Source organism: Flavobacterium sp. (assembly GCF_044349645.1).
Taxonomy (GTDB): domain Bacteria; phylum Bacteroidota; class Bacteroidia; order Flavobacteriales; family Flavobacteriaceae; genus Flavobacterium.
Genome location: NZ_JBIKQP010000012.1, coordinates 1 through 54,958, shown reverse-complemented (window position 1 = coordinate 54,958; position 54,958 = coordinate 1). Strand labels below are relative to the sequence as shown.

Here is a 54,958-nt window from a genome sequence, read left to right as displayed (position 1 = left end):
TTAATAAATTATATTTTACAAATCATTTTAAAACGATAGAAAAAATGGCAGATTTGAAACAATTCGCAGAACAATTAGTTAACTTAACAGTTAAAGAAGTTAACGATTTAGCAACAATATTGAAAGATGAGTACGGAATCGAACCAGCTGCTGCAGCTGTAGTAGTTTCTGGAGGTGGTAGCGGAGAAGCTGCAGCTGAAAGCGCTCAATCTGAATTTACAGTTATGTTAAAAGAAGCTGGTGCTTCTAAATTAGCTGTAGTTAAATTAGTAAAAGAACTTACAGGTTTAGGTTTGAAAGAAGCTAAAGACGTAGTTGATAGCGCTCCAAGTGCTGTTAAAGAAGGAGTTTCTAAAGAAGAAGCTGAAGGTCTTAAGAAAGCTTTAGAAGAAGCTGGAGCTGTAGTAGAACTTAAATAGTTTTACCCGGTTTTGAGAACTAGGTTTAGGTCTTGGATTAACGTCCAATGACCTAAACCATTTTTCGTATAATAAAATTATATCAAATTTTATTATAAAATAGTTTAAAATACAAAAAGGTTATAAGTCAATACGATGAAAGAAAATCAATGAAAGAGCCCGCTCTGGAGTTATTTTTAAAGAGGTATTGATTATAAAAAGAAAGTATAGATTGTTTTATAAAATAAATAGTGTTTTACACAAAAAATTACTTTTTTTAATCAAAATTTTGTCCATTGATGTTAACAAATCAGACTGAAAGATTGAATTTTGCCTCAACAAAAAATATTCCTGACTATCCAGATTTTCTAGATGTTCAGGTTAAGTCGTTTAAAGATTTCTTCCAATTAGAAACTAAAACTGACGAAAGAGGCGATGAAGGTTTATACAACACCTTCATGGAAAATTTTCCAATAACAGATACAAGAAATAACTTTGTATTGGAATTCCTAGATTATTTTGTAGATCCACCTCGTTATACCATTCAAGAGTGTATAGAAAGAGGGCTAACTTATAGCGTGCCTTTAAAGGCAAGGCTTAAATTGTATTGTACAGATCCAGAACACGAGGATTTTGAAACAATTGTACAAGATGTATATCTTGGAACAATTCCGTACATGACTCCAAGTGGTACTTTTGTAATCAATGGCGCTGAACGTGTTGTTGTTTCTCAATTGCACCGTTCTCCAGGAGTTTTCTTCGGTCAATCATTCCACGCAAACGGAACTAAACTGTATTCTGCAAGAGTTATTCCTTTCAAAGGTTCTTGGATAGAATTTGCTACCGATATCAATAGCGTAATGTATGCTTATATCGATAGAAAGAAAAAATTACCTGTAACTACTCTTTTCCGTGCAATCGGATTTGAAAGAGATAAGGACATTCTTGAAATATTTGATCTTGCCGAAGAAATTAAAGTTTCTAAAGCAGGTCTTAAAAAATATATCGGAAGAAAATTAGCTGCTCGTGTATTGAATACATGGCACGAAGATTTCGTAGATGAAGATACCGGTGAGGTAGTTTCTATCGAAAGAAATGAAATTATATTAGATAGGGATACTATTCTTGACAAAGAAAATGTTGAAGAAATAGTGGAATCTAATGTAAAATCTGTTTTGTTACACAAAGAAGATAGTAATGTAGCTGACTACTCTATTATCCACAATACGTTACAAAAAGATCCAACAAACTCTGAAAAAGAAGCCGTTGAGCACATCTACAGACAATTGCGTAATGCAGAACCGCCTGATGAAGAAACTGCTCGTGGTATTATAGATAAATTATTCTTCTCTGATCAACGTTATAACTTAGGTGAAGTTGGTCGTTATAGAATGAACAAAAAATTAGGTTTAAATATCCCAATGGAAAAGCAAGTCTTGACCAAAGAGGATATCATAACTATCGTTAAATATTTGATCGAATTGATCAACTCTAAAGCAGAGATTGATGATATTGATCACTTATCAAACCGTCGTGTAAGAACTGTAGGTGAACAACTTTCACAACAATTTGGCGTTGGTTTGGCTCGTATGGCTAGAACCATTCGTGAGAGAATGAACGTTAGAGATAACGAGGTGTTTACACCTATTGATTTGATTAATGCAAAAACATTATCATCAGTAATAAACTCTTTCTTTGGTACCAACCAATTGTCTCAATTTATGGATCAAACGAATCCATTAGCTGAGATTACACACAAAAGAAGATTATCAGCCCTAGGACCAGGTGGACTTTCGAGAGAAAGAGCTGGATTCGAGGTTCGTGACGTTCACTATACGCACTATGGACGTTTATGTCCAATTGAAACTCCGGAGGGACCAAACATTGGTTTGATTTCTTCACTTGGAGTTTATGCTAAAGTAAACGGAATGGGATTCATTGAAACTCCATACCGCGAAGTAAAAGAAGGAAAAGTAGACCTAAAAGCTACTCCTGTATATTTAAGTGCAGAAGAAGAAGAAGGTAAAATGATTGCTCAGGCAAATATCCAAATGGATGCTTCAGGAAAAATCACTGCCGATAATGTAATTGCTCGTCAGGAAGGAGACTTCCCGGTAATTCACCCATCACAAGTTGATTACACCGATGTAGCTCCAAATCAAATTGCTTCGATTTCGGCTTCGTTAATTCCATTCTTGGAACATGATGATGCGAATAGAGCCTTGATGGGATCAAACATGATGCGTCAAGCAGTTCCTTTATTACGTCCAGAAGCACCAATTGTTGGTACCGGTTTAGAGCGCCAAGTTGCCTCTGATTCTAGAGTATTAATCAATGCTGAAGGTGATGGTACAGTTACTTATGTAGATGCAAATATCATCACTATTAAATACGACCGTTCTGATGCAGAACGTATGGTTAGCTTTGAAGAAGATGAGAAAACATACAATTTAATTAAATTCAGAAAAACAAATCAAAGTTCAAGTATCAACCTTAAACCAATCGTAAGAAAAGGAGATAGAGTAGTTCTTGGACAAGTATTATCTGAAGGTTATGCAACTCAAAATGGAGAATTAGCTTTAGGTAGAAACTTAAAAGTAGCGTTCATGCCATGGAAAGGGTACAACTTCGAGGATGCAATTGTAATTTCTGAAAAAGTAGTTCGTGACGATATTTTTACCTCTATTCACATCGATGATTATTCATTGGAAGTGAGAGATACTAAATTAGGAAACGAAGAATTAACGAATGATATTCCAAACGTTAGTGAAGAAGCTACTAAAGATTTAGATGAAAATGGTATGATTAGAATAGGTGCCGAAGTTAAACCTGGTGATATTCTAATTGGTAAAATTACCCCTAAAGGAGAATCAGATCCTACCCCTGAAGAGAAATTGCTTCGTGCTATCTTTGGAGATAAAGCAGGAGATGTAAAAGATGCTTCATTAAAAGCGTCGCCTTCTTTACATGGAGTTGTTTTAGACAAAAAATTATTCGCAAGAGCGGTAAAAGATAAGCGTAAGCGTACTCAAGATAAAGATGCATTAACAGCATTGGAAATGGAATTCGAAACTAAATTTGTTGAATTAAAAGACAAGTTAATCGATAAACTTTTCAATATCGTTAATGGAAAAACTTCACAAGGAGTAATGAACGATTTAGGAGAAGAAGTTTTGCCAAAAGGTAAAAAATACACTCAAAAAATGTTAAACTCTGTTGAAGATTTTGCTCACTTAACAAAAGGTCAATGGGTTTCAGATGACGATACCAATAAAATGGTAAACGATTTGATCCATAACTACAAAATTAAGTTGAACGATTTACAAGGTAGCTTAAGAAGAGAGAAATTTACAATTACTGTTGGTGATGAATTACCAGCAGGAATCTTGAAATTAGCTAAAGTTTACATCGCTAAAAAACGTAAATTAAAAGTTGGGGATAAAATGGCGGGACGTCACGGTAACAAAGGTATTGTTGCACGTATTGTTCGTCATGAAGACATGCCTTTCTTAGAAGATGGAACTCCTGTTGATATCGTATTGAACCCACTTGGGGTACCTTCACGTATGAACATTGGTCAAATTTATGAAACTGTTTTAGGATGGGCTGGACAGAAATTAGGTAGAAAATATGCTACCCCAATTTTTGACGGTGCAACTCTAGACCAAATTAATGAATTGACTGACGAAGCTGGAATTCCACGTTTCGGTCACACCCACCTTTATGATGGAGGTACTGGAGAACGTTTCCACCAAGCGGCAACAGTTGGAGTTATCTATATGTTGAAACTAGGTCATATGGTTGATGATAAAATGCACGCGCGTTCAATAGGGCCATACTCATTAATTACACAACAACCATTAGGAGGTAAAGCTCAATTTGGAGGTCAGCGTTTTGGAGAGATGGAGGTTTGGGCACTTGAAGCATATGGAGCATCAAGTACATTAAGAGAAATCTTGACAGTTAAATCTGATGATGTTATTGGTAGAGCGAAAACTTACGAGGCAATCGTAAAAGGAGAAACTATGCCAGAACCAGGTCTTCCAGAATCATTCAATGTATTAATGCACGAATTGAAAGGTCTAGGTTTAGACATCCGTTTAGAAGAATAAAATAGTTGATGGTTGGCGGTTGATAGTTCTAAATTATCAACCAACAACTAACAACCAACAACTTAAAATTTTATGACTATGATGAATAATAGAAACAACAATAAAGATAAAAACCAAGTAGTTAGGTTTAATAAAATTACTATTGGATTAGCTTCTCCAGAATCGATCTTAAAAGAATCAAGAGGTGAAGTATTAAAGCCTGAGACCATCAACTACAGAACTCACAAACCTGAGCGTGACGGACTTTTTTGCGAAAGAATATTTGGACCTGTTAAGGATTTTGAATGTGCTTGTGGAAAATACAAAAGAATCCGTTATAAAGGAATTATTTGTGACCGTTGTGGTGTTGAAGTAACTGAGAAAAAAGTACGTAGAGATAGAGTAGGACACATCAATTTAGTGGTGCCAATCGCTCACATCTGGTATTTCCGTTCTCTTCCAAACAAAATTGGTTATATCCTTGGACTTCCTTCTAAGAAATTAGATATGATTATTTACTACGAAAGATATGTAGTAATCCAAGCGGGTATTGCTAAAAATGCTGATGGAGAACCATTAGAAAGATTGGACTTTTTAACAGAAGAAGAGTACCTAAATATCTTAGAAACTTTACCAGCTGAAAACCAATATTTAGACGATTTAGATCCTAATAAATTTGTTGCCAAAATGGGAGCAGAGTGTATTATGGACTTATTAGCACGAATCGATTTAGATGAATTGTCTTATGATTTAAGACATAAAGCAAATAACGAAACGTCTAAACAACGTAAAACAGAAGCATTAAAAAGATTACAAGTTGTAGAATCTTTCCGTGAGTCTAACTTGAACCGTGAGAATCGTCCGGAGTGGATGATTATGAAAGTAGTTCCCGTTATTCCACCAGAATTACGTCCGCTTGTGCCTCTTGATGGTGGTCGTTTTGCTACTTCAGATTTAAATGATTTATACCGTCGTGTAATTATACGTAACAACCGTTTGAAAAGATTAATGGAGATTAAAGCTCCTGAAGTTATCTTGAGAAACGAAAAACGTATGTTACAAGAATCTGTAGATTCCCTTTTTGATAATACAAGAAAAGCTTCTGCAGTAAAAACAGAATCTAACCGACCTTTAAAATCTTTATCAGATTCATTAAAAGGTAAACAAGGACGTTTCCGTCAAAACTTATTAGGAAAACGTGTGGATTATTCTGCTCGTTCGGTAATTGTTGTTGGACCTGAATTGAAATTATTCGAATGCGGTATCCCTAAAGATATGGCAGCTGAGTTATACAAACCTTTCGTTATCCGTAAACTGATAGAAAGAGGAATTGTAAAAACAGTTAAATCGGCGAAGAAAATAATTGACAAAAAAGAGCCTGTAGTTTGGGATATCCTTGAAAATGTAATTAAAGGACACCCAATATTACTGAATCGTGCTCCTACTTTGCACAGACTAGGTATTCAAGCATTCCAACCAAAATTAATTGAAGGAAAAGCAATCCAATTGCACCCTTTAGTTTGTACGGCGTTCAACGCGGATTTTGATGGGGATCAAATGGCGGTTCACTTACCGTTAGGACCAGAAGCTATTTTGGAAGCACAATTATTAATGTTGGCTTCTCACAATATCTTGAATCCTGCAAATGGTGCTCCAATTACTGTACCTTCTCAAGACATGGTATTGGGTCTTTATTATATGACCAAAGAAAGAATTTCTACTCCAGAGCATGCAATTTTAGGTCAAGACTTAACTTTCTACTCTGCTGAAGAAGTAAACATTGCCTTAAATGAAGGTAAATTAGAATTGAACGCTCGTGTGAAAATCCGTGCGAAAGATTTTAATGAAAATGGAGAATTAGTATATAAAATTATCCAAACAACTGCTGGTCGTGTACTATTTAATGAAGTAGTTCCTGAAGCAGCTGGATATATCAATGATGTATTAACTAAGAAAAACCTTAGAGATATTATCGGACATGTATTAAGCGTAACTGATGTTCCTACAACAGCTGCGTTCCTTGATAACATGAAAGATATGGGTTATAAATTTGCCTTTAAAGGTGGTTTATCATTCTCTCTTGGTGATATTAGAATTCCAGAACAAAAAACAAAATTAATTGCAGACGCTAGAGAACAAGTTGACGGTATCTCTGCAAATTATAACATGGGACTTATTACCAATAACGAGCGTTACAACCAAGTTATTGACGTGTGGACTTCTGCAAATGCCCAACTTACAGAATTAGCAATGAAAAACATTAGAGAAGACCAACAAGGTTTCAACTCAGTGTATATGATGCTTGACTCTGGAGCAAGGGGGTCTAAAGAGCAAATCCGTCAGTTAACAGGTATGCGTGGTTTGATGGCTAAGCCTAAAAAATCTACTGCCGGTGGTGGAGAAATTATTGAAAACCCAATTCTTTCTAACTTTAAAGAAGGACTTTCGATTTTAGAATATTTCATTTCTACTCACGGTGCTCGTAAAGGACTTGCGGATACAGCATTAAAAACTGCCGATGCGGGTTACTTAACAAGAAGATTACATGACGTTTCTCAAGACGTAATCGTAAATATTGACGACTGTGGTACCCTTAGAGGTGTTGAAGTTTCTGCATTGAAAAAGAATGAAGAAATTGTTGAAACTCTTGGAGAAAGAATCTTAGGTCGTGTAGCATTACAAGACGTTGTTAATCCTATGACTAATGAAGTATTAGTAAAAGGAGGGGAGCAAATTGTTGAAGCAACGATGCGTTTAATTGAAGCTTCTCCAATCGAGAAAGTGGAAGTTCGTTCGCCACTAGTTTGTGAAGCTACTAAAGGAATTTGTGCTAAATGTTACGGAAGAAACTTAGCAACTGGAAAAATGACTCAAAGAGGAGAAGCTGTAGGTGTAATTGCTGCACAGTCAATTGGAGAGCCAGGTACACAGTTAACATTACGTACGTTCCACGTTGGTGGGGTTGCGGGTGGAATTTCTGAGGAATCAAGCATCTTAGCAAAATTCAACGGTCGTCTAGAAATAGAAGATTTAAAAACGGTAAAAGGAGAAGATTTAGATGGTCAAGCAGTTGATATCGTTATCTCACGTTCTACAGAATTGAAATTAATTGATATTAGAACAGGTATTCTATTAGCTACAAATAACATCCCTTACGGATCTAGCATTTATGTTAAAGACGGTCAAGAAGTTGCAAAAGGAGAAGTTATCTGTAAATGGGATCCATATAATGGAGTTATTATTTCTGAATTTACTGGTAAAATTGCTTACGAAGATTTAGAACAAGGACAATCTTTCGTAGTTGAAATTGATGAGCAAACAGGATTCCAAGAAAAAGTAATTTCTGAAGGAAGAAACAAAAAATTAATTCCTACTTTATTGATTTACGGTAAAGACAATGAGTTAATCCGTTCTTATAACTTACCAGTTGGAGCCCACTTAATGGTTGACGATGGTGAGAAAATTAAAGCAGGTAAGATTTTAGTAAAAATCCCACGTCGATCTTCAAAATCTGGAGATATCACAGGAGGTTTACCAAGAATTACAGAGTTATTAGAAGCTCGTAATCCATCTAACCCAGCGGTAGTTTCAGAAATAGACGGGGTAGTAACTTTTGGAAAAGTAAAAAGAGGTAATCGTGAAATTATCATAGAATCTAAATTTGGTGAGGTTAAGAAATACTTAGTAAAACTTTCTAGCCAAATCTTAGTTCAAGAAAACGACTTTGTACGTGCAGGAGTTCCATTATCTGATGGAGCAATCACACCAGACGATATCTTAAGAATTAAAGGACCTGCTGCTGTTCAACAGTATCTAGTGAATGAAATTCAAGAAGTGTACCGTTTACAAGGGGTAAAAATTAATGACAAACACTTTGAAGTGGTGATCCGTCAAATGATGCGTAAAGTATTAGTTGAAGATCCAGGAGACACGTTATTCTTAGAAGATCAATTAATTCATACGAAAGACTTTATCGTTGAAAATGATAAATTATACGGAATGAAAGTAGTTGAAGACGCTGGGGATTCGCAAAACTTGAAACCAGGACAAATTGTTTCACCTCGTCAATTACGTGATGAAAATTCACTATTGAAACGTAACGATCAGAATTTAGTAGTAGCTCGTGATGTAATCACTGCAACTGCAACTCCAGTACTTCAAGGAATTACGAGAGCATCGTTACAAACGAAATCATTTATTTCTGCAGCATCATTCCAAGAAACCACTAAAGTACTAAACGAAGCAGCAGTAGCTGGTAAAGTGGACGACTTAGAAGGATTGAAAGAGAATGTTATTGTAGGACATAGAATTCCAGCTGGAACTGGTATGAGAGAATACGATCATACTATTGTAGGTTCAAAAGAAGAATTCAATGAAATGATGTCAACAAAAGAAGAATACAATTATTAATTCAAAAGTGAAAGGTCTAATTATTTTAGATCTTTCACTTTTTCTACTATTTTATTATGAGTGAGCAAGAAGGACAAATAAATATTGAATTGGACGAAAATACAGCGGAAGGAATTTATTCTAACTTAGCTATTATCAATCATTCGGCATCAGAATTTGTTTTAGATTTTGTGTGTATTATGCCAGGTGTGCCTAAAGCAAAAGTAAAGTCAAGAATCGTTTTGACGCCACAGCATGCTAAAAGACTAGTCAAAGCCTTAGCAGAAAATGTACACCGATTTGAAGTCGCTCATGGCGAAATAAAAGACACAGAGCAACCATCAATTCCACTAAATTTTGGAACCGCTGGTCAAGCATAAAAATTAAAAGCCCCTTCATTACGAAGGGGCTTTTTTTTGTTTCACTCCCAACTTTTTTATATTAATTATTTAGTTATCGTATAAGGCGTTGCTTACTTGTATTTACTTCTGATGATTGAATAATTTTTAATGTATTTATTTTAGACTTTCATAATATTTCAACTTTTTAGAAAAAAAATTAAAATTTAACATTGTTTTTTTATTTTATTTAACTATTTTTAACGCCTGATTAATATTTAAAATTTAATTTCCTAACCTATAATATTTATTATGAATCAAAATTACAATTTTGTTCAGGGCTTGTTTTCCCAAGTAATGAACGGTAAAAATGAAGCTTTAGCTACTAAAAAAAGCACTTCTTTTAAAGGTCTTTTGTCATTGATTGCATTAGCACTTTTTGCAAGTGTTTCAATGCAGGGGCAAACTACTTTGATTAGTCCTACTGGTGACGGAGGATTTCAAACGGGTTCGACATTTGCTGCTAATGGGTGGACAAATTCAAGTTCGGCTAATAATCCATGGATAATTGGTACTGCTGTTACTTCAGCACCATTTTCAGGAAATTCTGCATACATCTCAAATAATGGTGTTGCAAATGCGTATACTGATATTAACAACTCTTCCAATTTCTTTTGGAGAGATGTTACTGTTCCTGCCGGAGAAACGGCAATTACATTGTCTTTTAATTGGATATGTCAAGGTGAATCTACTTGGGATAATTGGCAAGTATTTTATGCGCCTACAACTGTTGTTCCAACAGGGTCTACGACACATCCTGGTAGCGGTGCTACTAATGTTCCTGCAGGAATTGCTGGAGCAACATGGTTAGGAAATGGAAATTTACAAGGTACAGTTCAAACGGCAACTATATATTTACCAGCTTCATTAGCAGGTACCACTTTCAGATTAATATTTCATTGGAAAAATGACTCGGGTGGGACTCAACCTCCTGCAAGTATAGATAATATTTCTTTAATTTCTAGGGCACCTGGTACTTTTACTTCCATTGTAACAGGTAACTGGAATAGTCCATCAACTTGGGATGCTAATGCTGTTCCAACTTCAGTTGATAACGCTATTGTAAGTACTGGACATACTGTTACTGCAGATTTAGTAACTACAAGTGTTAATAATTTAACCGTTAATGGAACTTTAGCCTATGCAACAGCATGTACAAACGTTGCAGTTGCCGGAAATCTAACTGTTGCTTCAACTGGTCTTATTAATGTATTTAATTCCACAACTGGTAAAACTTTAACAGTTGCAGGTAATATTACTAATAATGGTAGGATTGATACTTCTATTGGTGCAACTACTGCTGGAACCTTAACACTTAATGGTACATTAGTTCAAACTGTTTCGGGTTCAGGTACTTTTGGTGGAACTACTACAGCAACTAGTTCTTCTAATACAGCTGGTGTAATTCGTAATTTAATTATAAATAACACTAATAGTGCTATTCCAAATGTAATATGGTCATTCAATAATGTAAGAATTGCTTACAATTTAACATTAACAAATGCAAAAATTAATTTGGGTTCAAATAAATTAATTTTTGGAAATTATGCAGCAGGAAATACGTTAACAGCATCAAATCCAAATGGTTTTTTACCTGGAGGAAAATTTTCAAGATGGTGGACTGCTACAGCAACGGGTACCGCTATTTCAGCTGGTGTTGATCCTACAAACGGAACCTCTAGATATCCATTTATAAATTCAACGGGTCTAAACAGAGCAATTTATATTTCGCGAGCTTCAGCAACTGGTGCAGTTGCAGGTGAGTTGGCTGTGGTTTATAATGATGCAACGACAAACACTACCGGTCTAACAGTAACAGATGGAACTTATACTATTAATAATAGATTTGATGGTAATTGGGCAGTAAGTTCTGAAGGAACTGGTTTTTCATCTGCTCCTTTAACAGTTGCTATAATTGCTCCAAATACTTTATATCCATCAACTAGTAATGCAAGAGTAATGTTTGCGAATGCTGCTATAGGTGGTACACATCAAAACGGAACTTCAACTCCGGGAGCGCAAAGAATTGCGGTTTCTCAATTGGATTTACTAGCTGGACCATTATATATTGGTGTAGCTGTGGCAGACATCCCGTTTGTAGCTACTACAACAGGGGATTGGAATGCTGCTTCAACTTGGAATAGAGGAACAGTACCTACTTGTAATGATATTGCTGTAATAGCTGATGGTGTTAATGTTACCGTTAATTCTGCTTCCAACGTAGTTAAAGGTCTTACTATAAGTTTTGGTGGAACTTTAACAGTTTCCTCTGGAGATTTAACTGTTGGATGTACCTTAAACAATAATACTTTAACAAATAACGGAACTTTAACTGTTTCTGGAGGAACCTTGAACGTAAATGGAAACTTAGTTATTTCCTCTGGTTCAACTTTCAATCAATCAGGCGGTAACATTAATATAGATGGTAATGCGGCTGGAGTTACAACAAATTCAGCTACGACTGCTTTACTTGCTATTTCAAGTCCTCTGGGAACTGTAAATGGTGGTACTATTACCATAGTTGATCCTTCTGCAGCTACTACAGCAACTAAATCAGTTTCTTATGGTGTGTCTTCACCGGCTACTTCTATTAGTTGGGCAGGTCATACTTTAATTTTAGGTAATGGAACAAGTACTGATGCTGGTGGAGCTACTAATGGGTTTGAGATAGATTCTTTCCTGAACTCAAGTAGATTAGTTTTTGGTAATGTTATTGTTAATGGAGGTTCAGGAACCAATAGATTTACTTCATCTTCTTCGGCAGGTGGTAATGGAACATGGATAGGAGGAACTCTTTCGATCAATTCTGGATCTGAATGGCGAGATGGTAGTGCAACAAATACTTATTTAATGGGTAACATTGTTAATAATGGTACTTTTACAAATCAGTCAGCTACTTTAAATTTAGCAGGTTGGAATTTAGCTACAAATGCAGCAATATCCAATACAAATGCTCAAACTATCTCAGGGTCAGGTGTTTTCAGAAATTCAATCACCACAACAACTGCTAGTTTGACATCTTTAACTGTTAATAATTCAAATGCAACAGGAGTTACACTTAACGTACCTTTATCTGTTAGTGGAACGTTAACTATGACAAGTGGTAAAATAAATACTACTTCTACCAATATATTAAGACTTGGTTCTGCTACTGCTGCGGGTACTTTATCTGGTACGCCATCGGCAACAAATATGATAGTTGGTCCATTTGCAAGAACATTTGCTGCTAGAACAGCTGCTGGAACTTACAATTCAACTACTTTATTCCCAGTGGGTAAAGGAAGTGCTTATACTCCGGTTTTTATTGATCCATCTATTGCTGCTGCAAATGCTGCAACAATTAGTGGAGAAGCTTTTGCTACCAATAGCGGTTCCGCTGCACCAGATGTTACAAACTTATCTGCTACTCGTTGGGAAGTATTAACTACTAATGGATTTGCAAATTTAATTAACGCTAACGTTAGAGTTCAAGAAGCAAATATACTTTCTACTCAAGCTATGGTTCAATCACCAACAGCTTCTGGAGTTTATGATCGTTTACCGGCTACTTCTACCTATTCAGCTACTGGACCTGAAATTACTGGTTCTGGAATTGGAGCTGCAACATTAACTGCTTCAGGTTATTTTGCTTACGGTAATGTAGCGCCACCGCAACCACCAACAGTTACCGATTATAGTACAGCATTTAGTGCTGGTCCAAATCCAACAATTTGTGCTAATGGGGGATCTGTTGTTACAATTATAGGTACTAATTTAGCTACCGTAACTTCAGTTTTATTCACTGGAGTTGGAAGTACAGTTCCTAATTTACCTGGAACAATTACCGCTAAAACTTCTACTTCGGTAACAGTTACTGCTCCTTCTGGATTAATAGTTACTGGAGGTACAATTGTAGGTTATATATTAGTTACCAATCCAGTTGGTTCATTTCAGTCGCCATATCACTTTTTTACGTCTGGCTCTCCAACAGTTTCAGTAACGCCTAATTTAACAGCTTGTTCTGGCGCCAATTCTACTTTGACTGCTTCTGGTGCTACTACTTATTCATGGGCACCAAATACGGCGCTTTCGGCTATTACCGGAACTTCAGTTACAGCTAATCCAACAACAAATACAACCTATACCGTAACAGGTGCAGATGCATTAGGATGTACTGCTACTAATACAGTTGCTATAACTGTATTACCAGCTCCAAGTGCAATCACAATTACCCCGAGTACAGTTTGTACTGGAAGTGTTGCTACCTTAGTTGCTACTGGAGGTACTGTTGATGCAAATGCTTCAACATATAGTTTTGCTTCTAGTGCAGGTACTTTTACCCCATTGACTGGAGGTACTGTTTCAGCAATCAATAGTGATGATACAATATCAGGGGCTGTGCCAATTGGGTTTAGCTTTAACTATGCTGGAAATACTTATACAAATGTTTATGCTTCTTCAAATGGTTTCTTAAGTTTTAATGCAAGTTCTGCTAATTCTGCTTTTAATTCAATCGGAGCTCCAGCAGCTACATCAATTCCATTAATAGCTCCACTTTGGGATGATTTAGATGGTTTTTCAACAGGTGCAGCTTCATATTTAACAACTGGTACGGCCGGAAACAGAGTATTTACTTTTGAATGGCTAAACTGGGAGTGGAATTACACTACAAGTGCTGCTACTATATCATTTCAAGTTAAATTATATGAAGCTGATGGTAAAATAGAATTTGTTTATCGTCCTGATGCTGCAGCCGTTAGTTCCCCTACTGCTTCTGCAGGTTTAGTTGGTACAACTGCTGGTAATTATTTATCATTATCTGATTTAAGTGCTACAGCAACTGCGAGTACTACCGTTCCATCTAATGCAATTGCTTTAAAACCAGTAGCTGGTCAAGTATTTACTTTTACAAGAGCAATTCAGCCAGTGATATCTTGGACTTCTGCTTCAAATTTATTTACAGATAATACAGCGACTACTGCTTACGCAAATGAAAATATTAGAACTGTTTATTCTACAGTTAGCGGTTCTCAAACTTATACTGCAACTGCAACTGCTGCAAACGGTTGTTCAAGCACTACAACAGTAACTGTTACTCCTCTGCCTTTACCGTCAGCTCCAACAGCTGTTGGTTCTTCGCAATGTGGAGCTAGAGTTCCTACAGCTACTGTAGCTGCTACTTCAGGTGCAGCTGGTACAGGTACTTTTAAATGGTACGATCAACAATCAGGAGGAACTGCTGTTCAAACGAGTACTTCAACAACTCTAACTAGTTATTCAGTTTCTACTACAACTACATTATATGTTTCTGAAGTAGGTGTTAACGGTTGTGAAAGTTTAAGAACACCTGTTACAATTACCGTTGGTTCAGCTCCTGCATTAACAATTAGTGCTGCTCCTTCTGCTATTTGCGTTGGTGGTTCAACTACAACTCCTGTAACAATTACTTCTACATTAGCAGATTTTAATCAATACACTTGGGCTCCAGCAACGGGAGTAACAGGTGATTCTACTGTTGGATATACTTTTAATCCTACAGCAACAACAAATTACGTTTTATCAAGTTTAAATACTACTACAGGTTGTACTAATCTAGCTAATTTAACCGTAACAGTTAATCCATTACCAGTTATTTCTTCTGCTACAACCTCAGTTGAACCATTGTGTTTAGGTAGTTCAACTACTTTAACTGGAACTAGTTTATTACCTCCAGTATCTATTTCATTAGGTGCTGGTGCTACCAATTCTACCTCTGTAGGCGCTTCATTTTTACCAGGTGGATGGGGTGGAGCTAAAACACAATATATCATTAGAGCTTCTGAATTAACAGCGGCTGGATTGTCAGCAGGTATCATTAATTCTATTGGTTTTGAACCTACTACTTCTGGACAGACTTATACAGGTTTCTCTGTAAGTATTGCTGCAACTAGCTTAACAGCAATGACTTCAACTTTTGTTACAACGGGATTGACTCAAGTATACAAAGGAACATTAGCAAATGATGGTTTCCTTCCGGTTGCAAATGCTGTAAATACTCTCGCTTTTGGTACTGGAACAGGTTCTTCTTCAAGGTTTGTATGGAACGGAACCTCTAATATATTAGTTTCTGTATCATGGAGTAGTGTGCCTGATGCTTTTAATTCTACTGCTACAAATATGAAAGTTGATTCTCCAGGGTTCACTTGTTCTGCTTACAGACAAGCTGATGCTGAAACACCGGAGACAATGTTAGCTTCAACTTCAGGTTCTACAAGAACGTCTAGACCTAAATTTATTTTTGGATTCCAAAACGAAATTTCTTCATCATTAAACTGGTCTTGGTCGCCAGCTGCTACTTTAAGCTCTGCGACAGGAAATGTTGTTATTGCAACTCCTACTGCAAGTACCGTTTATACTGTAACAGCCACTAATCCAACAACTACTTGTTCAGCAACTAGTACTGTTTCGGTTACTATATTGCCTACTTTAGCTTCTGCGCCAACGGCTACAACTTCAACACATTGTGGACTTCAATTGTCTACTGCTACAGTAACTTCAACTACAACAACAGTTAACCCTGTCTTTGTTTGGTATACAGTTGCAACTGGTGGTACTTCAGTTCAAAGTGGTCCTTCAAATACTTTCTTAACTGCAATAAATTCTACAAGAACTATGTATGTTGCAGAAATAGGTCCAAACGGTTGTGAAAGTCTAAGAACTCCAGTAGTTATGACAGTAAATGCACCACCGGTAGTTTCAATTACTTCTTCTGTACCTACTTTCTGTGGTACTGGAGGTAATGCTACATTGACTGCAAACTCTGCTGATCCTGGTATGACATATACTTGGACTAGTTTAACTCCATCAGCTACTTTAAGTGCTTTAAATACTTCAGTAGTTACTGCTTCGGTTTCTGAAACTTCAGAATTCAAAGTTGTGGGTATTGCTACTGATACAAGTTGTTTACCAATTGAATCTTTCATTTCTGTAGGTGTTTATCCATTGCCATCAGCAACGGTTACTACTACAGCTCAAGGTTTATGCCCTGGTTCTAGCGCAACTATTGGATCAGGTTTAACTGCAGGTAACTTTACAGCTGATTGTATTCCTGCTCCTAGTGCTCCAGCAACTTCACCAGCTAACGCGATTTCTTTAGTTGGAGGTGGAGCTTTATTAACTCCTTATCCAGCTGGTGTTACTGCTAACTCTACAAGTTTAGATGATAACTTCTGGTCAGGTATTCCTGTAGGATTTAATTTCAATTTCTTTGGAAATACAGTTACTAATGTATTTATTGGTTCAAATGGTACTATTAATTTAGGTACCGCTGGTTCAACTGCTTTTACTTTTACAGGTGGTTTCCCAAGTACATCTAGTCCAGCAAGTACTGTAGCAGTAGTTGCCAGAGATTTACATTGGAATAGAACTGGTTCTGGTAAAATTACTTATTGGACAGAAGGAGTGGCTCCAAATAGACGTTTTGTAGTTCAATTTTTAAATGCGACTACTTACGCTACTGATTTTACTACAGGTTTACCTAGTGGAAAACAAACTGCTGAAGTAGTTTTCTATGAAACTTTAGGAACTATAGATATTCGCGTTTTTGAAGCCTCTTTTACAAATGCTAAATACATTGGTTTGCAAGATGGTACTCAAACAATTGGTGCTACTGCTCCAAATTGCAATGTGACACCTAATACGCCAAATTATTGGAATGGTGTAACTGCTGAGATACCAACTACTGCTCCACGAGCATGGCGATTTACTCCTCCATCAAGCTACGCTACAACTTGGTCAGCTAATGGTGTTGTTATGCCTTCAGTTACTGCAGATCCAACAGCAACTCCTCCAGTGGTAGGATACGCTAACCCAGGTACAAATGTGTTTAGTATACCAGTTGCTCCATTAGCAACTACTACTTACTCTATTTCTTATACTAACTTGACTTCTGGTTGTTCTAATACTCCAGGTTCTGCTCAAGTAGTAATGGGAGTACTTGGTAATGTTGCTCCAGTTGGAGTAAACACAATTGTTAATAATTCTACTATTTGTTTAGGTCAATCTGTAAACTTTAGCACAAGCTATACTGGTTTGCCAGACGGTATTGCTTTCCAATGGCAAAACTCTATTGACGGAGGTACAACATGGAATGATATTGCTTCTGCAACTTCTTTAACCTTAACTCATACTCCTTTAGCTCCATCTAAATATAGATTGAAAATGGTAGCTTGTAATGGTACACCTGGATATACAAGTGAAGCCTCAATTGGATTCTTCAATAACGTAGTTTCTTCTACTCCAGCGGTTCGTTGCGGTGTAGGAACAGCTACATTAACTGCTGCTGGTTCTACTGACACTACAATTAAGTGGTATGCAAATCAAATCGGAGGTTCATCTATTGGAACAGGAACTACTTTTACTACTCCTTCAATTTCAACTTCTACAACTTATTACGCTGGTGCTGAGAAATATGTCGCTGGTGCTTTACCTGTAGGAGCAGGAGGAACTAACTCGATTTCAGTTGGTCGATCATTCTTGTCAGGTGGCTGGGGAGGTACTAAAACACAATTCATCATCAAAGCTAGTGAATTAATTGCTGCAGGAATTGGTGCGGGTAATATTACTAGTTTAGGTTTTGAACCTACAGACTCTGGTCAAACTTATCAAGGATTCTTTGTGTCGTTAGCTCCAGTTACAGCTAACGTAATGACTACAACTTTCATTTCTACAGGTTTAACTCAAGTTTACGCGGGAGTTGAAGCAGATAATGGATTTACTCCTGTTGCAAATACTTTAAACAACTTAACTTTCGGAACGGGTACTGGTTCTGCATCTGCATTCAACTGGGATGGTAGTTCTAATATATTAGTTACTATATCTAGATCTTCAGTTCCAGGTGCATTTAATTCTACAGGTACTACAATGAAAGTGGATGATGTTGGTTTCGTTTCAACTGCTTATGATCAAGCGGATAACTTAACTCCAGCAGCAATGTTAGCTTCTGCAACAGCTGATGCAACAACCACATTTAGACCGAAATTTACTATTAACGGTCAAGTAGTTTGTTCTTCTGCCAGAGTAGCTGTTCCTGTAACGGTAACACCTCCGCCTGCAATTACATTAAGCGGAAACCCTGCTACAATTTGTGCAGAATATAATTCTACTCCTGTGACAGTTACAGCAGGTGCGTCTGATTATAGTAGTTATGTTTGGACTCCAACTACTGTTACTGGAAATGCAACTACAGGATGGGTATTTAATCCGTTAACAACAACTACTTATACCTTACTTGCTTCACAAACTACAGGAACTACTCCATGTGCTAACACTGCAACGATAACTGTAGCTGTAAATCCTACTCCTACTGTATTAACAATTGCACCGGTTTCTACTTGTGCAAATGCAATTACTCCAATTGTTGCTACAGGTGGAACATTAGACAATATGACCATTTTATCTCAAAATTTTAATGGTGTAACTAATGATTGGACCACAGTAAATAACTCTACAGGTGGTACTCCTAGTTTAGCTAATTGGACATTACAACAGAGTGGATATGTTTATAGTTTTTATGGACCATTTGCATCGAATGATAATTCTCAATTCTATATGACAAATAGTGACGCTCAAGGTTTTGGAGGTACTACTGCAACGGAGTTAAAATCTCCTGTGTTTAGTACGGTTGGTTTTTCTGTTGCAAATTTATCTTTCTTCCATTATTTAAATTTCCCAACGACTGCAGTTGTTGAATATACAGTTGATGGTGGTACTACTTGGGCATCGATTCAATCGTATACAAATACTCAAGGAGCGGTTGCGGCATTTTCAAATGTAAATTTAGCTTTACCAGCTGCTATGCTTAACCAACCAACTGTTCAATTGAGATTTAGATATGGAGGTAGTTGGGATTATTTCTGGGCAATTGATAATGTTTCAATAATTGGAACTCAAGTTGCTCCAATGTTATGGTCGCCTACAACTAATTTGTATACTGATGCTGCTGCAACAATTCCTTATACAGGTCAAAACTTGTCAACAGTTTACTTTAAAAATACTAACGCAGCTTCGACTGTTAACTATACTGCAACTGCAACTTCTATGTTAGGTTGTGCTCGTGTAGCAACTGTTCCAGTAGTTGTATACCAAACTGCTGCTCCTACCGGATCTCAATTCTACCAATTCTGTCCTTCAGGTGCCGCAACAGTAAGCAGTATGTCTCCTGTTTTGATTGGTACCAACATTAAGTGGTATACAACTTCTACAGGTGGAACTGCATTGGCTCCTACAACACCTTTAACTCAAGGTTATTACTGGGCGTCTCAAACGGCTAATGGTTGTGAAAGTCCAACTAGATACTTAGTGTTTGCAATTTCAAATGCAACTGCTGCTCCTTCTAGTAACCCATCACAACAATTTTGTAATAGCGCAACTGTTGCTAACTTAACTGCTAACGGTTCTGGTTTACAATGGTATTCTGCTGCAACTGGTGGTACTGCTTTAATTTCTACTGCTGCATTGTCTACAGGTACTTATTATGTATCTCAAACTTCAGGTGGTTGTGAAAGCCCAAGAACAGCAGTTTCAGTAACTGTAACGTCTGTTCCAGCTCCAACAGGTGCAGCTACACAATCATTATCATCTTTATTAACTTTGGGTGATATCGTAGTTACAGGTTCTAACATTACTTGGTATGCTTCTGCTGCAAATGCTGCTTCAGGAACTAACCCACTTCCATCGACACAATTGTTAGCTAATACTACTTATTATGCTACACAAACAATCAACGGTTGTAGAAGTGCAGCTAGCTTAGCAGTTACTATTACTACATTGGCTAATCAAGATTTTGATATGACTCAATTTACTTACTATCCAAACCCAGTAATGGACTTGTTGAATATTACTTATTCTCAAGACATGACAAGTGTGAAAGTATTTAATATGGTTGGTCAACAATTAATGAGTAAACAAGTTAATTCTAACACTATTCAAGTTGATATGTCAAATTATGCAAATGGAGCTTACTTCATTCAAGTAACTACTGAAAATGCAATGAAAACTGTTAGAGTAATTAAGAAATAATTCTAACTATTAATACTAAAAAACCCATTCACATTGTGAATGGGTTTTTTTATTTATAAAAAATATAAATTTTTTTATTCAAATTCAGAAGTGAAAAATAACTGGACGTTTGGATATTTAGTTTGAGTCATTTGAATTGTAAAATCAGAATCAGCTAAAAATACCAATTGGTTGTATTTATCATGTGCTAAGAACTTCTGTTTGATTCTTCTAAATTCTTTAAATTCTTCGCTTTTAGGATCATTTGGTTTAACCCAACATGCCTTATGGACTGGGAAATTTTCGTAGGTACATTTAGCACCATATTCATGTTCTAAACGATATTGAATTACTTCATATTGTAATGCACCAACCGTTCCAATAATTTTTCTATTGTTCATTTCAAGAGTAAATAACTGAGCTACTCCTTCATCCATTAATTGGTCTATTCCTTTGTCCAGCTGTTTTGCCTTCATCGGGTCGGCATTATTGATATACCTAAAATGTTCCGGTGAGAAACTAGGAATTCCTTTGAAACTCATTACTTCTCCTTCTGTTAAGGTATCTCCAATTTTGAAATTTCCGGTGTCGTGTAATCCAACAATATCCCCAGGATAGGAAATATCAACAATTTCCTTTTTCTCTGCAAAAAAGGCATTCGGACTTGAAAATTTTAAATTCTTCTTTTGTCGAACATGGAAATACGGTTTGTTTCTTTCAAAAGTACCAGAAACAATTTTGATAAAGGCTAATCTATCTCTATGTTTAGGATCCATATTGGCATGAATTTTAAAAACAAATCCCGTCATTTTTTCTTCTTTTGGATCAACTAGTCGGGTTTCAGAATCTTTCGGTCTTGGCGACGGAGCAATTTCTACAAAACAATCTAACAATTCTCGAACACCAAAATTGTTCAATGCCGATCCAAAAAATACAGGTTGTAATTTTCCATTCAAATAATCTTCACGATTAAATTTTGGATAAACTTCATCAATTAATTCTAATTCTTCTCGAAGTCGATCAGCTGGTTTTTGACCAATAATTTTTTCTAATTCAGGATTGGTTACATCTGAAAAAGCAATTGTATCTTCAATGTTTTTTCTACTGTCACCACTAAAAAGATTGATGTTCTGTTCCCAAAGATTGTATATTCCTTGAAAATCATATCCCATCCCAATTGGAAAACTTAATGGAGTAACTGATAAGCCTAATTTTTTCTCTACTTCATCCATTAAGTCGAAGGCGTCTTTTCCTTCTCTATCCAATTTATTGATGAAAACAATAATTGGAATATTGCGCATTCTACATACAGAAACTAACTTTTCGGTTTGCTCTTCAACTCCTTTTGCAACGTCAATAACTACAATAACACTATCAACGGCAGTTAAAGTTCGGAAAGTATCTTCAGCAAAATCCTTGTGACCAGGAGTATCAAGAATATTTATTTTCTTATCACTATAATTGAATGCCAATACAGAGGTAGATACCGAAATCCCTCTTTGACGTTCAATTTCCATAAAGTCAGAAGTAGCTCCTTTCTTTATTTTATTGTTTTTTACGGCACCAGCCTCCTGAATTGCACCACCAAAAAGCAATAATTTCTCTGTTAAAGTCGTTTTACCAGCATCAGGGTGCGATATTATTCCGAAAGTTCTTCTTCTTTCTATTTCTTTTAAAAAGCTCATAAGTTTTGTAAATGGAATGCAAAAATACTATTTATTAAACAAATATTTCTATTACAAGTTAAAGACTATTTTATTTATGAGATTTATGTTAATAAATTTATGTTAATAGTACCCGCGATAGTTGTATAATGTAATTGAATTGTTATTTTTGTGAGTTACAATTTATATCTAGCAACTGCTAATCAAATATTAAGTTAATTATTATTTTAAATGAAAATGAAACAATTATTTTTTGGACTTTTATTATCTCTAAATATAATTGGATTTGCTCAAAATAGTACGAAAGAAGTTTTATTTACTATTGACAATAAGTCCTATTATACCGATGAATTCGCTAGAGTTTATAAGAAAAATCTTGATCTTGTTAAAGATGAATCTCAAAAAGAATTAAATCAATACCTTGAATTATTTGTTGGATATAAATTAAAAATTAATAAAGCTTATAAATTAGGACTTCAAGACGGAGCTTCTTATCAAAATGAGTTAAAATCATACAGAGGTCAACTTTCTAAAAATTACACTTCAGATTCTAAAGTAACTAAAGAACTTGTTGAAGAAGGTTATAAACGATTTTTAAAAGAAATTAAAGCTTCGCACATACTTTTTACTGTTGACGAAAATGCCGCTCCTGAAGACACTTTAAAGGCCTATAAACAAGCGTTAGATGTTCGTAAAAGAGCTATTGCAGGTGAAGATTTTGGTAAATTAGCCGCTGAATTTTCTCAAGACCCTTCAGCCAAAGACAATAAAGGAGATTTAGGTTATTTTACTGCTTTCAGAATGGTTTATGCTTTTGAAACAGGTACTTACAAAACTCCAAAAGGAAGTATTTCTAATCCAGTTCGTACTCGTTTTGGCTACCATTTGATAAAAGTTGTCGATGTTCGTGATAATAGAGGTGATGTAATTGTGGCTCATATTATGATTATGAATCCTGCAGAGAACGTCGAAAACAAAGAGGTCGATGATAAAGGTAAAAACACAATTCAAGATATTTACAAGAAACTACAGCAAGGAGAAAAATTTGAAGATCTTGCTAAACAATTTTCAGAAGACAAATCTTCCTCTTCTAAAGGCGGTGTGTTAAATAGATTTGGCTCAGGCCAATTAAGTTCTGAAGAATTTGAAAATGTTGCTTTCAATTTGACTAAAGAAAATCCTGTTTCTGAACCATTTAAAAGCCAGTACGGTTGGCATATCGTTAAATTAATTGATAAGTTTTCAGTTAAAACAATTGATGAAATGCGTTCTGATTTAGAATCGAAAGTAAGCAAAGACGATCGCTCTCGATTGATTACTGCCTCGATGAATGAAAAATTAAGAAAGAAATACAGTATAAAAAGAGATAATAAATTCTATGCAACCCTTTCTAAATCAGTAGGCAACGACATCTACGAAGGAAAATGGGAGACCCCAGCGGATTTAAAATCTTTCAATAAAAATTTGGTAACTATAAATGGAACAAAATCGCTATCAGGTGCTTCATTTTTAAACTATGTAAAAGACCAACAAAAATCTAAAATCACCTTAAAGCCGATATCTAAATTAATTGATAAATTTTATGAAAGCTATTTAGATCAGGAATTGTCACAATATTATGACGATAACTTAGAGAAAGAGTTTCCAGAATTTTCGGCGGTTATGGACGAATATAGAGACGGATTATTACTATTCGATTTAATGGAAAAAGAAATTTGGAACAAATCAAAATCGGATTCATTGGGATTAAAATCATTTTATGATAAAAACATAAACAATTACCAATGGAAAAATCGTTTGGACTTAACTATTATGTCGTCAACTAATTTTGACGTTATTAAGAAGGCGGCAAAATATTTAAAAAGCGATAAATCAGTCGATTTTATTAAAGAAAAATTAAATGTAAAAGATGGGCCCGTAAATATAATGGCTAAAGTGGGTGTTTTCGAAGAAGGAAATGAAGCCCTGCCTAAAAACTTAAAATTTGAAACAGGAATTTCAGATATCATAAAAGAAGGCGAGTATTATTTTGTAACCAAAGTAAATACAACTTTGCCAGCTGGACCAAAGACACTTGATGAATGTAAAGGTAAAGCCATTAACGATTACCAACAATTTCTGGAAGACAATTGGGTTAAAGACCTAAAAAACGAATTTAAAGTAGAAGTAAATCAAACTGTTTTTGAGAGTGTTAAAAAACAATTGAAACCTTAATCACCAAACCTAAGGGTTAAACAGTATTTAAAATAAATAATAATAGCGAATAGAAATATCGGATGATAACAATAAATATAAAAAACAGTAGATTTTTAAATACGAAAACAGCTTTAATAGTTCTTTTTACGGTTTTGGCGTTTGCAGTCAATGCTCAAGAAATTATTAAAGAAAAACCAACCGATACCATTAAAGTTAAATTACCGCAATCTCGCCAAAAAATTGATGGAATCATTGCTACTGTTGGAGAATATATGGTTTTAGATTCGGATATTGACAAAGCATACCTAGAAATTTCAAGTCAAGGGAATTCAATTAAAGACATAACAAGATGTCAAATGTTGGGTAAATTATTAGAAGATAAACTATACGCGCATCAGGCAATTCAAGATAGTATTATTGTAAAAGATGATGAAATCAAGAAAATGATGGAAGATAGAATCAACTATATGGTTGAACAGATCGGTTCTATGGATAAGGTTATTCAATACTATAAGAAAAATACCGAGGAAGAATTCAAGACGTATTTCTTTGACGTACTTAAAGAAAACAAGTTGGCTGAGGACATGCAAAAAAAGATTATTGATGCAGTTGAAGTGACTCCTGAGGAAGTTCGATCTTTTTTCAAAAAAATTCCTTTTACAGAATTGCCAGTTTTTGGATCAGAAATGGAAGTTTCTCAAATTGTAGTGACTCCTAAAATTACTGAAGAAGAAAAGCAGAAAGTAATAGATAAACTCAAAGGATTCAAGAAAGACATTCAGGGCGGAGCTAGTTTTTTCAGTAAAGCTGTATTGTATTCTGAAGATCCAGGTTCACGATCTACCGGCGGTTTTTATAAAATGACACGTAAAACACCATTTGTGAAAGAATTTAAAGATGTAGCTTTTAGCTTAGCTGAAGGAGAAATATCAGAACCTTTTGAAACTGAATTTGGTTATCATATTATTTATGTGGAGAAAATTAGAGGTCAAGAAATTGATTTGCGTCATATTTTATTAATCCCTAAGGTTTCAGATGAATCTTTGAAAGCTGCAAAAGAAAAAATTGTACTTATTAAAAAGAGAATTGAAGACAAGGAAATTACATTTGCCGAAGCTGCAAGAACCTTGTCAGATGAAAAAGAAACGAGAGCAAATGGTGGTGTTTTAATTAATCCAAAAACACAAGACACTCGTTTTGAATTGACAAAAATGGATCCAACTCTATATTCAAATGTATCTAATTTAAAAGAAGGTGAAGTTTCAGCTCCATTAGGAGAAGAGGATCAAACGGGTAAAAAGAAATTTAAACTATTAACGGTTACTAATCGAATTAATGAGCACATTGCTGATTATGCACAAGATTATATTAAAATTAAAAACCTAGCTTTAAAAGAAAAACAAATTAAAGCGATTGGAAAATGGTTTGATGAAAAAATTAAAGAAACTTTCATTAAAATTAATGGTGAATACAGAGATTGTGCTTTCACAAATAACTGGTTAAAGAAATAAACAGAATCCAAAACAGGTTGTAGATTATAAATCTAAATTCTATAAAAGATAGTATGTCTGACGTAGCAGAAATAAATAAATTAGTTCAAAAAAGAAATGAGCTTAAAAAAGAAATCGCAAAAATAATTGTTGGTCAGGAAGAAGTTGTTGATCAAATTGTATTAAGTATTTTTTCAGGCGGTCACGCATTATTGGTTGGTGTACCTGGTTTGGCAAAAACATTAATGGTGAATACTATTTCGCAAGCTTTAGGATTGGATTTCAAGAGAATTCAGTTTACCCCCGATTTAATGCCTTCGGATATTTTAGGAAGTGAAATATTAGACGAAAATCGTCAATTTAAATTCTTAAAAGGGCCTATTTTTTCGAATATCATTTTAGCTGACGAGATCAATAGAACGCCACCAAAAACCCAAGCTGCTTTATTAGAAGCGATGCAAGAAAGAGCAGTTACAATTGCCGGTCACAACTATAAATTAGATTTGCCTTATTTTGTTTTGGCAACTCAAAATCCAATTGAGCAGGAAGGAACTTATCCTTTGCCAGAAGCACAATTAGACCGCTTTATGTTTTCCATAAAATTAGATTATCCAACGTTTGAAGAGGAAGTGCAAGTGGTAAAAAACACTACTTCAAATTCTGATGTTATTGTAAATCCGTTGTTTAATTCTCAAGAAATTATTGATTTCCAACAGTTAATTAGAAGAATTCCTGTTGCCGATAATGTGGTTGAATACGCAGTAACTTTAGTTAGTAAAACAAGACCAGACAATTCACTTTCAAATGATTATGTGAAAAATTATATCGACTGGGGTGCTGGTCCAAGAGCATCACAAAATTTAATTTTAGCCTCTAAAGCAAATGCTGCTTTCAATGGTAAATTTTCACCTGATATTGAAGATGTGAAAGCGGTTGCGATAGGGATCTTAAGACATCGTGTAGTAAAAAATTATAAAGCCGATGCCGAAGGAATTTCAATTGAAAAAATAATCGATTCTTTATTATAAAACTATATATTATTATAAAAAAACCTCAAATTTAACCATAGATTTGAGGTTTTTTGTTAGGTGCTAATTTCGGAATTCATAAAAATCTTAATTTTATTTATTAATTAGATAATTTTTTAATATTATTTTGTTTATTTAATAATTATTCGCTTAATTATTGCTATTATTTAAATAATAATCAGTTCAAATGGTTGTTTTATTAAAATATCTTTAATATTAAATGTTATTGCTTAAATTTGTATTCTTAATAAACTAATATTGATTACTATGGCTTTTGATATAGAAATGATAAAAAAGGTTTACGACAATATGCCTTCTCGTGTTGACAAAGCAAGAGAAATTGTTGGACGACCATTAACTTTAACGGAGAAAATTTTATACACACATCTTTGGGAAGGGACGCCTTCACAAGCATTTAAAAATGGAGTTGATTATGTAGACTTTGCTCCAGATCGTGTGGCTTGTCAAGATGCCACTGCTCAAATGGCTTTATTGCAATTCATGCATGCTGGTAAGAAAACTGTTGCAGTTCCAACAACGGTGCATTGTGATCACTTAATTCAAGCTAAAGTTGGTGCTTCAACTGATTTAGCTGTAGCAAATTCTCAATCGAAAGAAGTTTTTGATTTTCTATCATCAGTTTCAAATAAATACGGGATTGGTTTCTGGAAACCAGGTTCTGGGATTATTCACCAAATTGTTTTAGAAAATTATGCATTTCCTGGTGGAATGATGATTGGAACCGATTCGCACACTGTTAATGCAGGTGGTTTAGGGATGCTAGCAATTGGTGTCGGTGGTGCTGATGCAGTTGATGTAATGTCAGGAATGTCTTGGGAATTGAAATTTCCAAAATTAATTGGAGTTAAACTAACAGGAAAATTAAACGGTTGGACAGCTCCAAAAGATGTTATTCTAAAAGTTGCTGATATTCTTACTGTTAAAGGTGGAACAGGAGCAATTGTTGAATATTTTGGTGAAGGTGCGACTAACATGTCTTGTACTGGTAAAGGTACTATTTGTAATATGGGTGCTGAGATTGGAGCTACCACTTCTACTTTTGGTTATGATGATTCAATGAGAAGATATTTAGCGGCTACTGGTCGTCAAGATGTAGTTGATGCAGCCGATAAAGTAGCAGATTATTTAACCGGTGACGCTGAAGTTTATGCCAACCCAGAGAAATATTTTGATCAATTAATCGAGATAAATTTAAGTGAATTAGAACCTTATATTAATGGACCTTTCACTCCAGATAGAGGAACCCCAGTATCTAAAATGAAAGAAGAAGCGGCTAAAAATGGCTGGCCTTTAAAAGTAGAATGGGGATTAATTGGCTCATGTACCAACTCATCCTATGAAGATATGGCTCGTGCAGCTTCAATTGTTGAACAAGCGGTTGCTCACGGAATTTCGCCTAAAGCAGAATTTGGAATTAATCCAGGTTCAGAGCAAATTAGATATACAATCGAAAGAGATGGAATTATTGCAACTTTCGAAAAAATGGGTACTAAAGTTTTCACAAATGCCTGCGGACCATGTATCGGTCAGTGGGATAGAGCCGGTGCCGATAAAGGAGAGAAAAATACAATCGTTCACTCATTTAATAGAAACTTTTCTAAGCGTGCTGATGGAAATCCAAATACTCACGCTTTTGTAACTTCACCAGAAATGGTTGCTGCATTAGCAATTTCAGGAGATTTGTCTTTTAATCCAATAACTGATACTTTGTTGAATGACAATGGAGATGCTGTAAAATTATTACCTCCAAATGGTGATGAATTACCAAAAAGAGGTTTTGCTGTTGATGACAATGGATTTCAAGCTCCGGCTGCTGATGGTAGTAAAGTAGTAGTTGCCGTTTCTGAAACTTCAGATAGATTGCAATTGTTAGCGCCATTTGATGCTTGGGATGGTAAAAATTATACCGGCGCAAAATTATTAATCAAAGCATTCGGAAAATGTACTACCGACCATATTTCTATGGCAGGGCCATGGTTAAGATTCCGCGGACATTTAGATAATATTTCAAATAATATGTTGATTGGTGCAGTAAATGCGTTCAATCAAGAAGCAAACAAAGTTAAAAATCAATTAACAGGTGCTTATGAAGCAGTTCCTGCGGTAGCTAGAGCATATAAAGCGGCTGGAGTTCCTAGTATTGTTGTTGGTGATCAAAATTACGGTGAAGGTTCTTCAAGAGAACACGCTGCAATGGAGCCTCGTTTCCTAGGAGTTAAAGCGGTTTTAGTAAAATCTTTTGCTCGTATTCACGAAACTAATTTGAAAAAACAAGGAATGTTAGCCTTGACTTTTGCTAACGAAGCAGATTATGACAAAATTCAAGAAAACGATACGATCAACTTCTTAGACCTAGTAGATTTTGCTCCAGGAAAACCACTATCAATTGAATTCGCACATGAAGACGGATCTAAAGATGTTATTTTAGCTAATCATACTTATAATGATAGCCAAATTGGTTGGTTTGTTGCTGGTTCAGCTTTGAATTTAATAGCTGCAGGTAAAGCATAAATTAATTTATAATATAAAAAAAGCGCTGTTTTTACAGCGCTTTTTTTGTGTTATTAACTTAGGGACACATTTTATTGTAATCAGAAACTGCTTCCTCAAATGTGCAAGTTTCGTATTTAGGATTGGAAAAATATTCCTTTTTATATTGTTCGCATTCAAACATATATTCTCTAATTGTTTTTAAAGCTTTTATACCTTTAAGTCCAGAAACTTCAAATATTTTTCCGTCCGGCATTGTGACATGGCGAATATAAATACCTTCTCTATATTCTTTCATAACTCCCTGCTGGTTAAAAGAGCCGTCAAAATTTTCTTTTAATCGATAACTCGTTTGTACATCATCAAAAACATCTACGATTATTTTCCCGCTAACCATTCGTTTCCCAAAACGATAATAACCGTCTGGTTTTTTAATATTTAAAGGCATTCTCAAATACAAAACTCCATCTTGAGAAATTCTTTTGATATCTGGAATATCTCCTTTTTTTAAACGAATAGTTTTATTATCATTATCAACATATTCAAGATCAATCATTTTGCCTTGTGCATTGGTATCAAAAAAATTAATTTGACGACAAACTACAGAGTCCTTTCCTACAGTTACAAAGTAGTTTTGAGATTGAATTGATATTGAAAATAAAATAATTGTTACTAGTATTATTTTTTTCATAAAAAAATTGAGTTTCTATATTTGATTATTATTTCCAAATATAGTTATTTAAACAAAATCTTCAAAATTACCTTTAGGTACCATTTTTCATTTTGAATTAAATTCAAAAAAAATCCTATCTTTAGCCAAACCAAAAACCAAAATAATGCAAAACAACAACCCCGAAGATTTTAAAAGAGAATTAGGACTATTAGATGGAACAATGCTTGTTGTAGGATCCATGATCGGTTCAGGAATATTTATTGTAAGTTCAGATATGGTTCGGCAAGTAGGTTCTGCAGGGTGGCTAATTGCAATTTGGGGACTTACGGCCTTACTTACAATTGTAGCTGCAGTAAGTTACGGAGAATTGAGCGCTATGTTTCCAAAAGCCGGCGGTCAATATGTTTATTTGAAAGAAGCCTACGGTAAACTTATTGGATTTTTATATGGCTGGAGCTTTTTTGCTGTAATTCAAACAGGAACAATCGCCGCAGTTGGAGTAGCATTTTCTAAATTTGCGGCTTATTTATATCCTCCTCTGAGTGAAAAAAATATCATTTTTGAAACTGGAAATTTCCAACTCCATGCGGCTCAAATAGTTTCAATTATTACAATAGTATTGCTTACTTATCTCAATAGTCGTGGAGTGAAAAACAGTAAAATTTTACAAACTATTCTAACAATTATTAAAATTTTATCTCTTTTAGGGTTGGTTATTTTTGGATTTGCTTTAGGCGCAAAAGCAGAAATTTGGAATGCCAATTGGGACGATGCGTGGGCTGTAAAATCTTATGCTGTAGATACTAACACTTGGTTGCCTATTGGCGGAATGGCATTAATCGCTGCTGTTTCAGCTGCCTTAGTTGGTTCTGTTTTTTCAAGTGATGCTTGGAACGGCGTTACATTTATCGCAGGTGAAATAAAAAATCCAAAAAGGAATGTGGGATTGAGTTTATTTTTAGGAACTCTAATTGTAAGTGTTATATACATTTTAGCCAATCTAATGTATTTGGCTGTAGTTCCCCTTCAAGGAATTGCAACAGCAGATTCGGATAGGGTAGCGGTAGTCGCTTCGCAAAATATTTTTGGTGCTTCTGGAACCGTAATTATAGCATTAATGATTATGATTTCAACATTTGCCTGTAACAATGGATTGATAATGGCTGGAGCAAGAGTTTACTATACTATGGCAAAAGATGGTTTGTTTTTCAAAAAAGCGGCTACTTTAAACGAGTCAAGTGTGCCTTCTTGGTCTTTATGGGCGCAATGTTTCTGGGCTTCAGCGTTATGTTTAACTGGAAAGTATGGTGATCTATTAGATTTTGTTGTAATTATTGTGCTAATATTTTACATACTTACCATCTACGGAATTTTTATTCTTCGCAAGAAAATGCCAAATATCGAAAGACCTTATAAGGCTTTTGGGTATCCGTTTTTACCCTTTTTATACATAATTATAGCAACCGCAATTTGTGTAGCTTTACTAGTTACTAAAACAAGTACTTGTGGTTGGGGTGTATTAATTATGTTAATTGGAATCCCGATTTATTATTTGATGAATAAGGAAGAGATTTAAAAGAATTATAGTTTAAAGGTCAGAGTTCGAAAAAAAATCCGTTTCATTAGAATAAAATGAAACGGATTTTTTGTTGCCAACAACCGTCAACAATTAGTAATACGAAAAACGTCTTACTTTCGAAATGTACTTTGCCAATCGAATTACTTGGTGGCTATAGCCGTATTCATTATCATACCAAATATACAGCACAATATTTTTTCCGTCTTCTGAAACAATTGTCGCATTACTATCATAAATTGAAGGCGCCGATGTTCCTACTATATCTGAAGAAACCAATTCATTATTGAGCGAATATTTTATTTGTTCTACTAAATCACCTTCTAATGCATATTTTTTCATAATAGCATTGATTTTAGAAATAGTAGTCGACTTTTTTATTTCTAAATTTAATATTACCAAGGAACCGTTAGGTACCGGAACTCGAATCGCATTGGAAGTTAACTTTCCAGCAAGACTCGGCAACGCTTTTGCAACAGCACTTCCTGCACCAGTTTCTGTAATCACCATATTCAAAGCTGCAGCTCTACCGCGACGGTATTTTTTATGCATATTATCAACCAAATTCTGATCGTTGGTATAAGCATGAATAGTTTCTATATGTCCTTTTACAACCCCCAAAGCATCTTCAATGACTTTTAAAATAGGAGTGATGGCATTGGTTGTACAAGAAGCTGCGGAAAATATATCAACTTCATCTGGGTTGTAATCATTGTGATTTACTCCATGAACAATATTTGGCACCCCTTTTCCTGGGGCGGTAAGAAGTACTTTTTGGGTTCCTTTTGAAGATAAATGACGTCTTAAAGCTTCTTCAGTTGTATATGCGCCAGTATTGTCAATCACTAAAGCATCGTTTATACCGAATTTTGTGTAATCAATTTCTTCAGGTCCATTTGCTGTAATTACATGAACAGTCGTTCCGTTGATTATTAGCGCATTATTTTTAACATCTGCAACTACTGAACCCATAAAATCACCGTGAATGGAGTCGTAACGCAATAAAGAAGCTCTTTTTTCTAATGAAACTGCATCGTTTTTGTCACGTGTAACAATTGCTCTCAAACGCAATTGTTCTCCTTTCCCCATTTTTATCATTAATTCGCGGGCTAGCAATCTTCCGATTCTACCAAAACCATAAAGAACAACATCTTTTGAAGTAATTTCCTCAGATTTCTTTATTTTATTTAATTTGTCTATTACAAATGCTTTAACATCATTGTGCTTGTTATCCTTTAAATGGTATTCGTAAGTTAGTTTTCCAATATCTAATTTTGAAGGTGGTAAATCCAATGATAATATGGCTTTTGCAATTTCTACTGTATCAAATATAGAAATTGGTTTTCCAACAAATTCTCCAGCATATTCATGAAGGTTGATAATTTCACTTACATTTTTATCAATTAATTGATTTCTAAAAAGCACCATTTCAATGGATTTGTCGTACCATAAATCACTGATTATTTTAATAAATTCTACACCAGCTCTTCTTCGATTGGCTTGAAATGCAACCTCTTTTTCGTAAGATATTGTCATAATAACTAAACTTAATTTGAATTAATATATTGAAAATTTTTGCAAAAGTACCCATTTCAATCGATTTCGTAACTAGTTTTAATGTTAAATTTATTCATAGGAAATAAAAAAAGCCGATTAATTAAAATCGGCTTTTTTAAAATTAAAGTAAGATGGTATTCTATAAAATTAAGCGAACTACTTGTCCGTTTACGGTAAGCATTTCAATTTGAACCGCTTGGTTTTCATCTAAGTTGGAAAGTGCCTTCGAAACGGTTTCTACATCAATAGCTTTAACATTTCCAATACTCAATATTATTCCTCCTTTAAGATCATTTGCGTAAGCGCGCAATTTGTCATTGTCAATTTCTTTAATTTTAACACCGTAGCTAATTTTGAATTTCTTCTTATCTGCTGAACCAATATTTTCCAAATCCAAACCCTTAAATTGAGTACTTATGACATCACTTTTAGTTAAATTTACTGGAATAGTTATCGTTTTATCATTTCTGATGATAGTCACTTGAACTTTATCATTTGGTCGTTTAGTACTAATATAACCATTTAATTCAGCATATGAAGTTACATTTTGGTTGTCAATTTTCTTGATAATATCTCCTTTAATTAAACCAGATTTTTCAGCTCCTGTATTTTTATTTACACGTTTAATATAAAACCCCTCGGTTTCTTTAATCCCCAATTCTTTTGAAATGTTACTATTCAATTCACCGCCTTCAACGCCCAAAATTCCTCTTTGAACATTACCAAATTCCATGATATCTTCAATAATTTTACGAGTAATATTTGATGGAATTGCAAAAGAATAACCAACATAAGAACCTGTTTGTGAGGAAATCATAGTGTTAATACCAATCAATTCTCCACGAGTATTTACCAAAGCGCCACCGCTATTTCCAGGATTCACCGCAGCGTCTGTTTGAATAAAAGATTGTATTCCTGAGGTATCTAAATTTCTAGCTTTTGCAGAAACAATTCCAGCAGTAACGGTTGAAGTTAGGTTATATGGATTTCCAACTGCCAAAACCCATTCGCCTACTTTTACTAAATCGGAATCAGCAAATGTGGAATAGGTAAGTTTTTCGTCGGCATCGATTTTCAATAATGCAATATCCATTTTTGAATCGGTTCCAACCAATTTTGCCTTATATGATTTTTTATTGTTTAAGGTAATTTCAATTTCGGAAGCGTCTTTTACCACGTGATTATTGGTAACAATATAGCCATCTTCAGAGATAATCACTCCGGAACCCGTTCCAATTTGCTCTTGTTGCTGTGCACCTCTATATCCGTAAAAAAATTCCATTATTGGATTTGAAATTGAAGTATAGGAAACATTTTTTACGTGGACTACTGAGTGTACTGATTTGTCAGCTGCTTCAGTAAAATCAACAGCCTCAGATGATAATCCAACTGTTTTCCCATAATTGTTTGGAGCTAGTGTTACCACCGAATCCCTATTTTTTGAAAAATAGCCGTTACCATCAAATAATAATTTGTAAGCTCCAAGTGTAGTAGCACCGCTTATCAGTGATACTAAGAATAGATTTGAGAAATTTTTCATAGTAATTTATTTTAATTATAGTAAAAATAAAAAAGTATATATTCAAAAAAAAGAGTTTAACGCCCGTTTAACAATGATTAACTTTTCATTAATAGTTTGTACTTTTGTAACAACCAAATATATTATGGAAATCAATTTTGATAAATACGAAGGTACCGGCAATGATTTTGTGATGATTGATAATCGCAACGATTTCTTTCCTAAAAACGACGTTAAACTTATTGCTCATTTGTGCGATAGAAGATTTGGTATTGGTGCTGATGGATTGATTTTATTGGAGAATGATGCTGAATCTGACTTCAAAATGGTTTATTATAATTCTGATGGAAATCAAAGTACGATGTGTGGAAACGGAGGTAGGTGTTTGGTAGCTTTCGCAAAGAAACTTCAGATTATTGATAATTCAACTTCGTTTATGGCTGTTGATGGAATACATCATGCAACAATTTCAGACGATAATATTGTTTCTTTACAAATGAAAAATGTTGATTTTGTAAATAGTCAGTCCAATTATACCTTTTTAGATACAGGTTCTCCGCATCACATCGAAATGGTTGCTTCAATTTCAAATTTGGATGTAAAATTTCAAGGGGCAGCAATTCGTTACAGCGATCTTTATGGTTCGGCTGGTGCTAATGTTAATTTTGTTGAACAAATAAGTGACGATACCTTTTCTATTCGAACCTATGAAAGGGGAGTGGAAGACGAAACCTTATCATGCGGAACAGGAGCTACAGCAGCTGCAATTGCAATGAATTTTATTGGAAAAACAAATTTGAATTCGATTAAAATCAATGTTCAAGGCGGAAAATTAGAGGTTTCATTTGATAAAAAAGATACTCATTATTCCAATGTTTTTTTAAAAGGTCCAGCTACTTTCGTTTTCCAAGGAAAAATTAATATTTAATAGCAATATTTTGATCACTTTAAAGGGAGAAACTATTTATTTACGCGCATTAGAACCTAATGATTTAGAGTTTATTTATGCGGTTGAAAATGACGAATTAGTTTGGGAGGTGAGTCATACTCAAACTCCCTACAGCCGTTTTTTAATTCGTCAGTACCTTGAGAATGCCAATCAGGATATTTATGAGGCGAAACAATTGCGACTTGCAATTTGTAATTTCGACGATGATTCTGCTATTGGATTAATTGATATTTTCGAATTTGATCCAAAAAATAATCGTGCTGGTGTAGGTATTCTTATTAAAGACAGTGAAAATAGAAGTCAAGGTGTTGGAAGTGAGGCTCTAGATTTATTAATAAAATACACGTTTAGAAATTTAAACTTGCATCAATTATATGCAAATATCGCTACAGATAATGAGGCTAGTATAAGACTTTTTACTAAATTTGGATTTGTAAATATTGGAACAAAAAAACAATGGAATTTGGTTAACGGTAAGTATAAAGACGAATCCCTCTACCAATTAATAAATAATCAATTTTAAAAATATATATTTTGAGCATTAAAAAAATAATCACAATAGTTTCAGTTGTTTTGATAACCGCATTACTAGTTTATGGTATAAAATTGTATGGCGATATCTTTTCAAAAAACACTAAATTCTCTGAAAATGAGCTTTACGTTCGTATTCCTTCCGACGCAAATTATGAAGATGTCAAAAAGATTATCGCTCCGTATATTGAGAATATGGATAAATTTGAAATGGTTGCTACTAAAAGATCCTACATTCAAAATGTAAAATCGGGACGTTTCTTGTTCAAAAAAGGAATGAATAACTTCGAATTGATTACGGCTTTACGTAATAATATTCCTGTGAAATTGGCTTTTAATAATCAAGAACGTATTGAAAATGTTGTTGGAAGGGTAAGCTCTCAAATTGAAGCTGACAGTATTTCTTTGATGAATATATTTAAGGATCCAACCTTTTTAAAAGAAAATGGCTTTACAGAAGATAATGTTATAAGTATATGTATTCCAAACACATACGAATTTTATTGGAATACAAAAGCAGATAAATTCCGCGATAAAATGATTAAAGAATATCATAAATTTTGGAATACTGAAAGAACTTCACAAGCTCAAAAATTAGGGTTAACACCTGTTCAAGTAATGACTTTAGCATCTATTGTTCACAAAGAAACCGTAAAAAAAGACGAAAGACCAAGAGTAGCAGGAGTTTACTTGAACAGATTAAGATTAGGAATGTTGCTTCAAGCAGATCCAACAGTAATATTTGCAAAGAAAAAGAAATTAGGAAACTTTGATATGGTTATTAAAAGAGTTTTTTCAAATGATTTAAAAATTGATTCTCCTTACAACACATATTTTTATGGTGGTTTGCCTCCAGGTCCTATCGCAATGCCCGATATTACGGCTATTGAAGCAGTTTTAAAACCAGAAAAACACAATTATATCTATTTCTGCGCTAGCGTTACCAAATTTGGATATCATGAATTTGCTGTCAATGAAAGTGAGCACGAAGTGAATAGAACAAACTATATTAATTGGTTAAGAAAGCAAATTCAAATCAGTAAATCTAAATAATAGATTGCCTCAATTTCCCTTTTAAATCGACTTTTAGATAACTTTAACTATCTGAAAATCAGATTAATTATTTTTTAAGTATATTTGCCCTGTAGAAATTTCTTAAATAATACTGATTTATTGTTTCAGTATTGGTGTTTTATAAATCTATAATTATTGATTTATATTGTTTTGCATCGTTAAGAAGAAAACTAATATATGTTAAAGAAAGGATTTTTTTATTTTTGTTTGGTTGGTATTGTTGCATTTATGAGCTCAGGTTTTAAAAATGGAAAATTTGATAAATACGACTGGTTTCACATCGATTCAAATAAAATAACGAATTATTCATTACCCTCACTAGAAAATAAAGATTACATAAATAGAAAAGTTCCGTTTACTGGTAATTTTTTTATTGGTTATAAAGAAGCAATCGCTTTCAGAGAATCCCAAGGAAAATATAGTAAAATAAACTCCATAGGTTATATGGGTAAGTATCAATTTGGTTCAGAAACACTAAGAACAATTGGTATTTATGATAGGTTTACTTTTTTAAATTCTCCAAGATTACAAGAAAAAGCTTTTGTTGCTTTGCTTTCTAAAAATAAGTGGGAATTGAGAAAAGAAATTGAAAAGTATGAAGGTCAAATTGTTGGTGGAGTTCGTGTTACTGAATCTGGTTTATTGGCTGCTGCCCATTTAGGTGGTGTTGGGTCTGTAAAAAGATTTTTGAGAACCAATGGTTATCGAAAATGTAGAGATATAAATGGTACTTCCGTGAAATCGTATATGAGAGAGTTTGGCGGTTATGAAACTTCTGGAATTAAAGCCAAAAGGAAACCAAAAGTAAAATAATAAAAAAAAACCACGTATATCGTGGTTTTTTTATGCATTACATTTTATGAATAATGAATATTGTAGGTCGATTGTGTAAATCAACTTTAGTTTTTTTCCAATTTACCACTCGCATCGTTTTAATATATTCAGTTGGTAATGTGATGTCACAAGCTACGCATAAATAGGTTTCAGGATGAAGGGAACTTAGAATATCTTCTAGCATTTTATTGTTGCGATAAGGAGTTTCAATAAACAGTTGTGATTGATTTTTAATAATCGATAACTTTTCAAGGTTTTTTATTGCCACTTTTTTCTCGGAAGCATCAATTGGAATATAGCCGTTAAAAGCAAAACTCTGTCCGTTCATTCCAGAAGCCATAATCGCTAATAATATTGAAGAGGGTCCAACTAGTGGAACTACTTGAATCCCTTTTTCATGTGCTAGTTTTACGATAACTGCTCCAGGATCGGCAACGCCAGGGCATCCTGCTTCCGACATAAGCCCTACGTTTTTCCCTTCCAAACAGTCTTGAATCATTTTTTTGTATTCAGAATCCTTAGTGTGTTTGTTTAAGGCACTTAAGTTTAAAGATGCTTGAACTTTCTCTGGACAAATACTTTTTATGAATTTTCTAGCTGTTTTTTCGTTTTCAACAATGTAATAGTCTAACAATTCAATACTTCTTTTTATGGTTTGAGGAAGAACATCAAATGGATTTTCTGTTTCTCCAAGTGTTGTTGGAATAAGATATAATTTTCCTAATTGAGACATTTGCTATTGATTATTGTTAGGAATGTTGAGATTTTAATTTAGTTGCAATTATGTCGCAGGTAGAATCTAGCATTTCATAAACGATGTCAAATCCGTTTTCCATACCAAAATAAGGATCGGGAACTTCTTTGATTTCGTCTTCGTATTTTTCAGTAAGAATTAATTTTACTTTTCTTCGGTGTTTTTCATTATTGGTTAATGCAATTACATTTTGATAATTACTTTTGTCCATAACATAAATATAATCGAATTTTTCAAAATCGGATAAAGTAATTTGTCGGCATTTTTGGTTGGATATATCAAGACCATTTTTTTTACAAACAGCAATAGATCTTGAATCGGGTTGGCTTCCAATGTGCCAATCTCCTGTGCCACAAGAATCTACAATAAAATTATCTTTTGGAAGTTTAGACGCTAATAATCCTTCTGCAATTGGTGATCTGCAGATGTTCCCTAAACATACCATTAAAATTTTAATGGGCATTTTATAACGACAATTTCTTGTGAATGTCCTCCATGTATTTTTTAAACTGCTTGTCTGTTGCTACAAGATTATCAACAGTTTTACAAGCATGTAATACAGTAGCGTGATCGCGATCTCCAATTTGAGAACCGATATTTGCTAAAGAAGCTTTGGTGAATTTTTTTGCAAAAAACATTGCCAATTGTCTGGCTTGAACCACGTGGCGTTTTCTAGTTTTAGACTGTAATGTTTCTAAATCCAATTGAAAATAGTCGGATACTGTTTTTTGTATATAATCGATAGATACTTCACGTTTAACATTTTTAACAAATTTCTCTACAACTTGTTTAGCTAAATCTAGAGTTACCTCTTTTTTATTAAATGAGGATTGAGCTATCAATGAAATAATTGCACCTTCTAGTTCACGAACATTGGTTTTAATATTTCTAGCTACATATTCTATGATTTCTTCCGGAATTTCAACGCCGTCACGATATAGAATATTTTTCAAAATTGAAATTCTAGTTTCATAATCCGGTTGGTGCAATTCAGCAGAAAGTCCCCATTTGAAACGTGAAAGTAATCTTTGTTCAATATCTTGCATGTCAACAGGAGCTTTGTCTGATGTCAAAATTACCTGTTTTCCATTTTGATGTAAATAGTTGAAAATGTGGAAAAACACATCTTGAGTTCCCGTTTTTCCTGAAAGGAACTGAACATCGTCAATAATTAATACATCAATTAATTGGTAGAAATGAATAAAATCGTTTCTATTATTTTTCTTTACAGAGTCAATATATTGCTGTGTAAAAATTTCAGCTGAAATATATAAAACTGTTTTTTCTGGATATTTATCTTTTATTTCAACTCCAATAGCGTGAGCTAAGTGGGTTTTTCCCATTCCAACTCCACCAAAAATTAATAATGGATTGAATGAAGTTCCACCTGGTTTATTGGCAACAGCCATACCTGCCGAACGAGCTAATCGATTGGAATCTCCTTCAAGGAAATTGTCAAAACTGTAATTAGCATTAAGTTGAGATTCAATTTTTAGATTTCTAATTCCAGGAATTACAAATGGATTTTTTAATTCTGGATTTAAGTTTTTAAATGGAGCGTCAACCTCTTGTGTTTTCATCGGGCTTCTATGAGCACTTGGCAATTGTTCCATGAATGGTTGTTTATTGCCATAAGTGTTCTCCATCTTAATTTTATAAAGTAACTTTGCATTTTTACCAAGTTCTTTAGTTAATGCAACTTTCAATAACTTTACATAATGCTCTTCAAGCCATTCGTAGAAAAATTTACTAGGAACTTGAATGTACAGCGCGTTATCAGTAAGTTCTACTGATTTAATTGGTTCAAACCAAGTTTTGTAAGCTTGATCTTGAATATTGTCCTTAATGAAGGCAAGACAATTTTCCCAGACTGATTGCGCAGTTTTGCTCATAGTAATTAAAAAGTTATTGTTTTATTATGTTACAAAAAATAACGGATAAGGGATGCTTATTTTTTGGACTACAAATATGTGATAATAAATCGTTAAAAAAAAATTTTTTTTGATTAAATTTTTTAAAATTTTTGTTGTATATAGAGTCCACTATTTTAATTTAATAATTATAAATATTTGAAATGCAAAAACATCAAATTCAAGTTCGTGTTCGATATTCAGAAACAGACCAAATGGGTGTAGTTTATCATGGAAATTATATTCCATATTTTGAAATTGGACGGGTGGAATGGCTTAGAAACAAAGGGGTTTCCTATAAATTAATGGAAGAAAGTGGAATTGCTCTACCGATAGTTTCTATGAATATCAACTATAAAAAACCAGCTCGATATGATGAATTATTAACAATTTCTACGGCTTTTAAAAGTCAATCTTCAGTTAAAGTTGAATTTGATTGCGAAATCCATAATGAGAAAAATGAATTGTTAACAACTGCTCATTTCATTTTGGTATTTGTGGACTTATCAACAGGTAAACCGATCAACCCGCCAGATTATATAAAAGAAGTATTATTGAAGTTAGATTAATCAATTTTTGATATAGAAATTTCAAATAAAGAATCAAAAATGTCGAATATTCGTTCGGCATTTTTCTTTCGTGTAACAATTAGTAGTTCACAATTTTCATCCATTTTTTGAGAATGAATCTCTAATTGTTTCTCTTTTATAATTCGCATTACCTTATTAATATTTTTATAATCGAATGTAATTTTGAATTTAATATCTATTGTTTTTTCTATGATTGAAGCGTTTTCAAGGACTAATTGTGCGGTAGTTTTGTATGCAGTAATGAGTCCGCCAACACCCAATTTAGTTCCTCCAAAAAACCGTACAACAACAATTAATATATTGGTTAATCCAAAAGATTGTATTTGTCCGTAAATCGGAATTCCGGCACTATTGCTTGGTTCTCCATCATCATTGGCTCGAAATTCAATTTTTTCAGTTCCGATTTGATACGCATAACAAAAGTGAACTGCCCCAAAATGTTGTTTTTTTAATTGGTCGATGTAAATTTTAATTTCATCGGTAGTTGAAACTGGAAATGCATAGCCAAAAAATTTACTATTCTTTTCTTTAAATAGTATCTCCTCTGATGGACTTTCAATGGTTTTATAGGTATCTTTAATCTCCAAAATGAATTATAATTTAACCTTTTTAAATAATTCAATGACGTCTTCTGTGCCTTTCAGCAAATGCCAAACTTGCAATCCTACTTTTTCTGCACTTTTTATATTGTCAAAATTATCATCTACAAAAAGTGTAGTCTCCGGATTTAAATTATTTTCTTGAATTATGAATTTGTAAATTTCTTCGTCTGGTTTTCTCATTCCTAAATCATAGGAAAAATAGACCTTTTTGAAGCAATTGTGAAATCGATTATAAAATTCCTCTCCGTTCCTTTCTCTAAAATGATTGATGTGAATTGAATCGGTATTGCTCAATAAAAAGAGTCGGTATTTTTTTGATAGTTTTTCAAGAAATTCTAATCGGTACATGGGAAAATCTAATAAAACCCCATTCCAAGCCTCAAGAACTTCCTCCTGAGTTGCATTTGAGACTAGTTTATTTAATCCTTGTAAAAAATCAGTTCTAGTGATTAATCCCTTTTCGAAATTAAAATTTAAAGAATCAATTTGGGTACTCCATTTTTCTAATCCTAACTTTTTCAAAGCAGCTGGAGTTGCTTTTTTATCAAGGTTGATAAATACATCGCCAAAATCAAAAATAATAGTATCAATCATCATTTCTATAAGTTAGTAAAGTATCCTTTTTTAGATACATTTTTGAGTAAATGGCTTTATTTAATTCTGGAGCTTTTGTCCCTTCATGTAATTTGATTTCTCCAATAAATACTCGTGCTTCATCCCAAAGATTAGCATCTATAAAAGATTGAATTGTTTTTCTTCCTCCCTCTATAATGATTGATTGGATGTTATTTTCATAAAGTTTTTCGATGATTGCCTGTACGGGATTTTTATCAAAATTTACATTTATATATTGATTCTGATCTGCAACTGTTGTTACTTCTTTATTTGTAAAAACAATCGTTTTGGCTAAATTATCAAATACATTTTTCGATGAATCGATTTTATTCTCTTTATCAATTATCACACGAATTGGATTTTCTCCAGTCCAATCCCGAACTGTAAGTGAAGGATTATCATCTATTATTGTTTGGGTTCCAACCAGAATCGCCTGTTCTTCACTTCTCCATTTATGAACCAATTGACGTGAATATTCATTTGAAATCCAAACTGGTTTTTGTTCGTCTTTATTTTTTGGACTAATAAATCCATCGGAGCTTTCTGCCCATTTTAATATAATAAAAGGTCGGCTTTTTTTATGAAATGTAAAAAAACGTTTGTTGAGTTCGTTGCATTCTTTTTCTAATATTCCGAAAGTTACATTTACGCCGTCATCCTTTAATTTTTGAATTCCTTTACCAGCCACTTTACTATTTGGATCAATTGTACCAATTACCACATTAGGAATTTTATATTTCAAAATTAAATCGGCGCAAGGTGGGGTTTTACCAAAATGGCTACATGGTTCCAAACTAACATAAAGAGTTGATGAAGAAAGTAATTTTTTATTTTGAACAGATTCTATGGCAATTACTTCTGCATGAGCTTGTCCCGATTTTTTATGCCACCCTTCACCAATAATTTTATTTTCAAATACAATTACGCAACCTACAAGCGGATTTGGATAGGTAGTTCCCAATCCATTTTTGGCCAATTCGATGCATCTTTTTATATATTTTTCTTGTACCTTCACAGCGCAAAAATACGATTAAAAAGTAATATGGAAAGCATTAGAATTAGAGAAATCCAAAAGCAGGACAATGCCCAAATGGCAGCCATTGTGAGAGACGTATTAATGGCTTTTGGTGCGCCAAAAGTGGGTACAGCTTATGCAGATCCTTATTTAGATACCCTGTTTGAAGTTTATGATATTCCACGAGCGATTTATTTTGTAGTTGAAAGGAATGGTAAAATTTTAGGAGGAGCTGGAATAATGCAATTGGAGAATGCTGATGAAACCATTTGCGAACTTCAAAAAATGTACTTCCTGCCTGAGATTAGAGGTTTAGGATTTGGAACAAAATTGATGAATCTTTGCCTAGAAAAAGCTTTAGAATTTGGTTTTGATAGTTGTTATATCGAAACTATGACCTACATGGATGCGGCATTAAAATTATATCGAAAATCGGGATTTGAATATTTAGAACATCAAATAGGAAATACAGGGCACAATTCATGTGAAGTTTGGATGTTGAAAAAACTTAAGTAGATATGAAAGTAAAAGATTATAAAATCAATTTTATAAATTCTTTGTTGCCATTTTATGATGAAATGGAAGCAGAGAGTTTCTTTTATTTGATACTTGAAAACAGATACCAATTAAGGAGAATTGATTTGGCTTTGGATGCTGACAAAGAATTTTCAGAAGATGAAATTTTAAATTGGAATGTTATTTTAGAAAAGTTAAAATCTCAAATTCCTGTACAATATATATTAGGTGCTACTCATTTTTATGGTTCGGAATTTATAGTTGATGAAAATGTATTAATTCCAAGACCTGAAACCGAAGAGTTGGTTGATTGGATTGTAAAATTAAATAGTAAATTATCCAAAAAGAAAGACTTAAAAATATTGGATATTGGTACAGGAAGCGGTTGTATAGCTATTTCATTAGCAAAAAACGTTTTAAATTCTTCAGTTTTTGCTATTGATGTTTCCGAAAAGGCATTGGCTGTAGCCGAAAAAAATGCATCTTTAAATAAAGTTACAGTTACTTTTTTGCATAAAAATATATTGGAAACCAATCATTTAGATCAAAAATTTGACATAATAGTTTCCAATCCGCCGTATGTTAGAAATTTAGAAAAGACAGAAATCAAACCCAATGTATTGGAAAACGAACCGCATTTAGCATTATTTGTTCCCGATAATGATCCACTAATTTTTTATAAGAAAATTGCTGAGTTGGCTGCCGCCAATTTAAATCCCAACGGGCAATTGTTCTTCGAAATTAATCAATATCTTGGTAAAGAAACCCAAGATTTATTAGAATCTTTAGGGTTAAAAAATATTGAACTTCGAAAAGATATTTATGGTAATGACCGAATGATTGCCTGTAATTTTTAGGAATTATTCGTATCTTAAAGCTTCAATAGGATCTAATTTAGAAGCTTTTAAAGCTGGATAAGAACCCGAAACTACCGCTACAATAAACGTAGTAACAACTGCTGCTATAATTGCGCTCCAAGGTATCACAAAACTAAAATCGATTGCTGTAGAGATTCCATAGCCGCCCAAAACTCCTAAAATGATACCAACCAATCCACCTAATTGACCAATGATTAAAGTTTCGATAAAAAACTGAAATGCAATGGTACTTCTTTTTGCTCCTAAGGATTTTCGAACGCCAATTTCTCGAGTTCTTTCCGTTACAGAAACCAGCATTATATTCATTAAGGCAATCGATGATCCAAATATGGTAATTATCCCTATGATCCAAGCTGAAGCACTTAAAACTCCGGTCATTTCAGCAATTCTATTGATCAAATCATCACTTCTTGAAACTCCAAAATTGTTCTCTTGAACGGGATTTAATTTACGAATACGACGCATAATATTTCCTGCATTATCAATAGCTTCATCCAATAGAGTTTCTTTTGCAACCATTATACTCATCGAATAATTGATGTTGGGAGCTGTAAATAATGACCTTGCTACTTGAATAGGAATTAAAACTCTTAAATCTTGGCTATTACCAAATGTCGATCCTTTTTCTTTCAATACCCCAATAACTTTGAACTTTGCCCCACGAATAGAAATAACTTTATTTATTGGATTGACGTCTTTTAACAAGCCTTTTTGAAAATCGGAACCAACGACACAAACATAAGCGTTGTTGTCAATGTCAAAACCGGTGAAGTTCCTTCCTAATGTAGTTTCCAAACCTGAATTGGGTAGAAAATGTTCGTCCACGCCCACAACTGATATTTCTGGATCTGTTTTTTCAGATTCAAATTTGACTTCTGCTCTTGAAGTTGCCACAAAAGATAGTGATGTTTCTGTAAAAGGATATTTGTAATTTTCTTTGAAAGCTTTGGCTTGTGGCCAAGAAATAATTGGATTAATTTTTTCAATATCACCGCCACCACCGCCTCGTCTTCGAACTTGAGTTTCGTATTGGGTGATATTAAATGTATTCGAACCCATCGAAGCAAAATTGGTTGACAATGTATTTTTTAATGCGGATACTACAGTCAAAATACAAACTAATGCTGTAATTCCAATTGCAATAATTAAAATAGTAAGTATTGTTCGTAATAATTGGGTTCGAATAGAACCAAGAGCAATTCGGATATTTTCTACTGTTAATTTGAACATCATTTCTAATTTGTCACGAAAATACAATTTTTGTTACAAGTTTGCTTTAGAACGACTATTATTTAGTATAAAAATATGATATTTGCATAGAGAAAATTAAAATTTAAGTATTTAGATTATAAATTTGTTCTTAATAATTAGTTTTTAGAGGATTCAATTCTAAAATCTACAACCTAAATCTGCTATTTCTATGGCTCAAAAACCGAGTATTCCCAAAGGCACGCGTGACTTTTCACCTATTGAAGTTGCAAAACGTCACTATATTATTTCTATCATTAAAAGTAATTTTGAAAAATTCGGATTTCAACCTATTGAAACACCTTCATTTGAAAATTCTGAAACATTAATGGGAAAATATGGTGAAGAGGGTGACCGATTGATATTTAAAATTTTAAATTCTGGAGATTATTTGGCTAAAGCCAATGAAATTGCTCTTGAAAATAAAGAAAGCAACAAGTTAACATCAAGTATTTCAGAAAAAGCGCTTCGTTATGATTTAACGGTTCCATTTGCACGTTATGTTGTGCAACACCAAAACGATATTGAATTTCCATTTAAAAGATACCAAATCCAACCTGTTTGGCGAGCCGATCGTCCACAAAAAGGCCGTTTCAGAGAATTTTATCAATGTGATGCCGATGTGGTAGGATCAAAATCGTTATGGCAAGAAGTAGAATTAATTCAATTGTACGATGCTGTTTTTACAGAATTAGGTTTGAATGGCGTTACAATTAAAATCAATAATAGAAAAATATTATCAGGAATTGCTGAAGTTATCGGTGCTTCGGATAAATTAATTGACTTTACTGTTGCTTTAGACAAACTAGATAAAATTGGCGAGGACGGCGTAAAAAAGGAAATGCTTGAAAAAGGAATTTCCGAAACTGCAATTCAAAAAGTACAACCGTTATTTAATTTTACGGGATCGATTTCTGAGAAAATCCAAAAATTAGCTTCTCTTTTAGCTTCATCATCAGAAGGAATGAAAGGAATTGAAGAGTTGAAATTTATTTGCGAATCGATTGCTGAATTAGGTTTAACCAAAGCCAATTTAGATTTAGATGTAACTCTTGCCCGTGGATTAAATTATTACACAGGTGCAATATTTGAGGTTGCTCCACCAAAAGAAATTTCGATGGGATCAATTGGTGGCGGTGGTAGATATGATGATTTGACTGGAATTTTCGGATTGAAAGACATGAGTGGTGTGGGAATATCATTTGGCTTGGACCGAATTTATTTGGTTATTGAAGAATTGAATTTATTTCCTGAAACCGTAACTTCAACTTCCAAAGCTTTGTTTATAAATTACGGCGAAAAAGAGGCGTTTTATTCTATGAAAGCGATAACTAAATTACGAAATTTTGGAATAAAAGTAGAGTTATATCCCGATGCTGTGAAAGTTGGAAAACAATTCATGCACGCCGATAAAAGAGCAATTAAATATGCTGTTATTGTTGGTGAAACCGAAATGAACGAGAGTAAATTTGCTCTAAAAAACTTGGTTTCTGGTGAACAAGTTTTATTAAATTTTGAAGATTTAAAAAACGCACTCATTAATAATTAATTAAATCAATAGTTATGAAAAACGCATTCCTAAAAAGTATATTTTTTATTGCCGTAATCGGTTTATTATTTTCTTGTAATCAAAAAGTGGAAACTGATTTGGGTTCTAATTATTTAACAGATACTGAAACTGGAGTAAAAACTGGTGGGATAAAAGTGATTACCATTTCAACTCCAAAAGGGGAATTTAAAGTTTGGACAAAGAAAATTGGGAATAACCCAAAGATAAAAGTTTTACTTTTAAACGGAGGTCCTGGTGCTACGCACGAATATTTTGAGTGTTTTGAAAGTTTCTTACCAAAAGAAGGAATTGAGTTTATTTATTACGATCAATTAGGTTGTGGAAATTCTGATAATCCGAATGATGTTGCCATGTGGGATTTGTCTCGATATGTTGAAGAAGTGGAGCAAGTTCGAGTTTCTTTAGGATTAAACAAAGATAATTTTTATTTGCTTGGACATTCTTGGGGAGGAATTTTAGCAATGGATTATGCTATGAAATATCAAAATAACCTTAAAGGTTTGATTATTTCAAATATGATGTCAAGTGCTCCAGATTATGGTAAATATGCGGAGGACGTACTTTCAAAACAATTTAAACCTGAAGTCTTAAAGGAAATCCGTGATATTGAAGCTAAAAAAGATTTTGCAAATCCGAGATATATGGAATTGTTAATGCCAAATTTTTATGCAGAGCATATTTGTAGAATTCCGCTTCAAAATTGGCCAGAGCCTGTAAACAGATCGTTTTCTAAAATGAATCAGTCGCTTTATGTAACCATGCAAGGGCCAAGTGAATTTGGGATTTCAGGAAAATTAGAAAAGTGGGATCGTTCGCAAGATTTAAAGAAAATTTCAACCCCAACCCTTGTTGTAGGTGCAAAAAATGACACTATGGATCCTAAACACATGGAATGGATGTCGACTCAATTCCAAAACGGTAGTTATTTATATTGCCCAAATGGAAGTCATATGTCTATGTATGACGATCAAGAAACGTATATGGGTGGATTGATTAAATTCGTAAAAGGCGTTGACGAAGGTCAAAAGAAAATTAAGTTATAAGATTTATTTTTATTGTAATCATGAAAAAGATAATTTATAGAAACGGATTGTTGGGTGGATTATTTGTATCCACAACGATGATAATTACCACTGTATTCATGAAGGCCAACCCTGGCGCTGAACCAAATATGGTTTTGGGATTTTCGAGTATGTTTTTATCCTTCTTATTTGTAATAATAGGAATTAAACAGCAGGAATCTTTAAAGGAATCGGAGAATAGCTTTTGGAATTCCTTCAAAACAGGTTTATTTATTTCAGCTATAATTTCAACAATTTATGTTTTAGTATGGCTGGTTATATATTATAATTTCTACCCTGAATTTATGGAGAATTATAGTACTATCATACTAAAAAACACAAGGCCTGAAGAGCTTGCAGCTAAGACTTCGGAAATGGAACAAATGAAAGAAGATTACAAAAATCCAATAGTTGTAGTTTTATATACCTATTTAGAAGTTTTTCCTCTTGGGGTTATAGTTTCTTTAATCACTCCAATATTATCATTGGTAAAACAAAAACTAAGTAAGTAGTTCGATTTTTTTTAAGCCAAATCGGTATTAAAATAAACTCCTTTATTTTCTTTTTGATTCAAAGCATCCTTAATTAAAAGGATAGCAGTTTCTAAAATGCAATTGGCTTCAAAATCGGATAAACTAAATTTATCACTATCATTAGCTTTTGATTTTATTTCTAAAAGTTGGTACATAGCTTGATTTAATCCTTCATTAGATTTGATAATCCCGCCATACCGACTTACAATTTTTTGAATTGCAGTTTTTTCTACTTTTAAAAACTTGGAAATTTCAATATTAGTTCCTGAAAACTGATTGACTTTTATATTATCAGTTAGTGATGGAATCGAGAATTTTGCGAAGGCAATGGCTTCTAATAATGAATTGGATGCCAATCTATTAGCACCATGTAGCCCAGTTGAAGCAACTTCACCAATTGCAAACAAACCGCTTATTGCCGTTTCACCGTATTCGTTTACTTTCACACCACCGCATGAATAATGTTGTACAGGAATTACTGGAATAAAATCGATTTGTATATTTATTCCCAATCTTAAATTGCATTCTTTTTTTATGTTTGGATAGTGATTTTCAATTATTTCAGCGTCAATTTTGGTTGCATCCAAATAAACATAAGGAAGTTTTTGTTGATTTATTTCAGTAGTAATTGCTCTAGAAACAATATCTCTAGGTGCCAACTCCAATCTTTCATCGTATTTATACATAAATGCCTCACCTTGTTCGTTTTTTAAAATAGCTCCAGATCCTCTTAAGGCTTCTGTAATTAAAAACGACACATTGCCTTCTTGATATAAACCAGTAGGATGAAATTGAACATAGGATAAATTTTCAGTTTTTGCTCCTAATTTATTGGCAATAAAAATACCGTCACCAGTTGCAATTTCTTGATTAGTTGATTTTTCAAATAAACCACCAATCCCTCCAGTTGCTAAAACTAGTTTGCTGCAAAATGTTCTTTTGATAAAGTTATTTTTATTATCAACTATTTGAATTGAAAAGTTATTGAATTCAACTTTTTCTGCATTGATTAATGTGGTATTTTCAAATACATCTACGTTAGGAAGATTTTTGATTTTATCTATTAATGCCGATTGAATGTCTTTTCCTGTTTGATCCTCTTTATGCCAAATTCTAGCATCGCTATGTCCGCCTTCTTTTGCTAAATCATACTCGCCATTATTTTTTTTATCAAATAGAACTCCCCAATCAATCAAATCTTCAATTAAGCTAGGAGCTGAATTAATAACTTTTTCTACAATATATTTATCATTTATAAAAGCACCCGCAGTTAGGGTATCATTGATGTGTTTTTCAAAATTATCATCAATTGATTTTACAGCTGCGATTCCACCTTGAGCCCAATTGGTATTGGTTTGATCCAGAGAACCTTTAACCAACAAACCTATTGAAAGGTTACCTTCTTTATAAATTGTAGTTTCTGACAAATATAAAAGCGTGCTTAAACCACCTATCCCAGAACCTACAATTACAATATCGTATGATTGCTTCATTCTATTATACTGCAAGCATGTTATTAAGAGCTTTCAATGCGCCAACTTGAGTTTTTTCGTTTACATGAATTTCAGGTGCTTCATAGTACAATGCATTGTATAACTTTTCGAGCGTATTCATTTTCATGTAAGGACATTCTGAACAAGCACATGAATTTGTTTCTAAAGCTGGAGCAGGAATAATTGTTTTATTAGGAACCGATTGTTTCATTTTATATAAAATACCAGCTTCTGTAGCAACAATAAATTTATCTGATGAAGATGTTTGAACATAATTTAATAATGCAGAAGTAGAACCTATAAAAGCAGCTTTGTTTAATACTTCCGGTATGCATTCTGGGTGCGCAATTAATTCGGCATCGGGGTGAGCCAACTGTAGTGCAATTAATTTTTCCATAGAAATATTGACATGCACAATGCAAGCACCATCCCACAGAATTAATTCGCGTCCGGTTACTTTTTGCACGAACATTCCTAAGTTTTTATCTGGAGCAAAAATAATTCGTTTGTCTTTCGGGATTGAATTTACAATATCAATCGCATTAGATGAGGTGCAGATATAATCACTTTGTGCTTTTATTTCAGAACTGCAATTGATGTAGCTAACTACAACAGCATCAGGGTATTGGTTTTTAAAAGCAATAAATTCAGCTTCTGGTGCAGAATCAGCAAGTGAACAACCTGCGTTTAAATCTGGCAATAGAACTTTGGAATTTGGATTTAAAATTTTAGCAGTTTCAGCCATAAAATGTACACCACAAAAAACAATTATATCTGAAGATTGTTTTTTTGATGCTTGGGCTAAAGCCAAACTATCTCCCACAAAATCAGCGATAGATTGAATGTCTTCACTCACATAATAATGTGCCAGAATTACCGCATTTTTTTCAACTTTCATTTTTAAAATGGCTTCCTTTAAATCGATTCCTTCAGGAACCGATCTACTTAAATAACCCACTTTTGCAATTTCATTTTCGAATAACATTTTATATAATTTTAAGGGAAATATCTATGGAATTTACATGGTGAGTTAAATCTCCTAACGAGACATAGTCAATCCCTGTTTTAGCATATTCAATGATGTTACTAGCATTTATGCCACCTGATGCTTCAATTGTTTTATGTGTAGAATTGTGTTTAATCAACTCAATAATATCAATAGGTTTAAAATTATCAACCAAAATCCGATCAACAATTTCATAATTTTTTATACTATTAAATTCTTCTAAATCTTTAACTTCAACCACAACAGGAATTTGTAATTGATTGTCCTGCAAGTACTTCTCGCAAGATTCAACTGCGTTTTTAATATTTCCAGCAGCCTTAATATGATTGTCTTTAATTAAGACTTGATCGTATAATCCAAAACGATGGTTAACGCCACCGCCAATTTTCACAGCCCATTTTTCACATATTCGAAAATTTGGTGTTGTTTTTCGAGTGTCTAATATTTTTACATTATAGGGTGCAATTAATTTGGAAAAGTAGTTTGTTTTTGTTGCAATTGCACTCATTCTTTGCATGCAGTTTAGCAATAATCTTTCTAATTTTAGTATCGATTGGACAGAACCTGAAATACTTCCAATAGGAGTGTTTTTACTAACAAATTCACCATCTTGAACCTTGAATGAAAAAGTCAATAAAGGATCAACTTGAGTACAAATCATTTTTGCTAATTCAATTCCGGCAATTATGCAATCTTCCTTTACATAACAAATAGCCTCTCCTTTTTGCTCTTTATTTATTGTGGCTAAACTGGTAACGTCGCCAAATCCAATATCTTCAGACAAAGCATTGGAAATAAATAATTCTAAATCGTTTAGCATTTTGTATTTGTGTTTTTTAAAAGGAATTTTTCCAAAAAAAGTAAAAAAAATGTTTGAAATTATTTTTCAGCCTATTTAATTAAATAATGCATAAAATATTTTTTGCAAAGATAACTAAACGGCACTATTACACAAAAAAATACTAATTAGGTTTTGTTATAATTATCATAATATTATTTTAGTATTCTAATTATAAATTCTATTTTTGAAGAAATATTAATTAATTATATAACAGTTATGAAAAAAATTATTTTACTAGGCTTTCTTGTGTTAACAATTGGAGCCCAATCGCAAACATTTCAGTATAAAATTGTTACCTCAATCGAGTCTATTGTTCCTGGAGGAATTGGTAGATCTCGTATTATTGAAAATGGAACAGAGGTTGACTATACTCAATTTACAACAATTAGAACTAAAGAAGGTAAAGAAAAAACGGATAAAGACAGAAGTGACGTTAAAATTGACAATTTAAAAGAATCTACTTTAGTGAATTTTTACAGTTTTGTTGGTATTAACTTTCAAAATATCGCTTCAAATGATGCTATGATAACTTCAATGTTAAATAAATATAGCAGTGAAGGTTGGGATTTATTTAGTATTGTGAGTGGTGTAGAAAGTGATGCTGGTAAAGGCGATGGAGATGGTATTTTTATCACTAGATATATTTTTAGAAAAAAATAAGTATTTAATAAAAAACCCCAAACGTTTGTTAGGGGTTTTTTATTAAATTAGGTTTTAAGATGGATTAATTAAAATCCAATATTGCAAAAAATTCATAGGTTTTGTGCTCGTTTATTTTGACTCCAATAGATTCAAAACCACGCGCCAAACAAAGTTCTCTGTGGCCAAGACTTTCAACACCTTCATCAATTAGCAATTGGTTAATTATATCCAACCCTTTGTTATAACCATAAGAAATACATTCACCAGTATAACCTCCAGGGCATTTTTTTCTATCATGTCCCATTTTATTTGATTCAAACTTTTCCTTTGAAAAACATTTTGCTAAAGCGTACATTTCACGATTGAAATAAATAGGATTTACAGGTTCCATTGTTTCAAGTGTGGCCGAAAGTGAGACAAAATAGGAGTTGTCAGCATAGTACTTCCATTGTTGATTTTCAGCATTCAACTCAATTCGTTTATAGTCTTTAGGATACATTCGGGCCAAGTTCAAGTACATAATAATTTGCTTTTCTTCAAATGTAAGTTCCTTAACCTCCTTTGCTGTGTTTGCTTTTACGAGTTGGGCTTCGCTCCATTGTTGCGCATTCACATTAAAAGTGATAAAACATCCCAATAAAAAATAAATAGTTTTCATAGCCTTTTTTTATTATGAACGTTGTATAGGTGGTTGAAATTGTGTTAATTACAAAGAATTTTCATTATTTTTTTTATTTGGTTTAGAATGTTTATGTTTGTGAAATTAATCAATAAATTTTAAATTATGGAGGGAGTTCAATACAATAGTTTATTAGCTATTATTTCAAATCGTGTTTATAAAAAGAGAAATTTTGAAACATATCAAAGTTTTGAAAAAAATTGGAACTATTATTATAACAAAATATATAAAAAATATTATTTGCCAGAAAAACAATTAAGGTTAATTATTTGTGAAAGTGGGCCAGAAAACTTAAATAATTATATGTTTTCAGAACATTTACTAGACCAACAGTTAACTACTGAAAATGACAAGTATTTACAGCAAATTTTTTCCGGTGTTTTTCCAAATATCCGTAATAATAATCTTCCAACTCGAAGAATTGCCTTAATTGAGTTGGCTAAGAAAAATATTCTTATTCTTGATTTATTGCCTACGCATGGGATTAAATTAACATCAGATGAAAGAAGAAATATTAACCTAAATATAAGTAATTTTCCGATAAATAAAATTACAGATCTGGTGTTTATTAGAGGAGTTAAATTGAACTATGTTTTTGCTGTACCTCCAACTTTATATTCTCAAAATCTATTATCAAATTTACTTGATAATAATTTTGTTGAAATAGGTAATTTAAATATTGGTCAAGGCCATTGTCCAAGTAGAAATGCTTTATGGAATTTAATTGTTAATAATCTATTTTAATTAAGATTGTGAATATAGAACAACTTAAATCGATTTTTAAAAATCTTCCAGAAGTTTTAATTGACGACTTGGTTCAAGAAGAATTTCAGTCTTTATGGTATCCTTCGAGTGGTATTGATATGGCACCTCTAAATATTTTTGACCCAAATAATCCAAGATCTATTTTGGAAAATCATAATATACGTCTATTTTTTTATACAGATTGTGATTATTTAGTTAATTTAGATGGTGCTTTATATTACCAAAGCGATGAAATAAAAGACAATATGGTATTAAAAAGCAATTATCAAAAATCAGCTCCAAGCAAAATGATATCAAGTGGTTTTAATATTACTTTAATTTATGATTCATTAACAAAAGTTAGATT

Annotated in this window: 38 protein-coding genes; 23 read left to right on the top strand and 15 right to left on the bottom strand. The window is 33.5% G+C overall.

Annotated elements, in window-relative coordinates; genetic code table 11:
- The first annotated feature begins 44 nt into the window (after positions 1 to 44).
- The 5 genes from rplL to AC9UFV_RS04065 all read left to right on the top strand — a co-directional run bounded on the left by rplL (position 45) and on the right by AC9UFV_RS04065 (position 20,313).
- Positions 45 to 419: a 50S ribosomal protein L7/L12 gene (rplL, locus tag AC9UFV_RS04085; RefSeq protein WP_509573057.1), complete on the top strand. Its 375-nt coding sequence runs from the start codon at positions 45 to 47 to the stop codon at positions 417 to 419.
- 278 nt (positions 420 to 697) lie between these two features.
- Positions 698 to 4,510 carry a DNA-directed RNA polymerase subunit beta gene (gene rpoB, locus AC9UFV_RS04080; RefSeq protein WP_509573055.1) on the top strand — a complete coding sequence of 1,271 codons (3,813 nt, stop codon included), beginning with the start codon at positions 698 to 700 and terminating at the stop codon, positions 4,508 to 4,510.
- Positions 4,511 to 4,588: 78 nt separating this feature from the next.
- Positions 4,589 to 8,899: a DNA-directed RNA polymerase subunit beta' gene (gene rpoC, locus AC9UFV_RS04075; RefSeq protein ID WP_509573053.1), complete on the top strand. Its 4,311-nt coding sequence runs from the start codon at positions 4,589 to 4,591 to the stop codon at positions 8,897 to 8,899.
- Positions 8,900 to 8,955: 56 nt separating this feature from the next.
- Positions 8,956 to 9,258 (top strand): DUF3467 domain-containing protein, encoded by a 303-nt coding sequence (locus AC9UFV_RS04070; protein WP_509565269.1) that lies wholly within the window; start codon positions 8,956 to 8,958, stop codon positions 9,256 to 9,258.
- A 270-nt stretch (positions 9,259 to 9,528) separates the two neighbouring features.
- A complete protein-coding gene (locus AC9UFV_RS04065; protein WP_509573051.1) occupies positions 9,529 to 20,313 on the top strand; it encodes a T9SS type A sorting domain-containing protein in 10,785 nt (3,594 codons plus the stop codon).
- Between the two features lie 74 nt (positions 20,314 to 20,387).
- On the opposite strand, the gene AC9UFV_RS04060 is transcribed toward AC9UFV_RS04065, so the two are convergent.
- A complete protein-coding gene (locus AC9UFV_RS04060) occupies positions 20,388 to 21,977 on the bottom strand; it encodes a peptide chain release factor 3 (RefSeq protein WP_509573049.1) in 1,590 nt (529 codons plus the stop codon).
- 216 nt (positions 21,978 to 22,193) lie between these two features.
- Here AC9UFV_RS04060 and AC9UFV_RS04055 point away from each other — a divergent pair, with 216 nt between their 5' ends.
- The 4 genes from AC9UFV_RS04055 (at position 22,194) to AC9UFV_RS04040 (ending at position 29,202) form a co-directional block, all read left to right on the top strand.
- Positions 22,194 to 24,170 carry a peptidylprolyl isomerase gene (locus AC9UFV_RS04055; protein WP_509573047.1) on the top strand — a complete coding sequence of 659 codons (1,977 nt, stop codon included), beginning with the start codon at positions 22,194 to 22,196 and terminating at the stop codon, positions 24,168 to 24,170.
- Positions 24,171 to 24,232: 62 nt separating this feature from the next.
- A complete protein-coding gene (locus AC9UFV_RS04050; RefSeq protein WP_509573045.1) occupies positions 24,233 to 25,663 on the top strand; it encodes a peptidylprolyl isomerase in 1,431 nt (476 codons plus the stop codon).
- A 53-nt stretch (positions 25,664 to 25,716) separates the two neighbouring features.
- The gene (locus tag AC9UFV_RS04045; RefSeq protein ID WP_509573043.1) at positions 25,717 to 26,670 is read left to right on the top strand and encodes an AAA family ATPase; all 954 of its coding nucleotides are present in this window, start codon (positions 25,717 to 25,719) and stop codon (positions 26,668 to 26,670) included.
- Positions 26,671 to 26,937: 267 nt separating this feature from the next.
- Positions 26,938 to 29,202 carry an aconitate hydratase gene (locus AC9UFV_RS04040; RefSeq protein WP_509573041.1) on the top strand — a complete coding sequence of 755 codons (2,265 nt, stop codon included), beginning with the start codon at positions 26,938 to 26,940 and terminating at the stop codon, positions 29,200 to 29,202.
- A gap of 58 nt (positions 29,203 to 29,260) precedes the next feature.
- Here the strand turns inward: AC9UFV_RS04040 and AC9UFV_RS04035 are convergent, their stop codons facing one another.
- Entirely contained in the window at positions 29,261 to 29,872 is a 612-nt protein-coding gene (locus AC9UFV_RS04035; RefSeq protein WP_509573038.1) for a hypothetical protein, read from the bottom strand.
- Between the two features lie 145 nt (positions 29,873 to 30,017).
- Here AC9UFV_RS04035 and AC9UFV_RS04030 point away from each other — a divergent pair, with 145 nt between their 5' ends.
- Complete coding sequence (locus tag AC9UFV_RS04030; RefSeq protein ID WP_509573036.1) at positions 30,018 to 31,430, top strand: APC family permease; 1,413 nt, start codon at positions 30,018 to 30,020, stop codon at positions 31,428 to 31,430.
- Positions 31,431 to 31,523: 93 nt separating this feature from the next.
- On the opposite strand, the gene AC9UFV_RS04025 is transcribed toward AC9UFV_RS04030, so the two are convergent.
- Both AC9UFV_RS04025 and AC9UFV_RS04020 read right to left on the bottom strand, forming a co-directional pair.
- Positions 31,524 to 32,966, bottom strand: a complete 1,443-nt coding sequence (locus AC9UFV_RS04025) for a glyceraldehyde-3-phosphate dehydrogenase (protein ID WP_509573033.1) — start codon at positions 32,964 to 32,966, stop codon at positions 31,524 to 31,526.
- 160 nt (positions 32,967 to 33,126) lie between these two features.
- Positions 33,127 to 34,527 (bottom strand): trypsin-like peptidase domain-containing protein, encoded by a 1,401-nt coding sequence (locus AC9UFV_RS04020; RefSeq protein ID WP_509573031.1) that lies wholly within the window; start codon positions 34,525 to 34,527, stop codon positions 33,127 to 33,129.
- Between the two features lie 124 nt (positions 34,528 to 34,651).
- Here AC9UFV_RS04020 and dapF point away from each other — a divergent pair, with 124 nt between their 5' ends.
- The 4 genes from dapF (at position 34,652) to AC9UFV_RS04000 (ending at position 37,873) form a co-directional block, all read left to right on the top strand.
- Positions 34,652 to 35,434 carry a diaminopimelate epimerase gene (gene dapF / locus AC9UFV_RS04015; protein ID WP_509573029.1) on the top strand — a complete coding sequence of 261 codons (783 nt, stop codon included), beginning with the start codon at positions 34,652 to 34,654 and terminating at the stop codon, positions 35,432 to 35,434.
- 10 nt (positions 35,435 to 35,444) lie between these two features.
- Positions 35,445 to 35,978: a GNAT family N-acetyltransferase gene (locus tag AC9UFV_RS04010; RefSeq protein WP_509573027.1), complete on the top strand. Its 534-nt coding sequence runs from the start codon at positions 35,445 to 35,447 to the stop codon at positions 35,976 to 35,978.
- Positions 35,979 to 35,989: 11 nt separating this feature from the next.
- On the top strand, positions 35,990 to 37,039 hold the full coding sequence (mltG, locus tag AC9UFV_RS04005; RefSeq protein ID WP_509573025.1) for an endolytic transglycosylase MltG: 1,050 nt from the start codon (positions 35,990 to 35,992) through the stop codon (positions 37,037 to 37,039).
- A 198-nt stretch (positions 37,040 to 37,237) separates the two neighbouring features.
- A complete protein-coding gene (locus AC9UFV_RS04000) occupies positions 37,238 to 37,873 on the top strand; it encodes a peptidoglycan-binding protein LysM (protein WP_509573023.1) in 636 nt (211 codons plus the stop codon).
- A gap of 37 nt (positions 37,874 to 37,910) precedes the next feature.
- On the opposite strand, the gene AC9UFV_RS03995 is transcribed toward AC9UFV_RS04000, so the two are convergent.
- Genes AC9UFV_RS03995 through dnaA form a run of 3 tightly spaced genes read right to left on the bottom strand, consistent with a single transcriptional unit; the run spans position 37,911 to position 40,540 of the window.
- On the bottom strand, positions 37,911 to 38,627 hold the full coding sequence (locus AC9UFV_RS03995) for an SAM-dependent methyltransferase (protein ID WP_509573021.1): 717 nt from the start codon (positions 38,625 to 38,627) through the stop codon (positions 37,911 to 37,913).
- 16 nt (positions 38,628 to 38,643) lie between these two features.
- A complete protein-coding gene (locus AC9UFV_RS03990; protein ID WP_509573019.1) occupies positions 38,644 to 39,111 on the bottom strand; it encodes a low molecular weight protein-tyrosine-phosphatase in 468 nt (155 codons plus the stop codon).
- A 1-nt stretch (position 39,112) separates the two neighbouring features.
- Entirely contained in the window at positions 39,113 to 40,540 is a 1,428-nt protein-coding gene (dnaA, locus tag AC9UFV_RS03985; protein WP_509520955.1) for a chromosomal replication initiator protein DnaA, read from the bottom strand.
- Positions 40,541 to 40,722: 182 nt separating this feature from the next.
- Between dnaA and AC9UFV_RS03980 the strand changes: the two genes are divergently transcribed.
- Entirely contained in the window at positions 40,723 to 41,127 is a 405-nt protein-coding gene (locus AC9UFV_RS03980; protein WP_509573017.1) for an acyl-CoA thioesterase, read from the top strand.
- Here AC9UFV_RS03980 and AC9UFV_RS03975 read toward each other — a convergent pair.
- From AC9UFV_RS03975 to ribD, 3 genes are read right to left on the bottom strand one after another with little or no spacing between them, the layout of a single operon-like run.
- Positions 41,124 to 41,735: an IMPACT family protein gene (locus tag AC9UFV_RS03975; protein WP_509573015.1), complete on the bottom strand. Its 612-nt coding sequence runs from the start codon at positions 41,733 to 41,735 to the stop codon at positions 41,124 to 41,126. The two genes, AC9UFV_RS03980 and AC9UFV_RS03975, sit on opposite strands and share 4 nt — an antisense overlap.
- Before the next feature lie 6 nt (positions 41,736 to 41,741).
- Positions 41,742 to 42,347 (bottom strand): HAD family hydrolase, encoded by a 606-nt coding sequence (locus AC9UFV_RS03970; protein WP_509573013.1) that lies wholly within the window; start codon positions 42,345 to 42,347, stop codon positions 41,742 to 41,744.
- Complete coding sequence (gene ribD, locus AC9UFV_RS03965) at positions 42,337 to 43,380, bottom strand: bifunctional diaminohydroxyphosphoribosylaminopyrimidine deaminase/5-amino-6-(5-phosphoribosylamino)uracil reductase RibD (RefSeq protein WP_509573011.1); 1,044 nt, start codon at positions 43,378 to 43,380, stop codon at positions 42,337 to 42,339. The genes AC9UFV_RS03970 and ribD overlap by 11 nt, the downstream gene beginning before the upstream one ends.
- 27 nt (positions 43,381 to 43,407) lie before the next feature.
- Here ribD and AC9UFV_RS03960 point away from each other — a divergent pair, with 27 nt between their 5' ends.
- Together AC9UFV_RS03960 and prmC are read left to right on the top strand one after the other, a co-directional pair.
- A complete protein-coding gene (locus AC9UFV_RS03960) occupies positions 43,408 to 43,896 on the top strand; it encodes a GNAT family N-acetyltransferase (RefSeq protein ID WP_509573009.1) in 489 nt (162 codons plus the stop codon).
- Between the two features lie 2 nt (positions 43,897 to 43,898).
- Positions 43,899 to 44,753, top strand: coding sequence for a peptide chain release factor N(5)-glutamine methyltransferase (gene prmC, locus AC9UFV_RS03955; protein WP_509573007.1), 855 nt, complete (start codon positions 43,899 to 43,901; stop codon positions 44,751 to 44,753).
- Between the two features lie 3 nt (positions 44,754 to 44,756).
- Here prmC and AC9UFV_RS03950 read toward each other — a convergent pair whose 3' ends face one another.
- Positions 44,757 to 46,007, bottom strand: coding sequence for an ABC transporter permease (locus tag AC9UFV_RS03950; RefSeq protein ID WP_509573005.1), 1,251 nt, complete (start codon positions 46,005 to 46,007; stop codon positions 44,757 to 44,759).
- A 187-nt stretch (positions 46,008 to 46,194) separates the two neighbouring features.
- Between AC9UFV_RS03950 and hisS the strand changes: the two genes are divergently transcribed.
- From hisS to AC9UFV_RS03935, 3 genes are read left to right on the top strand one after another with little or no spacing between them, the layout of a single operon-like run.
- Positions 46,195 to 47,571, top strand: coding sequence for a histidine--tRNA ligase (gene hisS, locus AC9UFV_RS03945; protein ID WP_509573003.1), 1,377 nt, complete (start codon positions 46,195 to 46,197; stop codon positions 47,569 to 47,571).
- A gap of 14 nt (positions 47,572 to 47,585) precedes the next feature.
- Positions 47,586 to 48,635, top strand: coding sequence for a proline iminopeptidase-family hydrolase (locus AC9UFV_RS03940; protein WP_509573001.1), 1,050 nt, complete (start codon positions 47,586 to 47,588; stop codon positions 48,633 to 48,635).
- A gap of 20 nt (positions 48,636 to 48,655) precedes the next feature.
- Positions 48,656 to 49,165, top strand: a complete 510-nt coding sequence (locus tag AC9UFV_RS03935) for a DUF4199 domain-containing protein (RefSeq protein ID WP_509572999.1) — start codon at positions 48,656 to 48,658, stop codon at positions 49,163 to 49,165.
- Between the two features lie 11 nt (positions 49,166 to 49,176).
- On the opposite strand, the gene AC9UFV_RS03930 is transcribed toward AC9UFV_RS03935, so the two are convergent.
- The 3 genes from AC9UFV_RS03930 to nadC are packed head-to-tail and all read right to left on the bottom strand — an operon-like array spanning position 49,177 to position 52,505.
- Positions 49,177 to 50,679: an L-aspartate oxidase gene (locus tag AC9UFV_RS03930; protein ID WP_509572997.1), complete on the bottom strand. Its 1,503-nt coding sequence runs from the start codon at positions 50,677 to 50,679 to the stop codon at positions 49,177 to 49,179.
- 4 nt (positions 50,680 to 50,683) lie between these two features.
- On the bottom strand, positions 50,684 to 51,664 hold the full coding sequence (nadA, locus tag AC9UFV_RS03925; protein WP_509572995.1) for a quinolinate synthase NadA: 981 nt from the start codon (positions 51,662 to 51,664) through the stop codon (positions 50,684 to 50,686).
- A gap of 1 nt (position 51,665) precedes the next feature.
- On the bottom strand, positions 51,666 to 52,505 hold the full coding sequence (gene nadC, locus AC9UFV_RS03920) for a carboxylating nicotinate-nucleotide diphosphorylase (RefSeq protein ID WP_509572993.1): 840 nt from the start codon (positions 52,503 to 52,505) through the stop codon (positions 51,666 to 51,668).
- Between the two features lie 267 nt (positions 52,506 to 52,772).
- Between nadC and AC9UFV_RS03915 the strand changes: the two genes are divergently transcribed.
- Positions 52,773 to 53,186, top strand: a complete 414-nt coding sequence (locus AC9UFV_RS03915; protein ID WP_509572991.1) for a hypothetical protein — start codon at positions 52,773 to 52,775, stop codon at positions 53,184 to 53,186.
- Between the two features lie 64 nt (positions 53,187 to 53,250).
- Here AC9UFV_RS03915 and AC9UFV_RS03910 read toward each other — a convergent pair whose 3' ends face one another.
- Positions 53,251 to 53,826: a CAP domain-containing protein gene (locus AC9UFV_RS03910; protein ID WP_509572989.1), complete on the bottom strand. Its 576-nt coding sequence runs from the start codon at positions 53,824 to 53,826 to the stop codon at positions 53,251 to 53,253.
- Positions 53,827 to 54,087: 261 nt separating this feature from the next.
- Between AC9UFV_RS03910 and AC9UFV_RS03905 the strand changes: the two genes are divergently transcribed.
- Together AC9UFV_RS03905 and AC9UFV_RS03900 are read left to right on the top strand one after the other, a co-directional pair.
- Positions 54,088 to 54,591 carry a hypothetical protein gene (locus AC9UFV_RS03905; protein WP_509572986.1) on the top strand — a complete coding sequence of 168 codons (504 nt, stop codon included), beginning with the start codon at positions 54,088 to 54,090 and terminating at the stop codon, positions 54,589 to 54,591.
- An 8-nt stretch (positions 54,592 to 54,599) separates the two neighbouring features.
- On the top strand, positions 54,600 to 54,958 hold a 359-nt coding region (locus AC9UFV_RS03900; protein ID WP_509572984.1), incomplete at its 3' end, for a hypothetical protein.

What these genes read in the sequence shown, in the direction of transcription:
- rplL (WP_509573057.1), top strand. Translation starts at nt 45, where the DNA reads ATGGCAGATTTGAAACAATTCGCAGAACAATTAGTTAACTTAACAGTT.
- rpoB (WP_509573055.1), top strand. Translation starts at nt 698, where the DNA reads ATGTTAACAAATCAGACTGAAAGATTGAATTTTGCCTCAACAAAAAAT.
- rpoC (WP_509573053.1), top strand. Translation starts at nt 4,589, where the DNA reads ATGATGAATAATAGAAACAACAATAAAGATAAAAACCAAGTAGTTAGG.
- AC9UFV_RS04070 (WP_509565269.1), top strand. Translation starts at nt 8,956, where the DNA reads ATGAGTGAGCAAGAAGGACAAATAAATATTGAATTGGACGAAAATACA.
- AC9UFV_RS04065 (WP_509573051.1), top strand. Translation starts at nt 9,529, where the DNA reads ATGAATCAAAATTACAATTTTGTTCAGGGCTTGTTTTCCCAAGTAATG.
- AC9UFV_RS04060 (WP_509573049.1), bottom strand. Translation starts at nt 21,977, where the DNA reads ATGAGCTTTTTAAAAGAAATAGAAAGAAGAAGAACTTTCGGAATAATA.
- AC9UFV_RS04055 (WP_509573047.1), top strand. Translation starts at nt 22,194, where the DNA reads ATGAAACAATTATTTTTTGGACTTTTATTATCTCTAAATATAATTGGA.
- AC9UFV_RS04050 (WP_509573045.1), top strand. Translation starts at nt 24,233, where the DNA reads ATGATAACAATAAATATAAAAAACAGTAGATTTTTAAATACGAAAACA.
- AC9UFV_RS04045 (WP_509573043.1), top strand. Translation starts at nt 25,717, where the DNA reads ATGTCTGACGTAGCAGAAATAAATAAATTAGTTCAAAAAAGAAATGAG.
- AC9UFV_RS04040 (WP_509573041.1), top strand. Translation starts at nt 26,938, where the DNA reads ATGGCTTTTGATATAGAAATGATAAAAAAGGTTTACGACAATATGCCT.
- AC9UFV_RS04035 (WP_509573038.1), bottom strand. Translation starts at nt 29,872, where the DNA reads ATGAAAAAAATAATACTAGTAACAATTATTTTATTTTCAATATCAATT.
- AC9UFV_RS04030 (WP_509573036.1), top strand. Translation starts at nt 30,018, where the DNA reads ATGCAAAACAACAACCCCGAAGATTTTAAAAGAGAATTAGGACTATTA.
- AC9UFV_RS04025 (WP_509573033.1), bottom strand. Translation starts at nt 32,966, where the DNA reads ATGACAATATCTTACGAAAAAGAGGTTGCATTTCAAGCCAATCGAAGA.
- AC9UFV_RS04020 (WP_509573031.1), bottom strand. Translation starts at nt 34,527, where the DNA reads ATGAAAAATTTCTCAAATCTATTCTTAGTATCACTGATAAGCGGTGCT.
- dapF (WP_509573029.1), top strand. Translation starts at nt 34,652, where the DNA reads ATGGAAATCAATTTTGATAAATACGAAGGTACCGGCAATGATTTTGTG.
- AC9UFV_RS04000 (WP_509573023.1), top strand. Translation starts at nt 37,238, where the DNA reads ATGTTAAAGAAAGGATTTTTTTATTTTTGTTTGGTTGGTATTGTTGCA.
- AC9UFV_RS03995 (WP_509573021.1), bottom strand. Translation starts at nt 38,627, where the DNA reads ATGTCTCAATTAGGAAAATTATATCTTATTCCAACAACACTTGGAGAA.
- AC9UFV_RS03990 (WP_509573019.1), bottom strand. Translation starts at nt 39,111, where the DNA reads ATGCCCATTAAAATTTTAATGGTATGTTTAGGGAACATCTGCAGATCA.
- dnaA (WP_509520955.1), bottom strand. Translation starts at nt 40,540, where the DNA reads ATGAGCAAAACTGCGCAATCAGTCTGGGAAAATTGTCTTGCCTTCATT.
- AC9UFV_RS03980 (WP_509573017.1), top strand. Translation starts at nt 40,723, where the DNA reads ATGCAAAAACATCAAATTCAAGTTCGTGTTCGATATTCAGAAACAGAC.
- AC9UFV_RS03970 (WP_509573013.1), bottom strand. Translation starts at nt 42,347, where the DNA reads ATGATGATTGATACTATTATTTTTGATTTTGGCGATGTATTTATCAAC.
- AC9UFV_RS03960 (WP_509573009.1), top strand. Translation starts at nt 43,408, where the DNA reads ATGGAAAGCATTAGAATTAGAGAAATCCAAAAGCAGGACAATGCCCAA.
- prmC (WP_509573007.1), top strand. Translation starts at nt 43,899, where the DNA reads ATGAAAGTAAAAGATTATAAAATCAATTTTATAAATTCTTTGTTGCCA.
- AC9UFV_RS03950 (WP_509573005.1), bottom strand. Translation starts at nt 46,007, where the DNA reads ATGATGTTCAAATTAACAGTAGAAAATATCCGAATTGCTCTTGGTTCT.
- hisS (WP_509573003.1), top strand. Translation starts at nt 46,195, where the DNA reads ATGGCTCAAAAACCGAGTATTCCCAAAGGCACGCGTGACTTTTCACCT.
- AC9UFV_RS03940 (WP_509573001.1), top strand. Translation starts at nt 47,586, where the DNA reads ATGAAAAACGCATTCCTAAAAAGTATATTTTTTATTGCCGTAATCGGT.
- AC9UFV_RS03935 (WP_509572999.1), top strand. Translation starts at nt 48,656, where the DNA reads ATGAAAAAGATAATTTATAGAAACGGATTGTTGGGTGGATTATTTGTA.
- AC9UFV_RS03930 (WP_509572997.1), bottom strand. Translation starts at nt 50,679, where the DNA reads ATGAAGCAATCATACGATATTGTAATTGTAGGTTCTGGGATAGGTGGT.
- nadA (WP_509572995.1), bottom strand. Translation starts at nt 51,664, where the DNA reads ATGTTATTCGAAAATGAAATTGCAAAAGTGGGTTATTTAAGTAGATCG.
- nadC (WP_509572993.1), bottom strand. Translation starts at nt 52,505, where the DNA reads ATGCTAAACGATTTAGAATTATTTATTTCCAATGCTTTGTCTGAAGAT.
- AC9UFV_RS03910 (WP_509572989.1), bottom strand. Translation starts at nt 53,826, where the DNA reads ATGAAAACTATTTATTTTTTATTGGGATGTTTTATCACTTTTAATGTG.